Genomic DNA, 57,671 nt, shown 5'->3' with positions numbered 1-57,671 from the left:
GTTTTATTCATTGTATTGACAGCCTTAAATCTTATGTCGCCTGTTTGCATGGGCACCACGTGGGGCAGGCTCAATTTCTCATTTGTAATCAATGTGACTTTGTTAAGGAGTTGGAATGCATTATCGATTTTACCTCTGTAACAGAATCGGCTAACGCCATTCAGTTTTCAATCATCAATTGCACTGTAGAAATCAAGGGTCTTTGCGCAGAGTGTAATCTGACTAATTTAAGAAATTAGGATGTGTTAATAATTCAATTCCAACTCCTGCGATGTGTTCCCGGGACGTTGAAATCGTCAATTTATGTTTTTTACTAAAGCTACTCTCTTACGCTCAAGAGCAGAGCGCATAATTGAACTGAAACCCATTAGTATGTATAATATGGGAACATTACGTTCAATTCTAGTTGCAATGAAATCTATTTTTAACTCCTTTCCCAATCCAAGCCTGTTTTCTCTTAAACACTTTCGTATTTCATATACCTTGTTACCTCCGATTAGAAATCTCATCGCGAATTTTAATCAGGATGAATTAAATGTTGTGAGTATTGCTTGTGGCGCAGCTCTGGAGTTATCAACCCTTGAACTACTAGCTCGCTCCAGGGGAGTTAAGATTAATTATGTTGGTTGTGATATTGATCCGCGTGATTTAAAATTTAATACTCGTGTTTTACAAAAGAAAGCCCCAGCCGTAAACCAGGCTTATATTCTTTCAGATATTGCCAGCGCTCCTCCTGTATCGGTTATTTCCCAAGCTCATTGCATTATTTGGCGTCATCCAGAGTTTTTAAGTGATCATGATGAAACCCCAAAAGAGTTAATTTTAGATATGTGCCATATTTTATGGAATGTTCTGGAAAATAAGGGTGAAGAAGCTCCTATTTTAATTACCTGTTATGATCCGCATGAAATGATGGTGATATTAGAACTCATTCTGCAGTTTTGCGAAGATGATCTCAAATATAATTTGAACATTGATACGCAAGATGGACGAGCATCCTGGCAAAATCAGATGATTGATGCTGATGATCGAGATCCATTATTTAATCTAAATCATCAAGATCAATGTCAACTATTAATATCGCAATGTCACCTTAAAAAAAATAGAGCGAATCGAGAGGTATTTTTGAGCGCATTATCTAAAGCGTTTCAAAATATCCTGCCTAAAATTCAAACGAATGAGCATAACACGCCCACTGTTCTTTTGGAGCAACTGGATGAGCCCTCTCTTGATGTACTACGAGAAGCTACTTCTTATATAAATGATCAGATAAGAAAGGATGACAATCCCTTTATTAAAAGAGATCAATTGCTTACAGTGCTTAAGCAGTCTTATACGCAACCAGAAATGTGCCACCCATTAACGTATTAATCTAAAAAAAGTAATAAACTTCTAGGAAATGTCAACAGCCCCTAATTAACTTAAGCAACTACTAGGAGATCTGGTGTTTTGTTTGAGATGAGATGAAGATTTATACCGCATTTTCATGGAGTTACATTGGGATGAGGTGCCTTTATAATAAGTTCGGAATCTTAATCATCCTGAGTAGCCCAACCTCTTTAGGACAAACATCAGAAAAGACACCGCGTCATCCATGGGAACGCTGCTTCAAGCCCATCTTCCACAGTATTGATGGCTTTGTCAGACTGGATTTGTGACAAATTTTAATTATCTATGTAGTATATAATTATATTGCAGCTACTATTAGCCAAAAACATACATCTTAATTAAGGATAGCCATGAGATTTAAAGGGATAGGATTAATTATTATATTAGGAACTGCACTCTATCTATTTCTTCATAAATCTCCTGCTTATCATCGGGGTCCTGTTTTAAATTCTACAGTTATAGCTTTTGACTATGATGGTAGACATAGTGCCGTGACCCCCCAAAGCTTGATTAATGGTGACGCGCTTATTTTTTTGAAAGTAGATCCAAATGATAATGGATTAGAATTGGTGAGTTCGCTAAAACAGCTGCAAGATTATGATGGTAAAAAGAAAGGATATATTGCTTTGGATAACCCCAATTTTAAAGATTATTATTTCGGGCGTTATTTAAGGTATAGCGATCTTCTTGAATACCGTCAATTGAGTCAATTGGGAATTGCGGGTATCGCTCTTAAGTACACTGGTAATAAAGTGACCTCAGCACAAGTTATATTATTGGATAATTCTCGTCGCTATTTGATGCCGGTCAAGATCACTAGTGATGTTTTAGAACATGTCAAATTGAAGGAGTGTGATGAACAATGCGATCTTCCTCAATAGGATTATCTCTTAATTAAGAGATAATCAGGATTTATAGGAGCCTTAATTAATAAAAAAAAATAAAGTGTACTGTTGGATTTGATTCCTTTGAATTTCGTGATTTGTCTATTCTATTAGTTCCAGGTCGAATCACTTAAGCGCTCGTCCATATCTTTACCTGGAGCGCACTCTTTAGAAAAATAGCCATCACTTCGCTTTAAATAATGGTTATTATAGTACTCAAGGGCATTCTGTTTTGCGATGAGTTCAGGCACGCCTAGCAGTCTTGCTGTTCGATAATTTCTTTGTACAGCCTCACATTCTGTTTTTGCTTCATTGTATTCACCACGGGCGTGCATGCTTTCATGAGTCAGTATGTTCAGGCTGATGATTTCTTCTGGACTCGCATGATCGGGATGGGCAAGATAGTCCATCAGGATTGAACACCTGGGGTATTGAATGACTATATATCCTGTTTTCGGATCTGTATGGCCGCCAACCCTAAGCTCCTCATCAAAAAGAGTGTCAAACAGGGTATTACAATGTACCTTTGCAGGATGATTATCGGCTAATTGACTGGCTGTGGCAGATAAAAACCGTTCCATTCGCCAGTGATGAAAAGGCGGCCATGCGCTTGACAGGGCTAACAGTAATAACACCGCAATATAGGGTTTGAAAATGGGCATGTGGCCGTTGAGTTCACGGTAAATCAACCAACAGAAAAAAAGGGAAATCAGGATCCAAAGCATCATGCTGCTCTTAAGAAGTGGTCACGAGATGTATCAGTGAACTTTAATCTGACTGATACCTTATCAAGTATTAATACACTATTCTATGCAAACAGGTTTAAAAATTAATTGATCGGCATCTGAATGGGATAACGCGGAGTCTAAATGCCCCATAGCCGTCAAGCGAAGGAATTTTGAATTAAAAGTAGCCCGGATGAAGCACCGCGAAGTCCCGCGAAGCGGGCACTGATTAAAAATGTACCATGCTGCGCATATGCTTCCCGGATTTCGCTGTGCTTCATCCGGGCTACTTTTGATTTACTCCTGAGCTTGGAGTGTCTAAGCTCTATAGTGTGAAATTACGATAGAGAAGGTTTAGAGCGAGTGCCATAAAGGCCTGGAAATTTGAAATCATTGGTTTTTTCAACGATCATTGATGCGATATCATCTAATCGTTGAGCCAGGCTTTCAATTTCTGCCATTACTCGTTCATCACGTGCAAGCAGTCTATCCAATAGTTCTTTTAGACCTTGTTCGTCATCATTAAAACCGCTGTATTCTGGATTACTTATCATGAATGCATCAACTATTAGACCAGTCTTTAAATTAATGTTTAATGAAAGCACGATGTCAGTGAGCATAATGTCTTCTTTCTTAGTTTCCTCGGGCAGCTTGGTGAGATCGATTTTAACTGAGATTAAAGCGGTGAGACTGGTGTAATTGTCTTCACTATCTTTGCTCGTAGAGGTAATTACCGCTTTGATAGATGCTGCATCACCATATTCTTCTTCAGTGTATTCTTTAGCTAGCGTTTCTATCATCTGAACTGCCATGGGAATGAAATAGTTAATTTCATCCTGTGGTAGCAGTTTTGTGAAATCAACGCCAATTGAGCCTCTGATGACAGTAGTTGGAGTGGCTCCAATTCCGTAATTGTATGCAAGATTATCGAGTTTTAGTTCGAAAGTATTTTGGGAACCTGTTTTTCGATAAAATGAATTCAGGGCAACTTTGGATGCATGCTCCGGAGTGGTTTCTACCTCGTTGAACGTAAGCTGTGTAACCGTTGACTCATTTTGGAAGGGGCTAAGAATTTTTATAACTTGTGAATTGAGCTGTTCAAGTACATTGTCTGCAAACGCATTTACCGCAAGAGTGAGACCGAGTCCTAAAGAGAGAACGAGTTTTTTCATGAATACCTCCAGTAGTTTTTAGAGTTGAGTTGTGTGTAAAGTGGGCTTGGATAAAGGCCAATTGTGGAATAGTTGATTGTTTGATTAGAGAATGCTTGTGAATTTTCACATGATTGAGTACAGCAAAAGATTGAGTCCATGCTTTATTCATTTATAACATCCTGTTTCCACGATCAAGTTAAAGCTAGAGTACTATCTTCGATCATTTGTGTAATAAAATTAAACCAGACAGCCGAAAAAAATTCTTTTTTTTCAAGCATTAGTCAGTAATGCCGTATCAAAAAACGACGTGGGCATAGTGTCATTTTTGCAGCATTATGACAAGAAAAAAAATACAAAGTATTTATGTATTTTTGATTATTTATAATTTTTGCAGTGTAGTTATTTATGCTCAATAGAGAAACATCACGGAGTATTCATTGAATAACTGAGTTTATTGGGGGCTGCCATTTAGTTAAGGATTTGCTTCTGCCTGAACTGATTAAGGATGAATTGGAGTAAAAATTACACTTATAAAGGCAGTTGTATTTGGGGTTTTAGTACAAAGTAGCAATTTTTGTATTTGTTTGAGAGTATAAAACTTTACCACGTGTTCATCGTGAAACACGAGCGTGATTGTCGTTCTGTTCGTTAAAAACAGCCCGTTTAATTTGAGAGTAAGGAGTACTCGATGTTAAAAATGTTTAAATCCATGGATCCGGAATCAATTACCTATATTAAAATGTACAGCAGTTTTACTGATGAGATTACTGAGGCGGGTTTTGCCTATGTTTTAATGCCGGCTTCTCCTCAAAGAAGTTTGGTTTGTTTGCAGTCTATCCAGTTTGTGTTCAATGCATGCGGTGACGTGACCCAACTCGGCATTTTCTATAATGGTAAGGAAAGGGATATTCAAAAAAAGGTCTGCAATACAATGAGCGGACTTGTGTCACTCAAGCTGCGCCATGGAGCGGGGTGCGAACTGTGTACTTTTGATGAAAACAGGAACTTTTTTAATTTGCAGATTGATAGCAGCAATGATTCATCAGGCTTTTTGACCGATATAATCGATTTGTTAAAAGAAGAGTATTTGATGAAGCCTGATTTTGTCCTCGATTTAAAGTTACAGCTGCTCGACAAAAATTTTCTGGAGCAGGAATTCATTCGTTTGCGGGGAAAAACACCTGAGCCGCGGTCCGCTTGTATCATTTGCTAGCGGATCAAACACTGAGGAGATCTCTTTTAATTATAGTACTGCCTGAATGTGCGGATCTAAAAATATATCCAGAAAATAGCTACTAAAATCAGCGCAATTATTAAATAATGGTAGCTAAAGAACGATGGTTATAAATGAATAATGAACAAGGGATATGAACCTATTTTATGGATATAAAATTATTTATGCCAAAGAGTACACGAATCATGATAAAGAAATTATTTCTGTGTATCTTGTACAGTTTCGTCTATTCATTGACCTGTTTTGCAGCCAATAGCGATGCTGAATTAACTAAAAAAATTTCTGCTATCGAGAAAAAATCAAATTCTATAATGGGCATTACCGCTATCTATATAGAGAAAAACAAGGTAATAACCCACAATAGTACGCAGCGGTTTTTTATGGCAAGTACCATCAAATTACCAATTGCCATGGCTTTTCTGCATCGTGTTGACCAAAAAAAAGATTCCCTGAATCGAATTATTAAGCTTGGATTGAGCAATTCCGTTCCAGGTTCAGGAACATTGCATCATGCCTGTGAGAAAAAAAAGATTAGCATGTCGATGCAGCAAATACTGAAGTATATGCTCACTAATAGTGATAACAGCGCAAGCGACACCATATTGCATACTGTGAACGGACCCGAGTATGTAACGAAACGAATGTATGAACTTGGTTTTAAAAATATATTTATAAATCGTTCTATTCTCGAGATGTTTATGGATACGAATCATGTGGATCATTCATTAATGAATAAACCCCGCTCTGTCTATTCCTGGAAAAGAATATTTAACAGTATACCTCTTAAAAATAAAGTGTTGGCCTGGCAGCGATTTGAAAACGACAAACGCGATACGACAACACCTGACGAAATGGCAAAATTATTGGTGAAGCTCTATAAAAAAGAAGCTCTTTCGGAATCCAGTACGCAAGTACTCATCAATATTATGGAACAATGCAGAACAGGTCGCAGCAGGATCAGAGGGTTATTGCCCGGTAATGTCAAAGTAGCACATAAAACAGGAACATGGGCAATTGATGAACAAAATTATTTAAAGTATCCTGGTTCCAAAAAATTGTTCCGATTTGCCAGTGACGTAGGGATCATTACTTTGCCTAATAATAAAGGGCATATTGCCATTGCTGTATATGTAAAATCGCAAGCAGCCAGCGATTATTCACGGAGTCGAGCCATTGCCTTGGCCAGTCGTGCGATTTATGATCATTTCATGAAGTTGTCGCTTAAATAAGGTTGTTTCTCTCGCGAAAGCGCGGATGACGTATAAAACGGGATCATCGTTCAGTGCTTGTCCGCGCCATCCAGAAGAACTCTGGATACCGCGGACAAGCCGCGGTATGTGAGCCATTACTGATAATTAACAAAATGAATTGTCAACAAAGCCTGGAAATGCTCCTGGACATCAGTTGAGCATTTCTGGCTTAAAGAGTTTTCCATTTATGAACAGCTGTTGATTATCAATTTTAATGTCAACAATATAATAAGTCCCTTCAACCCTCAAAAGCCCTTTATTAATATAGTTCTTGATGATGGTGTCTGCTTGCGCTTCTGAATTGGCCGTATCATTTACAGGGTCTGTTGTGGTTGAGGATGCTGGCACGGGATCTCGAGCAGTTGTTGATTGTGTCTGATTATTTGTTGAATTACTTTGCAATGAGGCGGCTATGAGTGCTTTTACAGTAGCAGCAGGTGCTTTAAATTGCCCTTCTCCATGCGCTTTTTGCATTATTTGTGCCGCATCACTGATGTCGCTTTGAGGTAAAACAAGCTTCAAATTACCAGTGATTTGACCATCAGGTACCGTTAAATACATCTCAGATAATTCAAGTTCTGATCCTTTAGATAACAGTTTAGGTAAATCAGCAAGTAAAGCCAGCATGTTTAATTCTGGATGTTGATTATTTTCCAGCATGGTCCATTGCAGTTTATTAATATCAGCCATGGCAGAAGGGTCCAGATTTTTAATACTCAATTTAAAAGAGCCCGGCCCGTAGGTATTATTATTAACAAATAACTTCTTCAAGGTTATGTTGGCGTTGTAGTTCAGTAATTTATCGCTGATGTCTGAACCTAAATCTACGTCAAATGCCTCCATTTCAACTACTTTGGCATTATCCGCATTGAGAGTAAAAAAAGGAATTGATAAGTGAGTCTGACCTATCCACAAGCCTTCAGTATAGTAAAATTTAAATTTATTAAACACTTTGCCCAGTTTAAATGAGACGTTATTCGCATCGCCATTGAAACCATAAGCTGTCCAACGACCTTTGATTTTATCTATATTTGGTGAAATTTTAAGTACCGCGCTTAAACCCAGCCACTCAAATTGATAATCCTGAGGCCCGGTTTTGCCTTTTGTAATAATAGAAGGAAGCGAGTATTTGAAAATGGTATTGTTACAATAACTTATTAATGCACCGTAGTGTGTTTGTGGTTTGGTTGTCACATAGCCCAATCCAAAGCGCATCCCTGAGTCAGTAAAGATGAAAGGTCCATGATTAATCATCAAAGGGAAGTTAATATTTAAATCGACGGGAGGATTGTTTTTTGTGCTTCCATTCTCGTTTGTTACCTGTTGAGCGGGTATATGCATTTCGAAAACCAGGTTGGCACGTGATGAGAACCAGCCCCGATGGTATTTATCTAGATGAACACTGGCCATAGTCGTATTATGAAAGGCATTGATATTTTTATTGAGAGTGCGTTCTACCAAAAATCCCATAACGTAATAAGCGAGTAAAATCAGCACTAATAAGGATATAAACAACCCGGTCCATTTTTTCATCATTGCTCGAAGTGAAGGTACATGGTTATTATTTAGTCTAAAAAACTGATTTTGTAAAATTCGAGTAGAATTGTTAAATAAATAGTTAACTTATTCATAAATTTAAGGTTTATAATTATTTCATCATTATCTCTTATGATACACTCATTATAATTATGAAAATTATTCTATCGCTCTCATTTTTTATCAGCACCTTGGGGTTTGCATTCTCTTGCCATGATCCCCAGGTAATTCATCAAAAACCAATTCAATTTGGTACGGAACGTATTGCGTTAACACGTGATTATCAGTTAACTCATTATGGAATTGATTCAAAATCTATCGAAATCGAACCCAAAATGATCGTGATGCATTGGACCTGCGTTCCTTCTTTAAATGTTACCTTTCGGATATTTGATCCTTCGAAGTTACCCGCCAGTTCTCCTAGACGAAGTGAATTACCAGGGGATTTAAATGTTTCAAGTCATTTTTTAGTTGATAAAGATGGAAGTATTTATCAGCTTATGCCCGAAACCTGGATGGCCAGGCATGTTATTGGTCTTAACCATTATGCGATAGGTATAGAAAATATTGGTGGTGTAGATGGCAAAGATGATTTAACTGAAGAACAGGTTAAAGCCAATGCTTTTCTGGTATGTTATTTAAAGAAAAAATATCCGACTATTCAATACGTAATTGGTCATAATGATTATCTGAATTATAAAAATACACCTTTATGGCTTGAAAAAGATCCAACATACCAAACCGATAAAACAGATCCAGGCCCAACATTTGTTAAGAGGGTAATTCAATTAACGGGTAAATGATCGGCCCGATTTTACATGTGTTTTTTTGTGCAAGAGCAGATTTTGTGAGTACTAATCACAGGATAACGAGGAATAAAAGGGACAATAACAATGTACGCTTTTAATCGCACAGGTGTTCACTTTATACGATTTTTTAAATCCATTTTCTTCTTTTTGAGTTTTATTGGGCATTTAAGTCACAGCATTAAAAATATTATTACCCGACATTTGACCATTTCCTGGCAAAATGTGTGGAAAATCTTATATTACTCTGGCGTAACTTTGGTCACACCTTTAATCATTATTTGTGCTTTAATGACCATGTCCTTGTCCATAAACAGTTATACGATTTTAAGAAACTTTAATATACAGGATAAAGCCCTTTCGATAGCACAAACGCTCCTGATCCAGGATATTCTTCCCATCATTATTGGTTTTGTTTTATGTGTTCAGGTCTCTTTGAATATTATCAATGCCCGTATCAAAATTACCAAGTTACAGCGCTCTCCTCAGGAAGTAATTCTGGAGTACATACTGCCGATTATTATCGGAGTTAATATTACGGGATTGTTATTATATACCTACTTAATCATCATTATTTTTTTGAGCATGTACCTTACGTTCCATAATGTTTTTAATATGAGTAATTATATTTTTTTACTGGATTTGGAACGGACAACAACCCTGTTTGCCTTCACCTATTCAGTGGCTAAAACTTTGTTATATTGTTCCATTGTCAGTTTTACCGCAGGATATTACTATTATATGGTTGCCACCAGACATGTACCATTGAGAAAAGCGGTTTCGCGAATTTTAACTCGTGGGTCGTTGTGGTTAACTATAAGTAGTTTTTCAATTAAATTTTTAAATCTATAGGGAATTTGATGCGCTCCGAAAAATTTTATACCTCAATTGGTGTTTTTGTCGTTGGTGCATTGATCCTGATGATCATGGCGGTTGTATTTTTTTACGAAGAGTACGTCCATGCCCAATCCCAAATGTATGTCATGTTTTTTAAAGGGTCTTTAAAAGGCTTAAACTCAACAACTCCAGTCACATACAGAGGCGTAAAAATTGGTGAAGTAAAACTGATTGAAATTACTGAAAACAGAGCGATGAATAAGGTCAGGATACCCGTTTATGTTCAGTTTTTTGTTGAAAAAAATTTAGGCTTTACGCAAAATCCAATTCATTTGTTAATTAGTAATGGTTATGTTGCGCAAGTATCTACTCCTAATTTTATAACGGGTAATGCTGAAATTGAATTGGTGAAAATGGACTCCCATACACCATCAAAAGATATATTTTTTAATGATTACCCCGTATTCCCAACCCGGAGTCGCGTTGAAAAATCACCTACTCTTGATGACTCCATCAAAGCCGCTAAAATGTCCTTTGAAGCATTCAGGACACTGATCACTTCTGACGAAGTGAAAGATCTCATTAAGTCTATTAATAATATGAGTGACAGCATGTCAGTTTTAGCGACTAGAATGGATAGAAACCTGCCTCCGGCTATGGCTTATTTTAATATAACCATGCAAAAAATTGCTGATGCAGCATCATCAACTCAAAATTTGACGGATTATTTATCCCGAAATCCGGAATCATTGCTGCGAGGTAAACGGTGAAACAGATTCAGATAATCATCATATTGGCATTAGGATTTATACTTTGTGCTTGTGGACGAAGTAAACAGCCAGAGTATTATATGTTAAATCCAATTCCACCCAAGTCAGCTCCCGTTGATCGGCATATTTTTTTGAAGATTGGCATGGAACCCATTCACACTCCGCCATTTACTGAGAAACCGCAGTTGATGATTTATGACAGTTTAAATCGGGTCCAACTGGAAGAATTTCATCAATGGGCTGAATCATTGGATAAAAACATTAAAGGGGTCATCAAAACCAATTTAAATACGCTTATTCCTGGTATTGTTATGGAAGACGCGCCCTGGGACCTTGATTTCAAGCCAAATTATAATGTGCAAATAGATATCTCTGAGTTCAAAATTGGTCTATGCGGCAACAGCAGTTTACGTGCCAGCTATTCTATATCAAGCCAGGAGCACATCATTAAAAAATATGATCGTTATTATCATGTGAAAGTACCTGTAGTCAGTGTAGACGCATTAGTTCAGAGTATGAATTCAAATTTAAATTTGTTTACACGAGATATGGCAAAATCATTAATTGCTTTGAAATACAATAGAAATTCAAAGTGATATTAGTTACATTTTGTGTCCTGATTGCTTTTTATTTTGTTGAGACGTAATGAATTATCCCAGGGTTGGTATAGGTGTTTTGATCTTTAATAACAATAAGCTATTGTTAGGTCAGCGACTAGGTGAGCATGGCCATCTCACATGGGGACCGCCAGGTGGACACTTGGAGCTTGGTGAAACATTTGAGATGTGCGCCATTCGTGAAACACAAGAAGAAACGGGATTAATTATTTCTTCTCCTAAAGTAGTTGCGATTACAAATGATGTTTTCGACAAAGAGCGCAAGCATTATGTTTCTATTTTCTTAAAAGCCGAATATCCCAGCAATCAAGCAATTCATATTATGGAGCACGATAAAGTCATTTCCTGGCAATGGTTTTCGCTTCATTCGTTACCAGAGCCTTTATTTTTGCCATTAGAGCATCTGATTCAAGAGGGGTATTTTATGCACAACAAAGGAGTTACCCAATACTCATCATATTAATTCCCTGCACACAATATCAGGTGAGATTTTGATGAATCGATGTGACGTTTAAATAATTGAATTTAAGGTATATTGAGTGCGAACAAATCTTCTAACTATTTTTAGCGATTTTGGTGACGGTCTTCGTAATAAAATTACTGGCATTTACAGTGTATTGATCCTGTATCATGTTTTTGTATGGCTATGGGCATTTTATGCTTTGCATGATAACCCACTTCTGTTTAGTACGGCTGTGTTGGCTTATACCTTTGGTTTACGTCACGCGGTAGATGCCGATCATATTGCCGCTATAGATAACGTGACTCGTAAATTGATGCAGGAAGGCAAAAAACCTATATCAGCCGGATTATTTTTTTCTCTTGGCCATTCTACAGTAGTTGTTATAGCGACAATTTGTGTGGCCTTGACCACTGCAACACTGATGCAAAGCAATATAAATCGATGGCATGAAGTGGGTAGCTTGGTATGTATTTCTATTTCGGCATTGTTTTTGATATTAATTGCACTCATTAATCTTTTTATTTTCATTTCTATTTTTAAAGTGGTACAGCACGTCAGGAAAGGAAATCACTATCAGGAAGAAGATATTGATAATTTATTGAACAACAAGGGGTTTTTTGCCAATCGATTTCGACGTCTCTTTGGAGTGATCAGTCATAGTTGGCAAATGTATCCTTTAGGTTTCTTATTTGGACTTGGATTTGACACCGCAACTGAAATTATTTTACTTGGAATCACCGCCTCTGAAATGGTACATGGTTTATCATTCTGGTCAGTATTGATTTTTCCTGCGTTATTCACTGCAGGGATGACCCTTATAGATACTACAGATAGTATGCTCATGGTCGGTGCTTACGGTTGGGCATTTATGAAACCTATACGGAAACTTTATTATAATTTAACCATCACTTTGGTTTCCGTTCTGGTGGCTTTTTGTTTGGGAACGGTAGAGGTGCTTGGTTTAATCGCTAATAAGATCGAGGCGAATGGTTTTATTTGGAATTTAATTAAAGAGATAAACAGCCATTTTGATATTTTAGGATACGTCATCATTGGAATTTTTATGAGCAGCTGGATTATTTCAGTAATGACCTATAAATATCTGCAACTTGATAAACTGGACTTAAATGTAAAAAATGAGAGACAAGAATAACTCAATGAAAAAATCTGAAATTTTTAATGCAACATAGAGGTTATTATTTTGCGATCCCTGTGTTTTTGTTGAAAAAAGCCCTGACGTTAACTCTCTGATTTATTTCCATTCCTTGCTATTTTGAACGTCATCATTTATTGTTATTTCCAGATTTTAAAGGGATATTTGAGGTTATTGAATGAAAAAAATGGATTTAAGAGATTCACTGATGTTTGTAATCTCAATATTAGCTTTAAGTCTTACGAAACCAATAAGTGCAGAGTCCTTAAAGCCCCAGAAAATAAGTGTTAATGAATTCAATCAAAGCCAGAAAAGCCCTTCAGTATCTACGCTGAATACATCGTTTAATCATAGGGGTTCGTGGTTTGCAGGTGTGGGTATCGGGGCAATGCAACCCAGTAATCCTGCCAGTTTTTCGATAAATAACGGATCTGATTTTGATCCGCCTAACAATATGGATGCCTTCTCCACGAAATGGTCTGATTCTTATCTTGTATCAGCAACTGTTGGACGATTCTGGCAACGACCCAGTCAATTTATTCCTGGATATGCATTCGGTCTGCGTTATCAGCATTTTTTTGCCAAGGATATTACCGGTCAGGTAATGCAATACTCGTTACCTGAGTTTACGAATTATGACTATAATCTGGGTGCGAGTATCAATACTTTATCCCTCTATACCAAGTTGGAACTAATACAATTTGGTCCAGTACTACCTTATCTGACGGGAGGTCTTGGCTTATCCGTCAATCATTCAAAACTCTATGAAGAAAAGTCTCTTCCAGGCATAGTTCCAAGAGACAATCCCGCTTTTGCGGCACAGACTAAATCACAACTGACCTATGATCTGGGCTTGGGCGTTGATGTTCTGATTAATCCTCAGGTTATTCTTTCTCTTGGTTATGCATATCAATATTTTGGTAAATTAAGTACTGGATATGGCCAAAGAATAGAGTGGGCAACTCAACGATTAAATCTTGGTAATTTAAAAGCCAATACTTTTCTTATTGAGTTAACTTATCTGTTTGATAAAAAAGAAAATAAAGTATTTATAAAATAGAGCAAGTCGAATAGATCGGATCTTCTTAATAAAAATGATTTAGTCTCTGAGTGGAGTTGATATGAAACAATTAAGCATAGTATGTGCTTTATTTTTAATGATGAATCAGGTTTTTGCCGATAATCCCGTAATTTACTCTCTTGATGCTCCTTTTCCTGCTCAGGTATCTACTCTGGGTGGAGCTGTTACCGCAACCTATACGTTCACAAATAATCTCCCTTTTGCTTTTAAAAAACCCTTTCAGGTCACAGCGAAATTCTGTCCGGCTCTTAACGATGAGTGTACTGCTAACGCTAATGAATATACTATCATTGATCTATGTACGGGGAAAAAGTTACAGCCCAGGGAACGTTGTACCTATAGTGTATCTTTGACTGCTAAATCTACGGGTCAAAAGACAGTTCAGGTCAGTTATGGCGGATATGACAATAATGTGGTCACGATTAGACCTCCTTTGTCTACAACTGCAAAAGCAACGCCCGCTGGAGTTTTAGGAACCATCAGATTCCCTTTAGCAAATCCCTTGCCCAGTCGCGGATTTACTAATACTGACTATACCGTGACATTTATCTTTGCTAATTATGAAGCAACAGCGGTGAGTTTTACTCAGCGTATTTTACAGAATAATGATCCGCTTCATCCTAATTTTTTAATTACCAGTGATACCTGTTCTCCATCTGGAACAACAGGAACTTTAGCGGGTGGATCTCAATGTCGTATTACGGGTAAATTTAATTCAGCCAGCAATGGCACTTTTACCTTAACTGCAGAGTTACTCGGTCTCATCAGTTCAAACAGACTGAGCACCACGGCTATATTACAGGCACCGTCTTTTAATCAATTAATTGGTGTCGATTATAATCCCAATCACTATACCAACAGTTACCCATTTAATTTTCATGATGTTTTTTACACAGGAACACAAAATAACCCTGCTGCTACTAACGTTTATGCGGAATTACAACAACTTCAGAACGCAGGATTTACTACGGTGCGTTCCTATCAGACAGAACCTTACAGTTGGATAGATATTATTAATCAGGCCCATGCTCTGGGGATGCAGGTCATATATGAAGCGGTTATTCCGCAACAACCAAATGACTCAATCTATGCTGGGTGCCCGGTAGGTGTTGGCGTTTTGAATTATATTCCATGTGCCCAGCAGACTCTGCAAGCTGTGGTTAATGAGGTTACCCCTGCAGTATTTAATAGTACAGTGAGCCTTGTTTTTGCTGGTCATGAAAATTATTGCGAGGCGGGAAATGTTACATCTCCTTGTAATAATCCCATGGTTTCAAATGTTGCTTATTTAACTTCTGCCGTGATGGATTTGCAAACAACAATTGCAGGCTTAGGATTGACTACACCAGTAAGTTCTGCTCTGGTCAGCGGCAATTTGGTAACACCCAGTCCCGCGATTACTGCAGATATGCAAACGTTGATTAACCAATATTCTGCAAGCGCGCCTTTAGGTTTCGATCCTTATCCTTTTCAATGGGGCGTTTCTCCGGCGAATGCGGGAGTTTGGACTCCTCCGCTAAGTACTACTAACCAACCAACAAATTCATTAGCCTGGGATTACATCCAGGTTGTTGGATCAGCTAATCCACCGGCATTACCTGCTGCTGCAGGACAGTCATTTTATACTCCGGGTCGAGTACTCTTAATGGCTGAGACAGGATGGGCAACTGCGGGCACAACGAGCGGTTACGCATGTAATTCTCCGGGACCGTGTGCTCCATCAGTTGCGAATGCTACAACTTATTTCCAAACTCTTTATCAAATGAACACCAGTAATTTTGTGAGTACTTCAGGATACACTAATGGTGTGCTTGCTTTTGAGGCCTATGATGAACCGGCGAAACCTGGTCCAACAGCGGAACAGAATTATGGCTTGTTTGACACAAACTGCAATCAAAAAGCAGCGGGTATGGTCCCTAATAATGCCATGGTTTCCGCAACGGGGTGTCAAGGCTACATTAATGGCACCCTGTTAACCATAAACGGTACTATCCCTCCATCACCACAGCCGGCATTTAATGTTCAAATATCTTATGCATCAGGACAATATCCCAACATCAATGTCACAATCCCTGCAAATAATGGGACAGCTCCCAATATAAATACAGTCACTCCATGGCCTCAATTTTTAATATATCAAGGCGCGATAATTCAAGTGTCGTCAACTACAAGTGGGCAGGTTTGTACCACTACAGCGACAACAGTCACTGCCTCACCCGCTTCAATTACTTTTTCACCAGTAGTGTGCTCGAATACTACGAGTAGCATGGGGTGTTTTGGATTGGGGTGCCAGATTTCTAATCCCTATTAAGTGGATCAAGAAATAAATTGGAGTGTGCAGGCAACTGGCAAAGGATTCTGGTTCTGATTCCTTTGCCTATCAGCGGGGTATCCAGGATATATCATGAACAATTTGGATTCTATTCCTGATAATAATGTTTCAATAAAACAAATCATTTCCTGGGCATTTTATGATTTTGCCACTTCTGCCTATTTTGTGGTGATATTTACTTTTGTATTTGCTACCTATTTTACTGATTCGATTGCCTTGAATACTATTGAAGGAACCGCTCTTTGGGGATATACCATTTCCGGTTCTGCCTTATTGATTGCTATAGTCAGTCCTTTCGTTGGCGCAATAGCGGATTATGGTGGCCAGCATAAATTATGGCTGATCTTTTTTACCTTGCTGGCAGTTATTGCTATAGCTTGTTTATGGTTTGCTTATCCAGACAGCAGTTCCATCCCTCTTGTTTTAGTGTGTATTTTTGTTAGTAATTTCGCATTGGAAGTGGCCACTGTTTTTTACAATGCATTTCTACCTAAATTGTCTTCATCTCAATATATAGGCCGGATTTCAGGATGGGCCTGGGGGATGGGTTATCTGGGTGGACTAATCTGTTTGATTATTTCCTTATCTATTTTTGTTGATGGTCGTTTGGGATTTTGGTTAGGAAATACAGAATCAGCAAATATTCGTGTTGTACCTTTGTTTGTCGCTGTATGGGTTATTTTTTTTAGTTTACCCTTTTGTTTCTTTGTAAAACCAACCCATGGACGCTATTTAACACCCGGTATCGCAATAAGAACAGGGTGGAGTGAATTGCTGTGCGCATTAAGAGGTTTGAGGGGGCAAAAAGATCTTTTTTTGTTTCTTATTGCGCGCATGTTTTATATCGATGGTTTAAATACACTGCTGGCACTGGGTGGGATTTACGCTGCAGGAACCTTTGGCTTGGAAATCAATGAGATTATGATTTTTGGAATTATCATTAATATTATGGCTGGTATTGGAGCAGCCTTGTTTGCCTTATGTGATGACTGGATGGGGTCAAAAAGGACTGTACTTATTAGCCTGTTTTGTTTGGTTAGTACTTATTGTTTTTTACTAACGGTTACATCCCTAACCTTATTTTGGTTGACCGCACCTGTTATTGGTGTTTTTGTCGGGCCAATTCAAGCCTCCAGTCGTACTTTGTTAGCACGTTTGAGTAAACCTGAAGAGATAACCCGAATGTTTGGTCTTTTTGCTCTTTCTGGAAAAGCAACCAGTTTCTTAGGGCCTTTATTAGTTGGAGTGGTCACTGCGTTCACCACAAGTCAGAAGCTGGGTATGGCAATGCTACTACCTTTTTTTCTTCTTGGCGGTCTACTCATGTTCTTTGTGAAAGAGCCTGACCATCATAATACCCGCGTTAACTAATGTTCCATACTTAACTCTATCGTGCAGTCCACATCATGTTCAATTTTACGAGGTATATTAAAAATGGATATTCTGGGCAGTTTTTCACGCACCCGCGTCATGGCATGTTGTAAAGTCACCGAGTCATCAAACAAGTTTGGGTACGTACTTTTATTGGGTTTGCTGAAGTCTGGATTTGTATAGTGTTCGCCTGTAAAGGTTACATTGTTTTTATGCTGACTCCAAAACCGTAATAAGGACTGCATCCCCGTGTTCGTGATTCGTTCTGTAGGATGCTGTTGTTCCAGTACTTGAAAAATACATTTACAGCGCCACAAGGTATGATCAAGAGACGGAGCCTGAAGAAGTTGCTGCTCCAAAAGGGAGCGTAAATGATGATTATTTTTTTGTAGACCCGATAACCATGCTTCTATGGATTTGCTCTTTAACAAAGGATTTTGAGATTTCTCATGATCAAATATATCCACCTGATCCAGCCGTGAATTAACAACCGCATTGAAAGTAATGTTTAGAAAATTATTAAGCTGGGTTTTTGCTTCCGTCACATTGTTTTTATGTGCTTTAGTATTTAGGCGCAGATATTGGGATAATCTGTTTTTAATAGCACAGGCTGTTTCATAGAATAAATCCAGATCTTCATTGGTATTCAGCGATTGATAACTGATTTCTAACCTGTTTATATGGGATTTTAAATCATGAAACGGAGTCAGTTTATCCGAGAGTAGGCTGAAGATGTTCTTTACTTCACTATCGGATAAGAGTTGGTGTTTCAATTCTCTTTCTGCAAATTTTGCCCACTTATTATGAGCCTTTTCTTTTGTACTGATTTTATTTTCATTGGAAGTCTGTTCAGCCCGGCAGATATTCAATAGTTTTTCTTGTTGTTTTGGTTCTTGAATAAGGTGAAACAATGAGAGAATTTTAATTAACAGAGTTATTTGGTTTTCGTTTAATACGTAGTCTTCAAGCACATGCGTATTATTTGATGTGAGCAAATGGTGCAGCGGCCATTTTATGGTGTCAGGCAGTATTAATATTGTATCTTCCAGGTTAAGCGGAGTTAAGTCTGTAGTAAACTGTTCCACGTGATGATTGAAAAGCAGGGTCAGTATCCATTGCTCATCAAATACCTTCAGGATATAGTTTTGAACTTTCTGTATGAGCTGATCTCTTCGCTGTAAAGCCTTCTGAATGGCACCGTTAAATTGAAATAATTGGATATAATTTCGTTTGTCTTCTATAGGTATTTGCCTGTATAACTTGATTATCTGTTCCAGCACTTCTTTTTGTTTTGAGTTAAGCGAAAAAGTGGATTGTATGGTTTTGCATAGTGTTTTTGGCTGTTCTGAAAAAAGAGGGTGTGTCACACATTGGAATACCGCATGAATCAGATTGTTGTTGATAACCCCATTATATCGATGAAGAAGAGCAGACAAGATATTATTTTCTGCTGCATTTAACACAGGCGCAAATAACGAACTCCATTCCTCTTCCGTCAGGGGAAAATCGTCTAGTAATTGTTGATTACAAAGGGTTAAATCTTCTGCGCTGATGTGAGGGTATAAAACACGAATCAGCTTCGTGGTATAGGCAATTACTGAATTTTTTTTAGTATCGAGCGATTGGTGTTTTCCTAACAAGTGTAACAGATGATCACGGGATTCAGCTGACACCTCGGTTTTGGTATTCAGTTCATTGGCTGGCGCTGCTGAAAGTGCCAATGGATTTTCAATGCTTTTCATGGGTTTTCTTTTAAAACGTGTAAATTGCCAACTAAAAAAATCGCCAAGCATATGAAATGGAGTCGTAGTCGTTTGCCACAATCCAATAATGATGCCGTGCCAGAATAATCCTTCTAATGCACCTTTTAAAGCCCATAACGGTTTTAAGCGGTCATGTTGATGTGCCGCTGCAATTTGTTTGGCGCGAGTAAAGGTTTCATAAATGGGGTTGTGGATAAATGCAAACAGATGATATTTATGCATGATTTGTAGACCTGCGCCCAAATGTTTTGCACTCCAATCGATAAGACGATCATTCGTCTGTGGTTCTCCTTGTGGCGTGCCATCCGGGTCACGATAATATGAAGGAAAATTATAATCGTGCATTCGTCCGTAATCGCGGGCTACTGTTTTTGATGGTCCTTCGTGTTTAAGCGCGGCATAGAGCATTCCAGGGGTTTGTTTCCTGGATAAATTTTCCTGCTTATTCTGTTTTTGAGTATTAAAATAGGCTTTTATCGCATGAGTTTGTAATAAGGGACTCACATGCAGCTTAGCTTGTCTGGCTATTTCCTGAGCCAGTTCTTCAGAAGGTTGAGGATAGAAATATGAGTTGATATCACGTAAAAAGTTCAGTGTCTGATCATATCGAGACATGGCCTCAGGAGATACTTCAACCGGTTTGGTGACCGTAAGGTCGCGTATCAGCTTTTCACATTTGGCTCTGTTTATGGGGTAAAAAGTATCCTTGGAATTAATAAAGATCAGGAAACCCTGTTTGAATTGTTTATCGTCACGGCCTATATCGTACAGACTATAAATCAAATTTTTGAACATGCTAAAAAATATTTTTTGGCACTCTGAAAAGTTACGCCCATCATTGGCAAGGGTGCTGGTGAGCATCTTGTGTTTTTCAACAAGATAGTCACTACAAAATGGCGGCAGTGCAGGGGGTTGCTTTTGGGGATCAGGTAAAAATCGTGTCTTGATCTGATCATAAGCCGACTTGAAGGTGGGACAGTATTCCATAATGCGTGCTGATTGCAACATGCGAATGACGAATGAAGCACACAGCTCATTAGGTTGATTAAAATAGCGGTCAAAATTCTTGGGGATTACTCCTATAAAAGGCAAATAATCATCATTATCTCCGCGGATTACCTGGCCATAAAATGCATCTTCCAGAAATTGATCGGGAGCAACAGGATCATAGACAATATGTCCTCTGACGTTTCGATACATCGCTTGTGCATATTGCATTTGCAACGGGCCCAAGGGATTGCCAGCATAACAGACTTTGGATTGCTCGCTATAGGTTGTATTTTTAGGAAAAGCCTGAACATCCAGAGTACCGGCACGCCGGTACATAGGGGTTTGTTTTTCTTCCCCATCCCTTCCTTTAAAATAAGTACCCTGCTTACTCGGTATTAAAAAACTGTTAATCTCGGTTAAGCCGTTTTCGTTGTTTCTAACGACATATTGTTTTTTGTACTTTGGATAACGTTCATTCTCGAAGTAGGCAGGTTCTGGTAACAGATCAGTCACCAGATTATCGATTAGAGCATTGTAAACAACTTCCTGATATTCAGATGGTTGCAATTGGCTCATATAATTAAAATCGGTCAGGAGTGTTTGAAGTTCAAATTTTATGCCTATAGCGGCATTCATTTTTGCTTCAGAAGGACCTTGTCGATGAAGACTGATTTGTTTAAAACGTCTTCCCCAATCAGCCTTGGACTCTCTGAATTTAAATGCATAGGCCCCTGCTTCGTTGGACAGGTTTACCGTTCCATCCCAATTCGCCCCAATACCCAACGCCAGTCCAGGATTGACTTGAAATCCTTGTAATAACTCGAACAGATATTGTGACAGTATATTGATTTCAGATGAACCTGGATTGAATTCTTCATCTGTAAAATTCACTAAGGTTTTTTTAAGTACGGTATTGATTTTTTCAGGGCTTAAGAAACTGATGGGTTCTTTTAAAAAGGGATTGACCAATATATCTTTGGAGCTGTCATTCTTGTTTCTTGGGATAAATTCGACACCGAGTTGAGCTAAAGCAGTTTCCAACCATAATTGAAATAATTCAGTTGGCCACACGTCCATTCGATGAGACAGTTGACGTCGAATAATGGCATGCAATTGGTCCAGTGGAATAAAACGAGGAGGATATTTGACCTGAGCATCAAAATGACCACCAAATTTCATCCCAAAAGCATTAAGTAATAAGAACTCCGTTTCTGTATCCAGACGTCCTGCACCATTAAAATTGTAATCATAATCCGGGATAAACGGGTTTTTGATAATAGGTTTAACATCCTGCGGCAAATCCAGTACTTCAACTGGCGTTATGATGGATTCAATGGATGACGGAATAATCGGTGGAGCTGATGAAGATGCGGCTATAGGGATGTTTTCCCTGTTAAATACATCCACTGGAGATATTTTCGACCACCCAGCCATCATTCCTATTAATTGCCATAAGGATTCATTATCACAGTTTAATTGCCAAAACGAATCACTGTCTCGATAGAAGCCTTGTTCCTTAATCGCTGTGAGAATTGTTTTATAATGCTGTTCCAGATTCGTTTCCGAAAGAGCATCAATCTCACCACGATGATAAGACTCTATAATTTCATTAAACTTCTGAATGGCCTGATTAATAGCGCGGCTGTGTTTAGGGAACTCACTAAGAACGATGGGGAGCCTGTTTTTAAATAATGCATCAACATTAAAACAGCCTTCCAATTCCAGAGTCAACGATGCCAACCGTCTCGCCAAATCTTTACTGGTCGGAGGATCTGGTATAGAGAGATTTGCGTTTAATCGATTCAGCACGTCGCGATCGGGGCAGATCATATTCAGCAGCGGATAAGCTTGCGCTAAAACAGCTTCCTCATTGGTTAGCTGTATACGAAATACATGAGGAAGCGAATGTTTCAATATGTGAAAGTCAGCATCGGGTAAAAAATTTGGCATAAAACCGCCCGTATCATTTTTAATTATTAGGAGATGATATTTCTTCATAATCTGCTTTCGGATGCGTCCAATCATGAAGCAACTTTTCTTTCTTTTCCGCCAAGGTTTGTTGGGGGCGTTTATTTTCACCACGATTAAAAATGCTGTTTCTGACGTGTTCCAGTCGTAATCGATCACATACTTTATTTACAATATATTCCCAACTCTTTTGGGTTTTTCCACTTAACCTTTCATAATTGAGCATTTCACTCTTTAGTCTGTCCAGCAGGGAGTTCGGTCCATGCTCAGAATGGAAGGCTCTGTCAATAAAGGTAATTAAGACCGCGTCAGCATCATCACAACCCTGAAAGCTGTTATTTGAAATCAGACTGTTTGAGTTATGAGCTCTTTTACTCTCAACAATTCCGCCATGATCACTATGATAACTGGATAAAATAATACCGCCACGATGAAATCTTTGAATAATTTCATTAAAGGCATCATCAGTTCCAGAGCCATCAACCATAAGGCGAATTAATAATTTATAAAATCTCTTTAAATCCAGGATATTTGCCTCATTTTCATCTTCCAGAAGAGCAATCTGATCAATTCGTTGATTCACCGCTTCTTGAAATCCACGAAGGGAGTCTTCGGTAGCACCAGATTTTCCTGTTTTGCTGGCAAGTGAAATCCCCGCTGTACCTATGCTTCCTGCGACCAGAACACTTTGCGACTGCTCGTTGAAATTACGAGAGAGTCCATTCGGTTGAGACAATGCTTGTAATTCAAGAGCTAAAGCTTCGCCTGGCCGTGGGTGAATACACAGAATTTCCATAATTTTTGCTATAGCTAAGGAGGTATCCAATCCAAGAACTGAAGCCTGTAATAGTAGTTTTGTGGTAGTAGAAAGAATACTGGCAACACAATCTGTACCTATGCCGGTTAATAAACTGCTATCAGAACCGCAATCCTTTGTTGATTGTGCACTACTGTGAACAGGTTTTAATACCAGTTCTTTATCAATGCTATGTACTAACTCTCTTAGGGCATCAACACTACCTGCAGTAGTTAAAGGCGCAACGGGTAATAATGCAGTAAGGGCTAACATTGTGGCGCTGCATTGGCTAAAAATTGAGGTCAAGGTGCGGATCAGACTACGTTGTGAGGAATGTATCTCTAAGTTATCCTGTAACAGTTCAGGATTCCGCTCCATTTCGCTGGCTATATTCCCAAGCGACACACCTAAGTGGGATAGGGTTAAACGTAAGGCTGAAATAGCATGAGTAAAATGCGCTTCTTGTCCTGCCGCGCTATCTTCCGCTATTGCTTCATGTGCTAATTTTGCTTCTTCCTGAGTTAATTCTTTTGATCTTTGGCTGGATTTATCAATTTTTTCTTTATCCAGGAGCGTTAAGGAGCGGCTCAAGCAAATCTCGAATAATTCCTCACATAATAAAGACAGGGCACATGAAGCAGCTATAGTGGTTCCATTTGCTTCGGCTGACAATTGAATTGGAGAGCTGTTCTTAATCGGATCTCTCATGTGCAGCATTTCATCTTTAAAGTTGATGGTAAAGGCCTGGATGACATTTAATGATTCGCTGAGCACCTTACTGATGATGCTTTGTGCCGAAACCGCTTCATTTTTAATCTCATCGTCAATAACACTGGCTTTTTTTGCTACGACTATAGACTTTAAAATTGGTGAGATGAATGCGCTGTGTGTGCATAGTGCTGCGGCAATGCTGCTGTTAGTCATTGTAGCCAGTTGTGATGCCATCGCTCCATTTAGGCCGGGGATAGGATTATGATTTGCTTCCGCATCGTCCAGAACTTTCAGTATATTGTCATACAGTCGGGGCATTATGGCGTCAGACACTAGAGCGCTGTCTGAATACCCTGGTGCCGGGATTTGTTTGTCCTCCTTCAGTCTATCTTCTTCCAGTTTGATCACTCGACGCAGCATTTCCTTCAAGGCGCCTGAATGACACAGAGCTACAGTTAACGAACGGGAAAATGCCGTTTCTGCCAGGAAATATGTTGTTTTGGTGCTGGATTGAATCACTGAAGACGAGCCCATGGAGTGTTCTGCCAGCCTAGTGGCATTACTGGCAAAACTCAGGTTTGATTTGAAACCATTATCCAGTTGTGTTTTGTCAACACCATCACTCAGCCTTTTTAATGCAAGACTGTATCGTATGCCTCCGAGTAATGCTTCTGCACTGATACCGCTTTGTAACCCGATTAAAGCAAGTACTCCTACAGAGCCCAATAAAAAGCCGGTGCTGTTGCCTTGAGAAAAGGCTATGGTGGATTTACCAGCAGAATCCAAATCATTTCGTTCCATATCCGGCAGGATAAAATTTCGGTACGAACGATGAGTTAATACCACTTTTTCCATGACGCTTTGGAGGTGGTGATTTAGGGAAAGTTTCTCTGAAATAGGACCTGTTCCTGATAATTCAGCACTTCCTTTATTAGAGTCCAACGCGGATTGAGCGTATTCTTTAGCTTTTAATTGTTCTGCTTCATTAAGTTGCAGGGGGATGCTGGGGCTTTCAGCTAATGTGCGCAGTTCCTTCAGGGCAGAATACATGCCTGCAATCACATTCAGAGACGCGATCAATGAGCCGGATGTAACCGCTTCACTCATACCTAAGACTACAGGAGCTGATACACCTAATTGCTCGCATCGCTCAAGCCTCTCTTGCAACGCGCACACTCGAGACATGAGTTTATCCAGATCTGCTCCTGTCATTTCCTGACGAGACTGCAAGACTACTTTGCTTTCCTCATTACTTCCCTTGTCATTTTTAGTAAAGTCCACACTTCCGCTCAACTCACGTGAAATCATCCCTGTAAAGCCAGGAATAAGACTTGATGCGATGATGAGAGCAGCTTGACTTCGCACAGTACCAATGGCGCTTGAGGCAATAACTTCATGTTTCTCTATTGCTTGGAGTTCACCATCTATATGTTCTATTGCTTTATCAAATTGGTGGCAAAAATCAGTAACATTTTGCGAGTGATTTAGAGCATCTCCTCCCGAGACGTCTTTGAGCAGACTGGCTTTGGAAGCAGATTCCTGAGTATTTTGTGAAAAATTATCTTTTTCCTGGGTTAATGCATGCTCTGCTGCAGTTACAGCAAGAACAGATGAGTTCACTGCCTGCAATGTTTTGACAAATGGCATTGCAGTTAACATTCTTATAAATACGGACATACCGGGACTGGTAACGCTATGGTGTTCTTGCATTTCCGCTGCTAGTTCAAAATTTAATAGCGCTTCTTCAAGTTTGCGAAGAGCCATTAATGATTCCTGACTGTTCTTGCTTTGGGAAAAGGTTGTGCAGCATTCCTGGAATGCCTGATATACATTTTTTTCTTTTGGATTTGAGGACTCTTCTTTTGAAAAATGGGCCACAGCGCTAAGCTCACGCAGTGCGGATCCCAAAGCATCAACTACAAGAGCTAGAAGACTGGCTGTACCTAGAGAACCGGCTGTCGCGGTATTCGCACTGGTTTTTACCAGATGTCCATGTGATTTGCCGGCACTGCCATGATGTTTGAAATCACGATCAAGATTTTTTTCCAATTGATTCGAAATATTATTCAAATTCATCCATAAGGCATTTGAATTAGCCGATAATCCAATTTTTTTATCGTTCAGTTCTTGTTCTATGTCAAGAGTAGAGGCTCGTTTGGTTTGTGACAATTGTTTGTAGTTCTCAACTGAATTCAGAATGCCTTCTATGCATGCCTTGATATCGAGCGGTAGTTGAGCAATATGTGACACGGTCATCGCAGGTCCAAGTAATGCTTTCTCTACAGTTGACGCGACAGCATTGTGCGTGAAACCAAGCATTTCCTGGAGATCGTCAGGGAATAAATCCAAGCCAGCAGCTTTTTCATCACGAAATTCATCAATACCATTAAATAATAGATTTAATGCTTTTAATAATGAGTCGCGTTGTGCCACATCACTTTCTTGTAATACCTTTGTTGATACAAGTCCTGATTGTTGGCTACCAGCAACAGCGCCACTTATTGATGAGCCCACAGTTCCTGGAATAGCAGAGGTAGTCATGGAAAATGGGGCAAAAAGGTTTTCTCCTGGCATGATAATAACGTCCTGTAATTAACATTATAAGAATTAGAAAGAACTGAGGATGTCATCGAACAGAGTATCTGAACGGATACTTTATATCATTTTGTCGTTTCCAACCTTGCAGAGTCCATTCTGCTCTAATTTCGTAAGGACTGTTTAAAACAGGGATTACACACTTTACGAAAGAGCTTATTTTTACCATGTAAATTTATTTTGAACAAGGACAGATTTAATTGAGGTTTTGAATTTCAAATGCTTTACCGAGTCTTCCATGAACGAACTTGCTAGAGATTTAAACTGGTATAAATCATGTTAACAACCGCAATTTTTAGAGTAAACATTAAAATATTAATAATCATTATTAATATTTTTAATAACGCTGATACGTTGTGTTTTTCATCGATTTGCAATAACCCAATAGTAGGTATTGACCTCATGAGCATCTTATTGAAGTAATTACACAAATGACAGGTTAAAAAAGGTTTATAATTATACAGAAGAATTCATTTTAAACGGCTCTCCAGTTTTTCTGGTCTAGAACTTATCTTGGTTGTGATATGAAAAAAAACATCGATATCCTGAAAGCGATCGGACTTCTTTATGAAAAGACTGCTTTACCCGTAATTGAGTCTTCATCTGAGCCTAATGGAGGTGTTTTAAACATTGAACGGGTTTTGAATGATAATCCGGAATGTTGGGATACTGTAATTTCGGGTACCTCGCAATTAGAACAAAAGACTATTTTTATAAATTGTGATTTTAATGAAGACTTAAAAGACGATTATCTAAAAAAAAGAATTATCAGTAAATTAATTGAAGAGGGTTTTGCTCTTTATTTTCGTACATCTAAAGGATTAATGAAATTAGAGGATCCTTTACACGTTGAAATTGATTTACCCAGCATGGTTCCGATCACTCCTCAACAGCAGAGTGCAGAGATAAAAAATTTAAATTTAACAAAAGATCGTATTGAATTACTTGATAAATCCAGACTGAATGAACTATCTGAACTGATTTTAAGCGCCCCTGATTTATTTTTTCATTTTATTAACTTTAGCGAATTAAATGATTTTTCTGGATTAATTTCAGACATCAATTGCACTGAGTGTATTTATTCTAACTTAAAAGGAGGCGTGGAATGGAGTTATGATACACCTTCCCATTTTGATTCGGGTCACGATTGGTCCGATAAGCACGAGCTGTTTGAACGCAAGATTTTAAGTGAAAATAAATCAATTAACCTCTGGCCCCCATTTTTACCTTCAGCTCAAACTTCCGAGACAGATGACAGCACTAAACGTGATTTGTATTTGGATTTTTTGTTGAAGTGGCATTCTGATTTATTAAAAAAAATCCGATATGCAAGCATACCTAACACGGAATGTAATTTAATTTCCTTACTGAATCAAACAGAGTCACTGATCTCTCTTTCTATGAATCATTGTGAGTTTCGCCCCATTGGAGAAGAACAGCTTTATAACTCAACATTGCGACATTTGGAAATTAAGGATACTCCTGTCCCTGCGGATGTTTTGTCAGAAGTGCTTCTTCATGCGCCAAACCTTGCCTCACTTGCGATTAGTGGGTTTGAAATAAATGAGGATACAGAATTAAATTTTCAGCATAGAACCCTTTCAAAATTACAGAATTTAATTCTCGAAAACAAGTTGAGATTATCTGTTCAGCAATTAAATGCTCTACTCAATGCGACACCCAATTTAAATAAACTCAAGCTCGATTCCATCAATCTTAATTACGATTCATCACTGCATATTAACTCACCGCTCATTCATCTAAATGAGTTGGATATAAAATTCACCGTTGGTTTGAGTGAACTCTATTATTTTTTGAGCAATACGCCAAATTTAGAGGTGTTCACTTTATCTGGAATAAACAATGCTGATTCAGATCTCACTTTATTTCAAACAACGAATGAGTACAAAAATTTAAGAAAGTTGAATATAAGCGACTCTACTTTTAGTCCTGAGCAACTCAGCGCGCTATTAAAAATAACTCCAGGCTTATGTGAATTTGAACTAAAGAGTAGTCTTCTCTTTGATGATCAATCATTCGATCTTAAAAAAAATTCACTGTCTCAGTTGATCCATTTTAATGCTTCTGGAACATACATCACTACATCTCAATTAAAATGCATTTTTGAAGCTGCACCTAATATGCAATTTCTAGGTCTCAATCCAGTTGATGATTTTCTTGAGTTTCTTAGTAGTCTGAACGCGAACTTATTACCTTCCCTGACTACAATACAATTTGAATGGGATTGTTTAAGCGTTGCTGAGCTTGGCCAGTTAGTAAAAATTGCTCCCAATCTGAAAATGATTCGAATGATACAACCTGACAAGGATGGGGAGGCTGCGCTCAATTGGTTTATCCAAAGCTATCCTCATATTAAAATAATCTATTTGGAGCCTCCCCCTCCAACAGAAAGTTATTCTGAACACTCTCATTTCAAATCTTCTTCCAAGTCATTGAATGGCCTTATCGCCGATAAACACATCAAATCTTCTTCCAAGTCATTGGATGGCCTTATCGCCGATAAACACAGTAATCCAATTTTACCCGCCAGGAGATTATTTAAAGCTAAAGAAGAAACTCAGCCTCATTTCAGTAATTATCATCTGAATTCTTTTACCTGGGATTCCGGAACCAGAACTTTTGTGCCGGAACTACCTCTAGAAATTAATTTGGAACCAATTGATGAATCATTGCAGCTAACGAATCAACAGGTAGAGGATTTATTTAATCGTTCTGAACCGACTAGTAACTATATATATGGCCAAATCTCATTGAGCCAACCCGTACTAAACCAGTGGATACAGGTGCCTGGCTTAAGTTTGGATGATGAGTTGGTGCATTTTGCCAACAGCACTGCGGATTTTGAATTAAAAAAAGACAAATATTCAGGTTATTATTTTATCAAGTTTAATAAACCTACATTAACGTCCGTTTTTAATTACATCATCAAGTCTTCGAAACCTCTGGATGACACCCTTAATCATGAGGCTCCAGAAGAGCATTTGGATTGGTTATCAAAATGTACTTTTGATTTGAATGGAAGGTTAGCTGATTCTCCTGAATATCAGAAACTACGTGCACTTGATTACGATCAACGCGTCCAGGCTTTGGCTTCATTCTGCAGATTTCCAGAAACATCCGCAGCTCATAATATTAATGGTGATGCTATAGACGTTCTTAATGGTCTGATACACCAACGCTCGGGCGTATGTCGTCATCGTGCGCAATTGTTTGTAGCAATGGCTGAGTCACTGGGTATTTCTGCTGCATTGATTTGTAATGATGTACATGTATTCGTGAAGGTGCGTGATGGGAATCGCCGTTATAGCCTTGATTTAGGAGGAGGGGCTGCTCATTTGATCGATTTACCGATGCCTGCTCTAAGCAATTCAGCTGACAAGCAATCTCATTTAACTCAGGCTGAACAGGTTCTAAAACAAGAAAAGGCAGCTAAAAAAACGGTAAAAAAACAATTTATTCCCTTGACCGAGGATAACCGATTTCAGACCTGGAATAATGTTCCAATTGTGGCAAATGATGCAGCTGAACTGGCTGAAAAACTCATCGCAAAAGATGCCTGTGCAAGACAATGGCTGATTTTTAAGGATAAACAGGGACTTGAAATTCTTCATCAGCAGTCGACTCAATATCAAAACTGTTTTTTCTCCAGAGATCTGGATGCTTTGAAACTGGAAGCTGTTCGTATTGATAAAAGTAAGGATACGAAAGTAGACAGTCCTCTAAGTTTATTTATTAAAACAGCTGCCGATCATCCCAATGAGACTTATACCTGGTTTATAAATTGGTCTGATCCGAAAGCACGACATGTTGGATTAAACAGTGTCATTGATAATGAAGGCCGTAATTTGGATGGATTGGTTATACCGTCCAATGTTCATATTGTAGTAGGAACCGATCAGACTTCTGCATCAAAAATGGGGGATGATTTTTACTCCCGTTTCGATGCGATAAGCCAGGCTCCTGAAATTCCGGCCATGAAACTACCGGAGATAAAGGCAAATCAACCTATCAATGAGGGCGATATTTTATTTCCGTCTCCGCTGACTTGGGAAACGGTATTGCTCGGTCGTCCTTCACTGGATAATGGCATTCTGGATATGATTCCAGGCGCTCTGATGAAGGCCTCTGTAACGAAAACGGATCAGTTAACGTTACATAACGCCCCGTTTGAAGATCCAAAATTTCGTTTTTTTATCAATGAATTAATGAGAAACAAGCGGTTTTTTTTCAATGGAGAATGGCATCATTTATCAGAACATTTTCATTTGAATTTTGTCACTCCTGATTTATCTACCTATCCCATCATCATTGAGCCTGGTGAACATCTTAATTTCACTCGGGTAGTGAATCAACATACCTATCCTTTGTTGTTCAATCAATACAAAATTGGCGACGATCAGCGACTTAAATCACAAGTGGGTTTTCTCGAGTCCGACTCATCAATACAATTGATAATTACAGAACATCTGACTGAAATTCAGTGGTATACCCTCTTAAAAGAAGCCAAAGAGAACAATTGTGCTTTATCCATTCAGACGACGCCAGATGTTTTTATTCCAGCTCCATTACGTTCACTGGTCACCGTTGGTCCTTCTTTAAAGAATAATGACACTCTGTTCATCGCGACTGATTTGGATGCTGTTCAGGATGCCAAAGTAGATGAACACGCATTAATTATTAATGTAGATCTAAAAACTAATTTTAATCAGTTGTTTTATCATGTCTCATTAAACAATCGAGAATTTAATGGTCAGGAAACTGAATTGTTGAAAGCCATTAGAACGGGTAAAAAAGTCGTTTTGAAAGGACGATTTTCAGTAACCCTGGCGCAACAATTACAGACGCTTTTTATTGATCCTCCAACCATTCGGGTCAATGGAGAGTCAATTTCAGCGAGTAATCTGACCCTGATCAGTGATGATGCTACTCCCTTTAAAGCCATACATCCTAATGAATACGTATACCAACCTGAAATGGATTTTAATCGATTATCCAAGGCCTTGGATGAACAATTAAAAAAAACCTATCAAAGGCTCAGGCTTACACCTTGTCATAGTCATTTTGCTGATCTGCCCGAAGATATGGTGTTGCATGAAGCCTGGGTTGACAATTTAATCAAGAGGCTGGAATGGAGCGCCGGAGCGCTCCCTGATAGTACCGGCCCGACATCACCTGTGACCGTGATGAATTATCTGGAACACCATTCCTTTGTATTTCTCACCAGCAAAACGGGGGAAGGTAAAAGTCATTTTGTCCAAAAGACTTTAAGGGAATATTGTCGCAAGCAGAATAAGCCAATCACCCTGTATTATGAAATGACCGGGATTAAAGATTGGTTACGGCATTCAGGAGAGAGTCAGTCCGTATTATTTATTGATGAGGCTAACCTGGCCAATGAACATTATGCGGTGTTTGAAGCTTTGGCTCGCGGCGATAAAAACTTCTGGTTTGAAGGGGAATGTTATCCTCTAACAAACCATAAAGTCATTTTTGCTGGAAATCCAACTCAATATGAAGGGCGATTTGAGCCCGATTTATTCAAACATTACCCGAATTATCTGCCGTTTAAGGGGCAGTCTCTAGAAACCATTTTAACCCCTTTGCTTGAGCAGTATGCCAATGCAAACACAATGCTTGAGCTTATAGAGGCATACTATGGCAAAGCACAAGACGCGGGACTTACAATTACCCCACGCAATGCTCAGATGATGTGTTTGCGATTTTTTATCTTAAAGGAATCGCTGCAAACTCAATTATTGCCCGATGATTTTTTGTTGCGTTACGCCATCTTAAGTGAAATCAAGACATTAAGTCTGGATAAAAAGCTAAGTCGAGATATTCGAAATGATATCAAGCTGACGACATCTTGGCGCGAAGATAAAAATAAATTAAAAGATGCTGTTCAGCACGCTGTGCCGCAATCTAGTGATCAGCAATTCGTATGGACTGAATCACGCAATAAAGCAGCATATGCTATCGAAACTTTGTTACTGGTTCGTGATAAGAAAGTTAACGGTCAATTTAAACAGGAACATGGCATAAATGGGCTCATTCTGGAAGGTGAGCCTGGGATGGGTAAAAGCAAATTGGTCAGTTCTTTGCTTAAAGCCAAAGGGATAGATTTTGTAACGATCTCACCCACAACACCTGATCGTATGCAAAACAAATTATTGGAAGCTTTTCATCAAGGTCAGGTAGTCGTTATTGATGAGTTTAATACTCTTGTTAACGAGCAATTATTAAATGCGTTACTTTCTGGATACGATTTAGAGGGTAATCCTCCGCAAAATCCTGGTTTTTGTATTATTGGTACTCAGAATCCCACTACTTTTCATGGTCGGCAGATGCTGTCTAAAGCTTTGGATAATCGACTGATGCATATTGAATTACGTCATTATAAATTCAATGAAATTAATGAGATTTTGACTAAAAAATTCAATTTAACACCTGATGATGCAGTCAAATTGACAGAAGAGTATTTGTCTGCAAGGAACTTTGCCAGGGAACAAGGTTTATTTCCTCCTCCAAATCCACGAAATATCATAAATAAAGCTGAAGATATGCCCATTCAAACAGATATATCCCACTCGACTAAAGTGAAATGAACAGGACTTACGAAAAACGTCCAATCTCTTCGTTAAAAGGAATTTTTAATTCAGTCATTTAGGTTATCTAAACTCCTTCATTAAAAGTTCCTTTTGCCTCGACCTTAGGGTTTTTGTAAGTCCTGATAAATTGTCTTATTTTTCTCCGGTCACTAAATAAATAGTAAAGTTAAATTGATATTCACCGTGGTATTTACGCTGACATTCGTTATCAAAATATTGAACCATGGCTTCATTGACTACTTTAATATCAGGTTCTGCTAACTGTCCTTGATAGAAGGCAATACCATTAACGAATTTTCTGAATACATCCAATGATGGCAGGACAATCGATTGTTTGCATAATTCTACGTTGAGTTTTTTGCACGCTATATCCTTCAGTTTTTTATCCAGACTGTCCATCCTGGAGTAGTCAACCGGCGGTTTGAAATCAGACAGTACACTGAATTGGCCTGAGTCTCTAAGAGCATAATAACTCGTAATAAATGGATCATCACCCGATGGGAACAAGGTAAAAAATGTACCGCCTTGTTTTAGAGCTTTAATAATATTTACAAAAGACTCATAGATGTCAGTGGCCCACTGCAAACACCAGAATGAGACAATAGAATCAAACTGTTCGGCGTAATTCATATTGATAACATTGTCTTTTTTTATCGAAAAATTGGGGTAATCAAATGTGATTTCCTGAGCCAGTTTTAACATATTTTCTGATGCATCAATTCCCAATACAGAACCCTGTGGAACCATATCAAGTATCTTTCGAGTATAGGTGCCATTGCCACAGCCAATATCCAATACTTTGTCAGTTGGTGCAATATTGAGATCTGAAAGATAATGATCGGCTACAGATGCCTGAATATAAGAGCCAATCGCATAATCATTTGCTGGCCAATCGCGTTCTGACATAGTAACTCCATTTAATATTGAGTAGTGATTAATTTTTTAAATAATCAAAAGATGAATATAGCTCTTTAAGAAGTAAAAAGTCTATTTAAACTAAAAAATCTGGTCTGTAACCCCAGTTTTAATTTAGTATGACTGTCTGTTTCAAGTTTTGGAAGTCTTTAATTATAAAGGAGTATTTTATGTCTCAATTGCAAAACCAGAACGTTCTTTGTGTACTATATGATGATCCCGAGTCGGGCTTCCCCCCTGAATATGCTCGTGATTCCATTCCAGAGTTATCTCAATATCCAGATGGTCAAAGTATGCCATCACCATCGGGGATTGATTTTACTCCCGGGGAGTTATTAGGTTCTGTTAGTGGCGAATTGGGATTAAGACATTTTCTAGAACGCATGGGGCATCGATTTGTAGTGACCAGTGATAAAGAAGGCGCCAATTCAGTTTTTGCACGAGAATTAAATGATGCCCATATTGTCATTTCTCAACCTTTTTGGCCCGCCTATTTAACTCGGGAACGCATACAGCAGGCTCCACAACTCAAATTGGCTATTACTGCGGGTATTGGTTCTGACCATGTGGATTTACAGGCAGCCATGGAACATAACATTACTGTATGTGAAGTGACTTTTTGTAACAGTATCAGTGTTGCGGAACACGCTGTCATGATGATTCTTGCTTTAGTCCGTGATTATATTCCGCAATACAACACGGTGTTGAAAGGAGGTTGGAATATTGCCGATTGCGTAAGTCGTTCTTATGATTTGGAAGGCATGCAGGTAGGTTGTGTTGCCGCAGGACGTATCGGGCTGGCAGTTTTAAGACGATTAAAACCATTTGATGTCCGATTACATTATACGGACAGACACCGATTGTCTGCCGCTGTAGAAAAAGAATTAAATTTAACCTATCACCCTACTGTTGAGTCCATGGTAAAGGTGTGTGATGTTGTCTCTATTCATTGCCCCTTACATCCTGAAACGGAACATTTATTTAATGAACAATTAATCGCACAGATGAAACGGGGTGCTTATTTGATTAATACAGCGCGTGGTAAAATATGTGATAGAGAGGCTATAGCAGAGGCGTTAAAATCAGGTCATCTGGCAGGTTATGCTGGTGATGTATGGTTTCCCCAACCCCCATCAAGTAACCATCCATGGCGGAGCATGCCGCATCATGCCATGACTCCTCATACCTCAGGTACCACCTTATCAGCACAAGCACGATATGCAGCTGGCGTTAGAGAAATTCTTGAGTGTTGGTTAAGTAACAAACCAATTCGAGATGAATATTTGATCGTTCACAATGGCCGATTAGCCGGTGTAGGTTCGCATTCCTATAGCGAGGGAAACAGCACAGAAGGGGCGGTTTCATGTTATTGAGGTACTGGTCTTGAGTTATTTCTAATCACTCTTGGGATGAAGGCGGATAAAAATCTGCCTTCATCCGCAGATGATTAGAGAAAATAATGAGATCCGCTCGGTTGACTCGGATAATCAAGCAAAGATCCTCTGGACGAGGAGTTCTCTTTTGGAAATAACGTTCTTAATGGCTGATTTACAGGCGTTTCACTTCTCGTTTGACTTTCTTTCAAAGGACTTTCTACATCTGGATTGGTTTTCGTAAAAAACGAGTTGCTGCTCAGGTAATCCGTAGGGGATTTGTGAATTTTTTTCTGATCGCTTGTTGGTTCATCAGGAGGATACTGTATTTCTGGATCCATTCGACGTCTTTTGGGTTGATTTTCCTTGCCTGATAACGCACGTGGAGCAAAATATTTTTGATTTTGGACCAGCAAATTATAACAATTTGGCATATCAGTCATTGACTTTGTATCGAGGTTTGACAGTTTTCCTTCAATTACTTCATGAGTGACGCAATTTCCATTTGCCTGAAAAGTAAAATAATCAATTAATTGGCCAAATCCTGCGAATACATAATCAATATTTTGCTCAAGGTTTTCGGCATCAAGAGGGAACGCCAGGTTTAACCAGGGATCCATTAATATCTGTTCATTAACAATGACAATAAAATGATTTTTAAATGTTGCCAGTCTGAGTGTATGGATTAGGGAGTTCACTTTTTGAGACTCAAGTACTAAAGCAGCAAATCCAAAAAACGCTTTTTCCTGACAATTTCCAAATCCAGATTGCTTGGTCAGGATTGCTATCTCAAGAATTTTACGTAACCAGCTTATATTCTGGTTGTTCAATATATTATCTGCCGAATCTTGGGTTAGTTTGACTAAAACTGCATCTTCCTCATTGTCCGTAGGTAAATCAGAAGAACATATATCTTGAGCTAATTGATTCAATGCGACAATGATATCCCAGACTGCGATATCATTTGTACTGAAATCATATTGCTTTTTTGTGGCAAGCGCTTTTTTTCTTACTTCAGCAACATCCGAATTGGTGAGTGCTGCATATCGGTTTGCTTTTTTTGATTCGGGTTTTTTTGATTCCGGATGGGGGTTTACATTCTTTTCAGCAATTGAGGTTGAAATTATTCCTGCATTTTTAGCTTTTAATTGATGAAAGCTGGAATAAAAGTCATCAAGGAATAATTGACGTTGTTGTTCGCTAATTGGGGCGCTTTCTAAAGCACAGAATTTGGTGTCCATATATCGCTCATTTGGTAATGCTATTGGTAAATACGGGCTAATATTATAAGAATTTATTATTAAGAGAGTATTAATAAATTAAACATTGTTGAATTAATTCATGCATATTGATTATTTTATGGTACATGAGGTTTTTTTTTGTGATAAAATACGTCATTGAGTTCTAATTTTAACAATTTGGATTGCTATCATGCGGTCAAATGTACTATATAACATTGTGAAACAAGTTACATCAGAGATCCATCAGGAAATAAGTGCTTGTAACATACCTGGTGAAAAAGAAAGAAATCGATTTTTTTCTACTCTTGTTTATATGTCTCAATGTGCTTCGGACAAAATCCTTGCAAACACAAAGTTTTCCTTTTTGGAGAGAATCCTCCTTTGTGCTAAGGAAATAACACAAAGTGGAGCAGGTAATTGCCAGCTTCAGTCTTTTGTAGCTCTGGATAGATTAATAAGACAATTTGTTACTGCTTCTTTGACGACTTATGATTTATGTATTCCTATATCGATCTATACTACTGCCAATCATGCTTTTATCTTGGTGAATGGCACTCTGGTCTGCGATCCATGGAATAATTTTGTTGGCAGTATTAAGGATAGTACAATTAATTTGTCAAATAGAACGGAATATTTTGGCATAAGATCGAACTGGGATTGTTTTGACTCAGGCAAATATGATCGTTATTCGACAGAATATACCTGTGTATTAATGAAACAAATTGAAATTGACTCTGAAAAGAATTCAGAAAAAGCATGCGTTTTGAAAGATTATAGTGGAACCTGTGAAACACTTGAATATAATAATTCATGCTATCAGAAATAATTGTTCGAGACTTACGTCAGTTGTTTTATATATTTCTGTCCGATTATTAAGGGGTGTTGACCCTACCGATTTCGACCTTTCTTGACGTTAAGACTAAATGGATGAATGGTCAATATACTCTATTGTCTTAATGATATATTTTATATTGAAGATCATGGGATAGTTTATAATTATTCTCTAGTCGTTACCCTATACAACTCTTCTTGCATTACTAATGAGAGTTAAAAACATCTGAGGCAAGTAAATGAATTCATTAACTAATAAAATTGTATTAATAACCGGAGCATCCAGTGGTATAGGTGAAGCATGTGCGCGTTTGTGTGCTGCTCAGGGAGCCCTGCTTATTTTAAGTGCGCGACGAACAGAGCGCTTGGAACAATTGGCTCAAGAATTAACACAACAGTTTAAAAATAAAAATTATATTGTACCCCTTGATGTACGGGATAAAGAACAAGTGAAACTGCAGTTAAGTTCGTTACCTGAGGAGTGGAAATCAATCGATGTGCTAATTAACAATGCAGGCCTTGCTCTGGATACTCTGCCTATCTCTCAAGGTATTGAAGATCATTGGGATACCATGATTGACACTAATATCAAAGGACTTCTCTATGTCAGTCGAGAAGTCATTCCGGGGATGTTGGAGCGGGCTAGAGGGCATGTCGTCAATATAGGGTCGATCGCCGGACATGAGTGCTATCCAAATGGGAATATATACTCAGCAACAAAACATGCAGTACATGCATTATCTAAATCAATGCGATTGGATATGCTTGGGAGTGCTGTCAGAGTCACTGAAATAGCTCCAGGTGCAGTAAATACTGAATTTAGCGAAGTCCGTTGGAATGATAAAAAAAGAGCTCAGGATTTTTATAAGGAATTTCAGCCCTTATTGGCGGATGATGTTGCCGATGCGGTACTTTATTGCATCACTCGACCACAACATGTTGATATTGAACAAATGATCATCATGCCTACAGTACAAGCTTCTGCGAATCATTTACATCGCGAGGTTCGTTCACAGTAATCCTTTGTAGTAATCATCAGGAACTTGTGAGTACATAAAATTATATTTGCGTTATAATTAAACATATGTTCCTGGTGAGGTTTTATTTATGTCCGATTTTATTCCTGTGTTATCCGATCATGCTTATCAGTCAACAGAGTTTTTATCAATAAATCCAGAAGACAATAGCGTACAGATTAAATTGCATGTAGGCACCTGGAACATACAAGATAAATGTTTTTCGAAAGCGAACCATGTTACTCAAGCCTATGCGAATAATCCTTATGACGCAGATGAGACTCAGGCTAATTATGCTATGCGTAAACGTGCCCAATTCAATAAAATCGAAGCGAATATTGCAAATGGCGGCGACGATATTGTGTTTCTCCAGGAAGTTGATTTTTTGTTTGGCAAACAAAATCTTGAATTAAAAAATGAATTTCAGCAGATGTTAAAACGTCATGGTTATGAATTGGTATTTACCCAACGGCCGAGCGATCCTAATCATACTCAACAACCTATGGCTATGATTTATAATAGGAACAAACTGCAATTAGATTCCAGTAAAGGAGTATTTCCAGCTCCGCCAGACGCCCATGGGAAACAGAAATATCGTGGGTATGAAACGACATTTACTTTAAAAGATGGTTCAAATCGCAAAGTGGTCGCTACAAACCTTCATTTACTTTATGGACATGATTATAAAAATGAAATTGAAGATTATCAACGAACAATGGAACAAAAAGGTGTTCTCTCTATTATGGGGGGCGATACAAATAATGTACAAAATTCAAATTTGAATACGGCATTAGGAGACTGGTCGGTATCGACCAATATTGCGCGCGATCCCCAGACGAACCAATTAACAACGGCACATTCCGACCCAGGTAAGCCTGGCCAGAGGATACAAAAAGCCTATGATCGTTTTTTTGGTGTACCGTCCGCGGGTAATTATTTAAAAACTCAGCCAACACAACGTAGCGAGCAGGTTGTACTAAACTCATCTGGTGAGGCAGAATTTAAACCCTTCACCAAATTTCCTGTTTCATTATCTCGAGTTAATGAGCGATGGCGTCGGGGTAAGGATATCATTGCTGAATTGGAACATGTGTACAACAAAACTAGTAATGCTTCTAGACGCCAAGATTTATTATATGAAATGAGCGAAGTGATTCATTTTAAAAATTTAAAACCGGCACATTGTTTTACCAATTCTTTGATTTTAGAGGATTATAAGAGTTATGTTTTTAAACAGAAGCATGATTCATCTAAAGATAGTGGTGCGGTTCAAGGGAATTCCTTGCACCATGCACAAAATCCTCAACACATGTTTCATCATGGATTAAAACATAATCCGAAAAATGACTATGCCTACTATATTGAGAAGTCAGACAGGTCAACTAACTCAGGACGATCTCATTGGTTTAAAGTTTCAAGTGATTCAATGAGAAGTCAATTAAAAGGGGATGCATTAAAATCTGAAATATTGGATAAACTCTATAAAAAAATTGATAATTGTCAGACTATATCAGCCCTTAAGAAAGAAATTAAAGCAATTGAAAAAAGTGCTGACTATGCTATTTTGGCTACCGGTCAAGGATTAATCACCAAGTTGTCGCTAGGGCTCATTAAAACCAGTTCTGTTATTGCATTTGAAACAATATGCCGTGAAAAGATGAGTGAGTTGAAAGGCCCCAGGATTAAACCCTAAGCCTGTTGAGCATCCATTCTTGTTGTCCACGATCCAGTATTCTTTGTTCGACCTAAGTGAATGTGTATAAAAATTTGCCAATAATGCCTTTGGTGGTCTATTATTAGTACATATAGGTAATGACTGATCCCGACTGAACCAGTAAATAATTCCAGATTGGGAGGTTGTTTTGGAGAGTGGTGTGTAAGCCTACAATCGGTAGGAAACCTTAAGCTCTGCATAAATCTCCGTTTTGCATTTCAGTCGCGGCTCAGAACTCGGGTGGTCGTTGCCTGTACTATATGTTACACCGGAATCTACAGCAAGAAGCCCGTATATGCTTTAGCCTATACGGGCTTAATTTTTGTTATGGCGTGTTCGATAAAGGCGGTTCTGGCGGAGTAGGCGTACATCCTGGCGTAGTGCCAATAATAGTTCCACACATACAGTAGCCATGATCATTACCCATGGAGCAAGCTTTAAATTCACCATCCAAAATAAAACAGTAATGAACTCCCCAGCCAATGCAGTACTCATCACAGGATTGTTTTGGATAAGCATAATTTTTCGCTATGGCGTTCCCTGAACAGACGTCAGCGGGTGGTTGTGAGCAATAATATGAGTATTGATACCAACCTCCTGGTTCTTCGGAGCATCCAGATGAGCATTGAGTTACAGCTCCACCAGTGTCGCATACTCCTTTACCTTGACACATGTCATCATGATTTGACTGACAAATTCCATGAGCCATGTAACGTCGACTCTGATTCCATCCAGAATGATCATTTGACCAGACAATTTGTGTATAGCAGAGAAGGAATAATATAAAGCACGATATAAATGAGTGAAGCAGTTTACTATTTGATTTGATATATAAGTTCATAAAAATCCTTTTAAAATCATAAGATATTGCTGCAAATATCAAGCAGGCGCTAATAGTAAATAATAGGATTCTGATTATCAATGGATTTGTTTCTGGATAGATGATTCCCGGATTGATTTTTGTGAGTTATTTCATATGAAAATGATCGCTTTTATCTTTATTGAAATCAGACAGCTTTGGGTTGAATGAGTTTAGAAACTATAGAATACGCTACTTAAAGATGAATCCAATTTGAGTAATATGAGATCATGTTGTATAATTAAATGGCGAAAACCTTGCTAGGAAGCTATCATGAACAAGTTACTACTTTCTCTTGTTATAAGTGTTCCTTTATTGTTGCTGAATGGTTGCACTGTAGAAACTGTTTCTGTTGATACAGTGGCTTATGATCCAGGATACAGCAATGATTACGTGTACTCTGTTGGTTATTATAATAACAGACCGTATTGGGGAAATAATTATTATTACTCCAGCTATTGGGAAGATGATTACGGTTATTGGGGTGGTGGTTACTACAATGGATATTAGAATATCTGAACTTGATTCTGATATTGTTAATGAAATGCCATATTTAATTGGCATTTCATTAAGCTATTTAATATAAGACAATCAATAAAATTACTGATTATTCTTTTGCTCGAGAAACATACTCGCCTTTACGGGTATCCACTTTGATTAATTCCCCAGTTTGAACAAAAAGAGGTACTCGAACTACTGCTCCAGTTTCTAATTTTGCTGGTTTGCCGCCGCCGCCAGAAGTATCACCTTTTAAACCAGGATCTGTTTCAACAATTTCCAATATAACAAAGGTTGGGGGCATAACTTGTATTGGTTCATTATTCCATAAAGTGACGATACAAACGTCCTGTTCTTTTAACCACTGAGCAGAATCTGCAAGTACCGCTTCATTAAGAGCGTATTGTTCAAAATTGTCTGGAACCATAAAGTGCCATTGTTCGCCATCGTTGTAGAGATATTGCATTTCTACATCAGCAACATCAGCGGAAGGGAGAGTATCACCTGACTTGAAGGTACGCTCTACAACTCGTCCTGTTTTCAAATTGCGAATTTTAATACGAGTAAATGCTTGCCCTTTACCCGGTTTAACAAATTCACAGTCAAGAATGCTGCAAGGAGCATCATCTACCATTACTTTTAAACCATTTTTAAATTCATTAGTGCTATAGATTGCCATTAGTGCTCCATAGTTGAGATTTTGCTGTATTTTCGCTAAAGTTCGCACAGTTTATCAAGTCTGTATAATTAATGCGAGATACCTCTTTGAGTTGGCAAAAAAAATTAGCACAAGGATTCAATTCAGCAACTGATTTATTAAGTTATTTAGAATTGCCAAATAAAATGGGAAGCGCTTTAGCCGAGAAAGAATTTTCCTCCCGTATACCCTTGAGTTTCGCAAATCGAATGCAGAAGGGTAATCCGAATGATCCCTTGTTATTACAGGTATTGGCTGTAGAAGGCGAGTTGGTAAGTCATGAGGCGTACAGTTTGGATCCACTTGAGGAATTAAGCACTAACCCGTTAAAAGGCTTAATTCATAAATATTACGGACGCGTACTCTTAACTGTAACTGGAGTTTGTGCCGTTAATTGTCGTTATTGTTTTAGAAGGCATTTCCCCTATAAGGAAAATAACCCGGGACGAAATGGCTGGAAAGAGATTTGTGAATATATTGCGAATGATCCGTCAATTTCTGAGGTTATATTAAGTGGAGGAGATCCATTGCTTGCCTCTGATTTGGTATTAAAGGAATTGATCGAACAATTAGAGCAAATACAGCATGTAACAACCTTACGGGTGCACACGCGTATTCCTGTAGTATTTCCCGAACGAATAGATAGTCATTTACTTTCTATATTAGAATCAACTCGATTAAATAAAGTAATTGTTTTGCATTGTAATCATGCACAAGAGTTGGATGAGAACGTTCTTAAAGCCTGTACTGACTTAAAGAAAGCAGGTTGTCTGTTACTGAATCAGAGTGTTTTATTGACAGGAATAAATGATGATCCCCAACTTTTGGCTGCATTAAGCCATGCTTTATTTTCTTATGGAGTACTGCCTTATTATCTCCATGTTTTGGATAAGGTAAAAGGTGCTGCTCACTTTGATATGTCCATTTCAAAAGCACAAACAATCTACCAGCAATTACAAAGTCTGTTGCCTGGATATTTATTACCACGCCTTGCCAGGGAAGAGCCAGGCAAGTTGAACAAAACACTATTGATTTAACATGCTATTTCGCGACTTTGTTGAAGCAGCTCCTAGGTTGTGTTGACAATTCATCAATTTATTCCCAACGTCCCGCGACGTCGAAATCGGAATTGTCAACACACCCTAGTGTTTTAATGCTAAATTGGAATATCTTTTTCTGCATAAAGTTCAATTAATTTTTCTTGGGCGCAATTATTGCCTTGTGTTGTGGGTTTATAAGTACCATCACTTTGCATTTCCCAGGTGTTACTATTGTCTTTCAGATAGTTTTTAATAATTTCATTCTTGATTCTTTTTTTACATTCTTCCTCAAGTATTGGAAACATAATTTCAATGCGATGGTATAAATTCCTTTCCATTAAGTCTGCACTGGCGCAAAAATAATGTTCTTCTTCATTTGTTCGAAAGTAGAATATTCTATGATGTTCCAGAAAACGACCAATAAATGAAAGTACTCTGATGTTGTCAGAAACACCTGGCAATCCGGGTTTTAAGCAGCACACTCCACGAACCAGAAGATTAATTTTTACTCCTGCCTGTGATGCTTTGTATAGAGCCTGGATAATCACTTTATCAGTTAGTCCGTTTACTTTAAGCATAATTTCACTCTCGTTGCCTTCAGAGGCTGCGGCACTGCATTGTTCTATCAGTTGTAAGAGTGTTTTTTGCAGGGTAAAAGGGGAGTGACTTAGCGCCTTCAGTTTTACTACCTTTCCTAATCCTGTTAGCTGTTGAAAAATCAGCTGGGCATCAGAGGTAATCGTTGGTTCAGCGGTTAACAATCCAAGATCAGTATAGCGTTTCGCGGTTTGTTCATGGTAATTTCCAGTACTTAAATGTACATAACGTTTTAATTTGCCGTGCGTTCTTCTAACGACCAAGGTCATTTTGGCATGAGTCTTATAACCCACCACACCGTAAAGCACCAGAATACCCGCGGCATGAAGCTTATTCGCCAGTTTTAGGTTAGATTCTTCATCAAAACGGGCACGCAATTCAATAACCGCAGTTACTTCTTTTCCTGAGTGTGCTGCGTTCACCAAGGCATCAACCATCACTGATTCTGAGTGAGTTCTGTAAAGTGTCTGATTAATTGCCAATACATTGGGATCTGAGGCGGCCTGTCTTACAAAATCAATGACCAAATCAAAACTTTGATAAGGATGGTGCAATAATATGTCTTGTTCATCAAGAACGTTAAATAAATTACGCTGTGACTTAGGTAGTTTAGGGTACTGTGCGGAAAAAACAGGATAATTAAGATCCGGTCTGTCTATGCTGTTAATGGCGGTCATGTATCGTTGAAGATTAACAGGACCATCACAATAATAGGCATCTTCATGGCGTAGATGATATTTTTGTAAAAGAAAATCTACAATTTTATCTGGACATTTTTGTTCAATTTCCAATCGAACCACATGCCCATAATGGCGGGAAAATATTTCTCGCTGCACCGCTTTAGCTAAATCATCAATCTCTTCTTCTCTAAGAAACAGATCGCTATTTCGAGTCAGGCGAAAAGAATAGCATCCGCTTATTTCCATTCCTGGGAATAAGCTGTTTACATGGGTTTTTATGATGGAGGATAAATAAACAAAATAATGAGCATCACCACATAATTCTGAAGGTAAATGAATCATGCGTGGTATAGACCTTGGGGCATGTACCACCGCGTAATTAATATTTCGATCAAAGGCGTCTTTACCACTTAAAGAAATGATAAAGTTAAGGCTTTTATTAATTAATCTGGGTAAAGGATGCGCCAAATCTAATGCTATGGGGCTGATTACAGGCAATATTTCATTTTTAAAATAATGTTTTGCCCATAAGTGAATATCATCAGTCCACTGATGTGTTTCAAGGAAATGAATATTTTCTTTGCGCAACGCAGGAAGTAATTGTTTATTGAAGATGCTATAGAGCTGATCGATTAAAAGGTGTGCTCTTTGACTGATTTGGCTAAATGCTTCGTCGGCTCTTAAGCCGTCGATTGTTAATTTCCCGGAGGAAAGGGCAATTTTTTCTTTAAGTCCAGCAACACGAATTTCAAAAAATTCATCGAGGTTACTGCTGCAAATACTAAGAAATCTCATCCGTTCTAATAATGGAACACGATCATCATTAGCGAGCATGAGTACTCGCTGATTAAATGCAATAGCAGAAAACTCTCTATTAATATAATAGTCTGGGTTATCCAGAGTCGTATCCAAGGGGAACTCCATTTTCTTCTTTTTATTCAGGGTAGAGCTTAATCTGAAAAAACTCAACCCACCAGTAGGTTTTAGCCATTTTTTATTGATTCATAATGAGTATTTAGCGCACCAAAAAAAAACATAGCGCTATAAATCCAAGAAAGCCATAAAAAGGAGAAACATTCCATACGGTTAAGGCTATAAAAAACAATAGAGTAATTAATGCAATAGGGATGGAAAAATGCACGTCAATAACACCCTGAGCGACCGAAAAGGTTGCTGCAGCCAATAGGGCTAAGGCGCCATATTGTACTGAAATCATTATTTTTCGCGTAACGGGTCCGTTATGTGACGTTAACCAATGATAACCCAGTATTGCCATAACCAGGCCAGGTAGATTAAGGCATAGCACTGCAAGGATTAAGCCTAAAGCTCCTCCAGCTTTGTATCCAATAAGTGCTGACAATTTTACCGCAGTTAGACCAGGAAATAAGAAACTGGTTCCTAGCATTCCTATGAACTCTTCATTTTCTACCCAATGTCTGTAATTAACCGCTTCATATTCCAGGAGTTTCAGCATGGAATTTCCTCCACCCAGGGAGATGATGCCAATTTTTCCAAAGCTGTAGATTATACTTAAAAGGGTTTTGATCATGATTTAATGATGTTTTTCAGGAATGATACATATTCGCAGGAAACCTGCTTGCCCAGCAAGTGCTCGCTAAGTAATTCTACTAAATATAACGATTTACCCTCAATACAGGCACTAAAATAGACATGCTCTTTTACTTCCAGCCGAGCGAGCTCCAGTTTTATATGAGGAATGGTTGGAAATTTATAAATAAAAGCCTCTTTCCTGACCAATACTTCAATGCCCTTTTGTCGGGCTTCCAGGGCAATAGAACCTAAATAATCTGAGTTAACGTCTTCTGCAGTATCAGTTTGATCGTGTATCGTGTCCAGATTAATTTTGGTACCGAATCCTGTTGCCGATGGGGTGTGTTGCAGTATGGGTTTGTACAATAATTCATTACGTCGAAGTTTAATATTTAAATTAGAGTCCGGGAGTAGGTAATAGGAATCCTCTTTATGTTTTTGATGATAATTAGCCAGATCCAACAATGAATTATCAATGCAGGTTAAATGGATAATTTCATCTTCAGACCAAAAAAAACGTCGTTCCCATTTAATTTCATCTTGCTCATCAGTGATGAGATCCGTTAAGGGAATCGTCTTTGTTGTCGAAAATTCAAAATTCCATACAAGTCGAGTGGTCATATTTCAATCACCTATGCTCATAATTTTACCCTAGATTATTAAGTTAATTTATGCAAGTTTAACCTTCGATTTCATTTTCAAAAGTGAATAATATGATACTCGCAAAATGGAGTGCAAAGAGTATATACTAGCAATCTATCCTGCAATAATAAAAAAGCAAAGGAAGGTATATTTATGGCATTATTATTCTTTTTAGTTTATTTGGTATTTACTCTGGTAGTGCTATATCGAGCCATGAATCCAATGGTATGGGTGATTGGTAGCATTGTTTATCTGATTCCAGCGACTTTTGGGTTGGGTTTTCCATGGGTAATAGGAATAGTGCTATGGGCTGTTATTCTGGTTGCCATATTAATCGTTCAAGTTGAGCCTGTACGTGCTTATATTGCGGATTTTTTATATAAGACTGCTGGGAAATCAATTCCTAAACTGACCAAAACAGAAGAAGAAGCTTTAAATGCCGGAGATACCTGGCTGGAGCAGGACATTTTTACCGGAACGCCTGATTGGGACAGATTAGCCAAAGTGAGCACCGAGCTTACCGCGGAAGAACAGTCATTCGTAGATAATGAGACCCAAATTTTATGCAGCATGCTGGACGAATGGGAAATTAGTCAGGAACGTGATTTACCGGCAAAAGTATGGAATTATATTAAAGAAAAAGGGTTCCTTGGATTAGTGATACCCAAAGAATTTGGTGGTAAGGGCTTTTCAGCACGAGCACACTCGGATGTTGTATTAAAACTTGCGAGCCGATCAGGTGTGGCTGCTGTAACAGTTATGGTGCCTAACTCTTTAGGCCCAGGTGAGTTACTCAACTATTACGGCACAGAAGATCAAAAAGCGTATTATTTACCTCGTCTTGCCAAGGGAATTGATATTCCCTGTTTTGCCTTGACTGAACCTGGTGCAGGCAGTGATGCCACTTCCATTCAATCCGACGCCATCGTGGTTAAAAAGAAAGTTGAAGGTAAAACCGTATTAGGCCTTAATATTACTTTAGATAAACGTTGGATTACCCTGGCTCCAGTAGCTACGCTAATCGGTTTGGCAGTTAATTTGAAGGATCCTGATGGTTTATTACAGGGTGAGGGTGAGGAAGGTATTACTTGTTTATTGATTCCGAGGGATACTGAAAATCTTGAGATTGGTAACAGACATCTGCCTGCTGACCAACCCTTTATGAACGGGACCATCCGTGGCAAAGATATTTTTGTACCTGTTACCTCTATTATTGGCGGCCAGAAAAAAGCCGGGGCAGGTTGGCAAATGTTGGTTGAATGCTTGTCAATTGGACGTTCTATCTCATTACCAGCCTTAGGTGCAGGATCTTCTTCTGTGTCTTATTTAACATCTGGAGCTTTTGCACGAATTCGTCGTCAGTTTAATGTAGAAATTGCACAGTTTGAAGGAGTAGCAGAAAAGTTAGCCGAAATTGCTGGTTTAAATTATTTAATTAATTCAACCCGCTTATTGACGGTTGCGGCGGTGAATGAGCATAAAAAGCCCTCTGTTGCTTCTGCAATTACCAAGTATTTCAATACAGAATTAGCCCGAATCGTAGTTAATTCGGCTATGGATGTACATGCCGGACGTGCTGTCGTCGTCGGTCCTCGTAATTATTTAACCAGTTTTTATCAAGGCGTTCCTATCTCGATTACAGTGGAAGGAGCAAATGTCATGTCACGAAATCTGCTGATCTTTGGCCAGGGTTCCATGGCGTGTCATCCTTATATTCGCGATGAATTTTATGCCGTTGCAGGTGAGAATAAAGAGGCATTCGGAGAGGTAATCTGGAAACATATTCAATATTTCTTGCAAAATCTCGCTAAAACGGTATGTTCTGCATGGACCGGTGGGATCTTTATTTCGGTTCCTGATAATTCTATGAAACGGGAATATAAGCGTTTAGCCCGTTTAAGTCATGCTTACGCCTGGCTTGCTGATTTGTCTTTAATCTATCTAGGTGGTGATTTAAAGAGGAAAGAGCGTGTGTCCGCTCGTCTTGCTGATGGTATGTCTTACCTTTATATGGCTATGGCGGCTTTACGTAATGTGCAGATGAATCAAGATCATCCTGATGAACAAATCCATGCAAAATGGGCTGTCAGTTATTGTTTTTATCACGCACAAAAATCCATGATTGCTCTATGCCATAATTTTCCCTCCAGAGTGTTAGGCGTCGTTGCGCGTTTACTGGCTTTTCCTTTTGGACAAACCATGCAATACCCCAGTGACAAATTGGATCAAAAATTAGCAAAATTAATGACTGGCAATAATAATTACCGAGATCGAGTGAAAAAATACATCTTTTTAAGTGGTGATCCCAAACAACCAGTAGATCGAATGGAGCATGCTCTTCAATTGATCATTCAAACTGAAGGTCTTACTGCAAAGATAACGGATCTAAAACGATTTAAATTCGGTAAACTGAAAGCGAAATTGCAGGAAAAAGTTGAAAAAGGCGAATTAAATCAACAAGAAATGAGTGATTTACTGGCAGTTGAAGATGCTCGTTGGGATGCGATTCTGGTTGATGAGTTCACCTTTGACTCTATGAAAAAGAAAACATTTAATTCAGTTATCGATACAATTAAAACTCCTTTTATGTAAAATTTTCAATTAATTAACATTTATTAAAAGACCAGCCACCAGAACAATGGGGCTGGTTTGCTATAATAAATCTATACAATTTACCTACTTTATTTACATTTCAAGGAGTTGCGTTTCACGCCAAATAGAATGTTAATGGTTTTGCTATAATAGATCTGAAGAATTAAATTGAACTAAGAAATGTTGTGATTGTCATTTCCTTGGTGATTTTAACTGAAACAGTACTTCAACAGTTTTAGAGAGATGAATAACATGTCCAAAAAACCACTGCCCCCGAAGGAAATACTTTTACAGGGTATGAGGCTAACGGGAAATTCAATCCCCGGCGCTAGATATTTTGCTCAACAATTTAGACAGCTTCTTATCGATACAAAAATGCTGGAGGAGTGTCGGGATATTATGGAAAAAGTAGATGAATATGCTGACTTCGTTTACCATAAATTAACGCCCAGTAATAATTACTGGTTTGGCGATCAAAAATTCTTAACTGATTTCCAGAATATGCAAGAGAATCTGGCAACGGCTGCTGCTCAAAGACTGGCTGGAACAATTAACAGTTCCATTAATCTGGATATTGCTTTTGGGAATTTTGGTGAGTTATTACGGGGGTATAGTGCAGCCGATGGACGTTCCCTTTCCACTGAGCAAATTGGGGCATTGGATACTTTATTAAATGCCTGGTTTTCCAAACAAAATAACGTAAGCAAGGGAAGCAAGATATACGAGGCAGATAATAATGGTGAAGTGGTAGTCGCTGCAAATGGGAAACAGGTGAATGCCGATCCAGAAGATTTAAAAGCAATAATCACGGATCCAGAATTAGGATGTGAGTCCTTTATGGAAGAAAAAGGAATTCCAGTTACTGTGCAACTACATGAATATCCAGAAGAGCAAATCGTAGCTGAAAAAGCAACAGTTGTAGAAAAAGCTCCCGAAGTGCGCAGGGAACCTGCCGTTGGCAAAGAAGAAGGTCTTGAGATTGAGCCAACTATAGAGCCTTCAACTACTGGCATGTCCTCAGGTGGCTAGTCGTTATTAGCCGCTTTGAGTCGCTCCATCGAGCCTATATCAAACCAAGTGCCTTGATATAGGCTTCCAGATACCTTATTTTGTGTCACCAACTGTCGAATTAATGGAGTAACAGAATATCTTCCCTGCTTGCATTGATTAAATACGTATGGATGATAAACGGCTATACCTGCAAAAGTATATTCTGGATTTTCATTACGCAGTTGATTTTGATTAATTAAACTAAAATCCCCATGATGATTTAATGTTGGGTTTTTGTTAGTTAAAATCAGATGAATCGGCTGTTCTAACTCAAGATCAAGTAGCGCGAAATTGAAATCTGTATAGATATCGGCGTTGACTGTTACAAATGGTTTAGTACCCAATAGAGGTAATGCTTTTACTATTCCACCTCCGGTCTCAAGTCCACCTGGCGGCTCAGGAGAATAACAGATTGTTATACCATAGCGTTGTCCATTACCCAGAAATTGTCTGATTTGACCGCCTAGATAAGCATGGTTTACTACTAGTTTTTCAAAACCTGCTTTTGCTAGATTGAGTACATGGTGCTCTATCAGTGGTTTATTTTTAACCATGCACAGTGCTTTGGGTTGAGCATCAGTTAGCGGTTTTAAACGTTCACCTCTTCCTGCTGCCAGTATCATCGCTACTTTCATGGTAAATACACTCGTTTTTGCAGAAAATGAAAGAGGGGATGAAGTTCTTCATAGGTTTCACTGCATTCAAGAACATATTTTAAGGTAAGAGGTAAATTATTCAGATAGCCGGATTTATGATCTCGTAAATACAATCGACAAAAAATTCCTAAAACCTTTAAATGTCTTTGCAGTCCACAAAGATCAAAGGCTCGGACAAACTCAGGAACAGTATAAGTGTTTTGCGCACTAGTATTATGTTCATAAAAGTATTGAACCCATTGCAGTACCTTGTCTCTGGGCCAGGAGATGTAACAGTCTTTGAGAAGAGAGACCAAATCATAAGTTAAGGGGCCACGCATAGCATCTTGAAAGTCAATAACTCCAAAATCAACAGAGTCTGGACCATTAATTAACATCAGATTACGTGAGTGGTAATCTCTGTGAATAAAAGTTAAAGGCTGTTGAGCTACTTCAGTGGCAATCCGTTCCATCATGTGTTGCAACAGAAGTGATTCCTCTTCTTGCAAATTCAGCTTCAAGTATCCTTTAAAAAACCACTCAGGACAAAGTGCCATTTCATTCAACATGAATTGTTTATCAAAAGCAGGTAATTGGGGATCATTAATGGAACAAGTTTGAATTTTAAGCAGAGTTTTAATGGCTTCGTGATAATAGGAGTCTGCTGTATGTTCTTCTAATGTACCTAGCAGAAGTTGATCGCCGAAATCACTCAGCAACAAAAATCCCTGTTCGTTATTTATAGCAAGAATTTCGGGCGTGTTTACATTGGCACTGGCAATGGTTTTGGCAATATGAATAAATGGCTCAAGATCTTCTTTGTCTGGTGGCGCATCCATGACTATCCGGGATAAGCCATTATATTGTATACGAAAATACCTTCTAAAACTGGCGTCTCCTGCCAGCGGAGTCAGGCTATAATCTTTCTGAGGAATAACATGATCTAACCACAGTTTCAGTGCGTTTTCTCTTTCATGCATGTTATACTTCCCTACTTTATTACCGGCTATCAATTTATATACTCGTCGTAAATGAGGATAATTGTGTGCATCATAAGGCATTTTGTTTGCTGTGAACATCAGGTTTTATAAGAAGCTTCTTAATTATTTTTCACGAATCGTCTTATTGCGAGAGAGAGCCTATTGTTTTTTTAAATGTTCTTCTGAAATCGTGACCGATTTCTTTAATTCAGCCAAATGGTTTTTCATAAGTGCTGGTATGTCCGGAGGCCTGCTGATTCTGCTGATTTATCATGGGTTTGCCTATTCTGCCTCTCTTATATCTGAACCGGTACAAGCCTGTGTCATCGCTCGAGATGTTGATTTAACGGATGCGATACGGGCTAAATTTGCTGAATGTCTAGGCTGGCAGGCTGATCAAAGTTCCCCTTTATGTTTGGGTTCTTATAAGCCAACAACCGTTACGCCTTTGGCCAGCGTTGACGAAGTGCGCATTTTGGCTGACCGTGTTTCTTTTTACCGTGATAAACGCTCCACTCTTTCTGGCAATGTTGAAGTGCAACAAGATCAGCGTGTTGTTAATGCGCAAACAGCCTATGTATATAGAGACGCCAAGACCAATGAGGTCACAAAAATTGAGTTTTTGGGAGATGTTCGCTATTTGGAGCCTGATAGATTGATGATTGCACGTAAAGCTGTCATTAATCCGCAGGATAAATCAGGAATAACGGAAGATGTATTATACCGTTTTAACACGAATCGAAACAATGCTGCGCTCCCAGCATGGGGACGTGCCAGTTTAATCAGACGATTCGCGAACAAAGATTACTTCTTGCGCAAAGCAACTTATACAACCTGTGCTCCTCAGGATAAAGCGTGGGATATACAGGCTGAAACCTTAACTTTGGATGATGCAAAGGCGAAAGGCGTTGCGCGTAATGCGGTATTACGAATTCATGATTGGCCTGTATTTTATTCTCCATATCTCAGTTTTCCTACCAGCAAAGAACGCAAATCAGGTTTTTTGATGCCGCTTGCCGGATATTCCAATGTGGGTGGTTTTGATCTGGGCTTACCCTATTATTGGAATATCGCTCCAAATTATGACATGACTATCGAGCCCCATTTGTATTCTGAACGTGGTGTTATGATGGGGGGGGAATTTCGTTATTTAACAGGAATGAGCTCCGGAAAAATTCAGGGCAGTTTTCTACCCGATGATCGAGCCTTTGGTACTTTTTTGAAGAATAACGAAGTTCAATATCCCAGACTTCTTGGAAATTCAACAAATCGCTGGTCTTTTGGAGTTTTGGATAGAACCTATTTTACTCCTGATTTACAGATGAATATTAATCTGGAGCAAGTATCTGATGATTATTATTTTCAGGATTTCAGTTCTAATCTGGTGATGATTACCCAACGACAATTATTACGCCAGGCGGACTTAATTTATTCTACAGAAAATTGGACCTTCAGAGGAATGGGGCAAAGCTACCAAACATTACAACCAGTAAATGAAATACGTCTTTCCCCTGTTTATGAACGATTACCTCAGTTAATGGCAAATGGTTACTACTATGATTTACCGTTTAATGCCAATGTCAATATTCTCGGCCAATACGATCAGTTCCATTGGCCCGTTGATCGATGGGATTTGGCTCCCTTGAGAATGCCTCAAGGGCCTCGATTTCATTTTAATCCCATATTATCAGTTCCAATCATGAAGCCATGGGGGTATGTCACTCCTTCTGTTCAATTTGTGGAAAATTATTACAGTGTGCAAAACAACACAAATTGGGGTTCATATCATCAGGATTTTAATCGCACTATTCCTCGATTTAGTGTGGATGGCGGGTTATTTTTTGAACGAGATTTCTTGTTAAAGGGTGAATCATATACTCAAACGTTAGAGCCAAGACTCTATTATTTGCGTGTTCCATTTCAAAATCAGACACCGATTCCCGTTTATGATTCAGGAATTATGATATTCAATGCGGATCAATTATTCAGAACTAACCGGTTTTCAGGATTTGATCGAATTGGAGATGCAAATCAATTGGCTTATGCGCTCACTTCACGTTGGTTATCTGAAGAAACGGGTGTTGAACGAGCTAATTTTACTATAGGCCAAATCAAGTATTTTTCTGACAGGAAAGTTCAATTATGTCAAAGTCCTACGGGTTATTGTGTCGATGATCCCAATACTTTTGGTCATTTATCCTCAACATTTGGTTCATCACCCGTTGCATCAAGAGCGGTTTATCGCATAAATCCCGCTTGGGCAGTATCGGGCGATTACATTTGGGATCCTGCTACCAAGGCCACAAATAATGCCGATTTAAATTTGCATTATCAACCTATCCCCAATGCTATAATCAGCGGGGGTTACAGTTATTTGGTTAATGGAGATGTAACTGCAGTCAGGAACAATGGAACAGCAAATAACGCGCTAAATCAAGGTATTGTCGCTTTTTCCTGGCCATTAAGTGAAAAGTGGAGCAGCATTGGAGCATACAGCCAGAATATTAGCAAAAATTACAGTATGATGTCTTTGTTTGGTGTGCAATATGATAGCTGTTGTTGGGCAGTACGAGTAATGGGTGGACGGACATTTAAAAATCTAAATGATGATTTTGAACCTCAATATAATAATAATGTTTATTTGCAATTACTATTAAAAGGCTTAGGATCAGTGGCAAATAGTGATCCTTATAATATACTGAGTACCTATATTCCAGGATATAATGATCCATTCCGTCGATAATTAGAGTAGAATTTAACCAAAGTTGCTTGTATTTTGATTAAGAATAACCTAAATTGCGCGGCAAAGAGTAAATGAGGATTAAGGCATGTTAAAAAGATTGGCATTATTGTGCATTTTACTTTCAGGGTTGAATATCGCTGAAGGCAAACAGCTGTTGGATAAAGTTGTTGCAATTGTTAATAACGGAGTAATTACTTCCAGTGAGTTGGATGCACAAGTTGAATTATCCAAAAAACAGATTCTTGCTCAAAAAATGCAAATGCCTGAAGAGTCTGTTTTACGTAAACAGGTTTTGCAGCATTTAATCGATGTCGACTTGCAAATGCAATTGGCGAAGCAACATGGAATTACAGTGGACAGTACAGAGCTCAACGAAGCGATTGAGCGAGTGGCTACGATGAATAATTTAACTTTGTCTCAATTACGTGAAGAGATTACCAAACAGGGAATCACCTGGCAGGAATACAGACAAAATATTCGTAAAGAAATGTTGCTTAGTCGTTTGCAACAAAAAGCAGTAGGAAAAGAAGTTCAAGTAACCAATGAGCAGGTTGAACAGTATTTGAAAACAGCGAATACAGTTGATAATTCGGCAGTGACATTTCATTTGCAAAATATAGTGATTCCCTTAAATGAGGAGCCTACTACTGAAGAACTGAAAAGCGCCAGAGCAAATGCGGAAAAATTACTGGCGAAAATTAAAAAAGGTGAAGACTTTAGTCGATTGGCAATTGAAGAATCCAGTGGCGAACTGGCTTTGGAAGGTGGCGACTTGGGAGAACGGCATTTAGCTGAATTGCCCGAAATTTTTGCGAAAGAAGTGGTGAAAATGAATGTAGGTCAGGTAGTAGGCCCCTTGCGTACAGGAAATGGTTTTCAGTTAATTAAATTGATTGCTAAGGGTGGGGATAATCAGCATCATGTGGTGACCCAGACTCATGTTCGTCATATATTACTGAAGCCTGATGCCAGTATGTTACCTTCTGATTCATTGAAACAAGTGAAAAACATATACCAACAATTAAAATCAGGAAAAGATTTTGCTCTTATGGCTAAACAATATTCTTTGGATGCTACGAGTGCTGTGAAAGGAGGGGATTTAGGTTGGGTCAGTCCAGGGGAGTTGGTACCTGAATTTGAGAAGACTATGAATAACTTACCTTTACATAAAGTAAGTCAACCGGTGAAAACTCAATATGGTTGGCATTTGATTGAAGTCATCGCACGTAAACAAAAAGATGATTCTGAATCATTTAAACGTCAACAAGTAAGACAGTTTTTACAACAACGTAAATTTGCTGAAGCAGTCCAAAATTGGCAACAGCACTTACGAACTGAAGCATACGTAAATATTGTCGATAAGGATCTAGCATGAAGCCACTGCTTGTTAGCAGTGGTGAGCCAGCAGGAATTGGTCCAGACCTATGTTTGGCTCTTGCAGGTTATGATGTACCTTTAGTTATTCTTGGTGATTTGAATGTCCTTAAGCTAAGAGCGATTGAATTATCAAGGACAATTGATTTTTATGAATATAAATCTGACGAAACTGTAAAATCGGAACCGGGTTGTTTAACGGTTCTGTCCGTACCTTGCCCTGGATTTGTCATTCCAGGGCAGCTAAATCCTGAAAACGCAGCCTATGTTTTGGAACTGTTAACCCTTGGTGCAACTCTTTGTAGCACCGGTGAGTTTTCTGCATTAGTCACTGCACCAGTACATAAAGCCAATATTAATGCTGGAGGCATCCCTTTTTCAGGTCATACAGAATTTTTTGCGCAGTTTTTTGGCGTTGAACAAGTAGTAATGATGTTGGCTTGTCCGCTTATGAGAGTTGCGTTAGTTACGACTCATCTTCCACTTCGTCAAGTTCCTGATGCAATAAACATCTCTTTAATAATTAAGGTAATCGATACTCTTCATCACTCATTAATTCAGGATTTTCGTATTTTAAATCCAAAGATAAAAGTAGCCGGGTTAAATCCCCATGCTGGCGAATCAGGATATTTGGGTCGAGAAGAAATTGAGGTCATAAGCCCTGCATTAATAGCACTAAGAAAAGAAGGAATTGATGTTCAAGGTCCATTACCTGCAGATACCATGTTTACTGCAAACAATCAGGATAAATGTGATGCTTATGTGGCAATGTATCATGATCAAGGATTGCCTGTACTTAAATTTGCGGGCTTTAATCATTCAGTTAATGTCACACTTGGATTACCCATAATAAGAACATCTGTGGATCATGGAACAGCATTGGAATTAGCCGGAAAAAACAGCGCGGATTCTGGGAGTTTATTAGCAGCAGTTCATATGGCTGTGGAAATGGCGAGTGCAAGGAACAGTATATGAGTATTATCAGCTTAATTGCAGCAGTAGATGAGCGTGGTGGTTTGGGGTGTAACAATCAACTACTGTGTCATTTGCCGGCTGATTTACATTATTTTAAACAAACAACTATGGGTAAACCAATTATCATGGGTCGGAGAACCTTTGAATCAATTGGCAGACCATTACCAGGAAGAAAGAATATTGTATTAAGCCATTCGTCGACTGCTATAGACGGAGTCACTGTTTTAGATTCACTGGAGAAAGCAATATCCTCCACATGTGAAGAAAATGAAGTAATGATTATTGGCGGCGCTAATCTATTTTCCCAGGCCATAGATATTGCTCACAGGATATACCTCACTCGAATTCAACATGTTTTTTCTGCCGATGTGTATTTTCCAGAAATTAATAACTTAGTATGGAACTGTCGAAATGAAGAATTTCGACAGCATGATGAGAAAAATCAATACGATATGACCTTTCTTACTTATGTAAGAATATAATCAAGAGTCTATTAATAATGCGAGTGCATATTATTAGGTTGTCCTCTTGGAATTTTTGAACCAACAATGATTTCCTGTTGCCTGCTTAATACTCGAAAGTAATCTGTAATCACTTCACGTCCTGCATAGGAT

At 38.5% G+C, this 57,671-nt stretch carries 42 protein-coding genes (2 of these 42 cut by a window edge); 27 read left to right on the top strand and 15 right to left on the bottom strand.

Going from position 1 to position 57,671, the window contains the following annotated elements:
- The 3 genes from Lqua_RS03535 to Lqua_RS03525 all read left to right on the top strand — a co-directional run.
- On the top strand, positions 1-239 hold the 3' portion of the coding sequence (locus tag Lqua_RS03535) for a Fur family transcriptional regulator (RefSeq protein WP_058472895.1). Its footprint begins 208 nt before the window's first position; 239 of the gene's 447 nt are visible here — the last part of the coding sequence; its start codon lies off the left edge, out of view; its stop codon occupies positions 237-239.
- Positions 240-303: 64 nt separating this feature from the next.
- On the top strand, positions 304-1,371 hold the full coding sequence (locus tag Lqua_RS03530) for a hypothetical protein (protein ID WP_058472894.1): 1,068 nt from the start codon (positions 304-306) through the stop codon (positions 1,369-1,371).
- 368 nt (positions 1,372-1,739) lie between these two features.
- Complete coding sequence (locus Lqua_RS03525; protein ID WP_058472893.1) at positions 1,740-2,270, top strand: hypothetical protein; 531 nt, start codon at positions 1,740-1,742, stop codon at positions 2,268-2,270.
- A 113-nt stretch (positions 2,271-2,383) separates the two neighbouring features.
- Here the strand turns inward: Lqua_RS03525 and Lqua_RS03520 are convergent, their stop codons facing one another.
- Together Lqua_RS03520 and Lqua_RS03515 are read right to left on the bottom strand one after the other, a co-directional pair.
- Positions 2,384-3,001 carry a hypothetical protein gene (locus Lqua_RS03520; protein ID WP_238585521.1) on the bottom strand — a complete coding sequence of 206 codons (618 nt, stop codon included), beginning with the start codon at positions 2,999-3,001 and terminating at the stop codon, positions 2,384-2,386.
- A 335-nt stretch (positions 3,002-3,336) separates the two neighbouring features.
- Positions 3,337-4,170: a hypothetical protein gene (locus tag Lqua_RS03515; protein ID WP_065240143.1), complete on the bottom strand. Its 834-nt coding sequence runs from the start codon at positions 4,168-4,170 to the stop codon at positions 3,337-3,339.
- Between the two features lie 670 nt (positions 4,171-4,840).
- Between Lqua_RS03515 and Lqua_RS03510 the strand changes: the two genes are divergently transcribed.
- Together Lqua_RS03510 and bla are read left to right on the top strand one after the other, a co-directional pair.
- Entirely contained in the window at positions 4,841-5,365 is a 525-nt protein-coding gene (locus Lqua_RS03510) for a hypothetical protein (protein ID WP_058472891.1), read from the top strand.
- Between the two features lie 206 nt (positions 5,366-5,571).
- On the top strand, positions 5,572-6,615 hold the full coding sequence (gene bla / locus Lqua_RS03505; protein ID WP_115148803.1) for a class A beta-lactamase: 1,044 nt from the start codon (positions 5,572-5,574) through the stop codon (positions 6,613-6,615).
- A gap of 171 nt (positions 6,616-6,786) precedes the next feature.
- Here the strand turns inward: bla and Lqua_RS03500 are convergent, their stop codons facing one another.
- Positions 6,787-8,172, bottom strand: a complete 1,386-nt coding sequence (locus tag Lqua_RS03500) for a YdgA family protein (RefSeq protein ID WP_083501241.1) — start codon at positions 8,170-8,172, stop codon at positions 6,787-6,789.
- A 152-nt stretch (positions 8,173-8,324) separates the two neighbouring features.
- Here Lqua_RS03500 and Lqua_RS03495 point away from each other — a divergent pair, with 152 nt between their 5' ends.
- The 9 genes from Lqua_RS03495 to Lqua_RS03455 all read left to right on the top strand — a co-directional run bounded on the left by Lqua_RS03495 (position 8,325) and on the right by Lqua_RS03455 (position 17,602).
- Positions 8,325-8,975 carry an N-acetylmuramoyl-L-alanine amidase gene (locus Lqua_RS03495; protein ID WP_058472889.1) on the top strand — a complete coding sequence of 217 codons (651 nt, stop codon included), beginning with the start codon at positions 8,325-8,327 and terminating at the stop codon, positions 8,973-8,975.
- Between the two features lie 90 nt (positions 8,976-9,065).
- Entirely contained in the window at positions 9,066-9,830 is a 765-nt protein-coding gene (locus tag Lqua_RS03490) for an ABC transporter permease (RefSeq protein ID WP_065240142.1), read from the top strand.
- 8 nt (positions 9,831-9,838) lie between these two features.
- The gene (locus Lqua_RS03485; protein WP_115148650.1) at positions 9,839-10,585 is read left to right on the top strand and encodes an MlaD family protein; all 747 of its coding nucleotides are present in this window, start codon (positions 9,839-9,841) and stop codon (positions 10,583-10,585) included.
- A complete protein-coding gene (locus tag Lqua_RS03480) occupies positions 10,582-11,181 on the top strand; it encodes a PqiC family protein (protein ID WP_115148651.1) in 600 nt (199 codons plus the stop codon). Before Lqua_RS03485 ends, Lqua_RS03480 begins: the two co-directional genes overlap by 4 nt.
- 49 nt (positions 11,182-11,230) lie before the next feature.
- On the top strand, positions 11,231-11,665 hold the full coding sequence (locus Lqua_RS03475) for a nucleotide triphosphate diphosphatase NUDT15 (RefSeq protein WP_058472888.1): 435 nt from the start codon (positions 11,231-11,233) through the stop codon (positions 11,663-11,665).
- A gap of 76 nt (positions 11,666-11,741) precedes the next feature.
- Positions 11,742-12,818, top strand: a complete 1,077-nt coding sequence (locus tag Lqua_RS03470; protein ID WP_058472887.1) for a HoxN/HupN/NixA family nickel/cobalt transporter — start codon at positions 11,742-11,744, stop codon at positions 12,816-12,818.
- Between the two features lie 178 nt (positions 12,819-12,996).
- Complete coding sequence (locus tag Lqua_RS03465; protein WP_058472886.1) at positions 12,997-13,878, top strand: outer membrane protein; 882 nt, start codon at positions 12,997-12,999, stop codon at positions 13,876-13,878.
- 61 nt (positions 13,879-13,939) lie between these two features.
- A complete protein-coding gene (locus Lqua_RS03460; protein WP_058472885.1) occupies positions 13,940-16,210 on the top strand; it encodes a glycosyl hydrolase family 17 protein in 2,271 nt (756 codons plus the stop codon).
- 93 nt (positions 16,211-16,303) lie between these two features.
- Complete coding sequence (locus tag Lqua_RS03455) at positions 16,304-17,602, top strand: MFS transporter (RefSeq protein WP_058472884.1); 1,299 nt, start codon at positions 16,304-16,306, stop codon at positions 17,600-17,602.
- Here Lqua_RS03455 and Lqua_RS03450 read toward each other — a convergent pair.
- Together Lqua_RS03450 and Lqua_RS03445 are read right to left on the bottom strand one after the other, a co-directional pair.
- Positions 17,599-22,305, bottom strand: coding sequence for a hypothetical protein (locus Lqua_RS03450; RefSeq protein ID WP_133141063.1), 4,707 nt, complete (start codon positions 22,303-22,305; stop codon positions 17,599-17,601). The genes Lqua_RS03455 and Lqua_RS03450 overlap by 4 nt on opposite strands.
- Before the next feature lie 19 nt (positions 22,306-22,324).
- On the bottom strand, positions 22,325-26,404 hold the full coding sequence (locus tag Lqua_RS03445; protein WP_058472882.1) for a hypothetical protein: 4,080 nt from the start codon (positions 26,402-26,404) through the stop codon (positions 22,325-22,327).
- A gap of 545 nt (positions 26,405-26,949) precedes the next feature.
- On the opposite strand from Lqua_RS03445, the gene Lqua_RS03440 reads away from it, so the two are divergent.
- Complete coding sequence (locus tag Lqua_RS03440; RefSeq protein ID WP_058472881.1) at positions 26,950-33,051, top strand: AAA family ATPase; 6,102 nt, start codon at positions 26,950-26,952, stop codon at positions 33,049-33,051.
- A 135-nt stretch (positions 33,052-33,186) separates the two neighbouring features.
- Here the strand turns inward: Lqua_RS03440 and Lqua_RS03435 are convergent, their stop codons facing one another.
- The gene (locus Lqua_RS03435; RefSeq protein WP_058472880.1) at positions 33,187-33,960 is read right to left on the bottom strand and encodes a class I SAM-dependent methyltransferase; all 774 of its coding nucleotides are present in this window, start codon (positions 33,958-33,960) and stop codon (positions 33,187-33,189) included.
- A gap of 179 nt (positions 33,961-34,139) precedes the next feature.
- Between Lqua_RS03435 and Lqua_RS03430 the strand changes: the two genes are divergently transcribed.
- The gene (locus Lqua_RS03430) at positions 34,140-35,342 is read left to right on the top strand and encodes an NAD-dependent formate dehydrogenase (RefSeq protein ID WP_058472879.1); all 1,203 of its coding nucleotides are present in this window, start codon (positions 34,140-34,142) and stop codon (positions 35,340-35,342) included.
- A gap of 74 nt (positions 35,343-35,416) precedes the next feature.
- Here Lqua_RS03430 and ceg10 read toward each other — a convergent pair whose 3' ends face one another.
- On the bottom strand, positions 35,417-36,583 hold the full coding sequence (ceg10, locus tag Lqua_RS03425) for a Ceg14 family Dot/Icm T4SS effector (protein WP_058472878.1): 1,167 nt from the start codon (positions 36,581-36,583) through the stop codon (positions 35,417-35,419).
- 190 nt (positions 36,584-36,773) lie between these two features.
- Between ceg10 and Lqua_RS03420 the strand changes: the two genes are divergently transcribed.
- The 3 genes from Lqua_RS03420 (at position 36,774) to Lqua_RS03410 (ending at position 40,123) form a co-directional block, all read left to right on the top strand.
- Positions 36,774-37,409, top strand: coding sequence for a hypothetical protein (locus Lqua_RS03420; protein WP_058472877.1), 636 nt, complete (start codon positions 36,774-36,776; stop codon positions 37,407-37,409).
- A 244-nt stretch (positions 37,410-37,653) separates the two neighbouring features.
- Positions 37,654-38,433 (top strand): SDR family NAD(P)-dependent oxidoreductase, encoded by a 780-nt coding sequence (locus tag Lqua_RS03415; RefSeq protein WP_058472876.1) that lies wholly within the window; start codon positions 37,654-37,656, stop codon positions 38,431-38,433.
- 88 nt (positions 38,434-38,521) lie between these two features.
- Complete coding sequence (locus tag Lqua_RS03410) at positions 38,522-40,123, top strand: hypothetical protein (RefSeq protein WP_058472875.1); 1,602 nt, start codon at positions 38,522-38,524, stop codon at positions 40,121-40,123.
- Between the two features lie 346 nt (positions 40,124-40,469).
- On the opposite strand, the gene Lqua_RS03400 is transcribed toward Lqua_RS03410, so the two are convergent.
- Positions 40,470-40,985, bottom strand: a complete 516-nt coding sequence (locus tag Lqua_RS03400; protein ID WP_058472873.1) for a hypothetical protein — start codon at positions 40,983-40,985, stop codon at positions 40,470-40,472.
- A gap of 291 nt (positions 40,986-41,276) precedes the next feature.
- On the opposite strand from Lqua_RS03400, the gene Lqua_RS17815 reads away from it, so the two are divergent.
- Positions 41,277-41,513 carry a hypothetical protein gene (locus tag Lqua_RS17815; protein WP_083501240.1) on the top strand — a complete coding sequence of 79 codons (237 nt, stop codon included), beginning with the start codon at positions 41,277-41,279 and terminating at the stop codon, positions 41,511-41,513.
- Between the two features lie 97 nt (positions 41,514-41,610).
- Here the strand turns inward: Lqua_RS17815 and efp are convergent, their stop codons facing one another.
- Positions 41,611-42,180: an elongation factor P gene (gene efp / locus Lqua_RS03390; protein ID WP_058472871.1), complete on the bottom strand. Its 570-nt coding sequence runs from the start codon at positions 42,178-42,180 to the stop codon at positions 41,611-41,613.
- Between the two features lie 71 nt (positions 42,181-42,251).
- Between efp and epmB the strand changes: the two genes are divergently transcribed.
- The gene (gene epmB / locus Lqua_RS03385; RefSeq protein ID WP_058472870.1) at positions 42,252-43,235 is read left to right on the top strand and encodes an EF-P beta-lysylation protein EpmB; all 984 of its coding nucleotides are present in this window, start codon (positions 42,252-42,254) and stop codon (positions 43,233-43,235) included.
- A gap of 119 nt (positions 43,236-43,354) precedes the next feature.
- Here epmB and ppk1 read toward each other — a convergent pair whose 3' ends face one another.
- From ppk1 to Lqua_RS03370, 3 genes are all read right to left on the bottom strand, one after another.
- A complete protein-coding gene (gene ppk1, locus Lqua_RS03380) occupies positions 43,355-45,439 on the bottom strand; it encodes a polyphosphate kinase 1 (protein WP_058472869.1) in 2,085 nt (694 codons plus the stop codon).
- A 91-nt stretch (positions 45,440-45,530) separates the two neighbouring features.
- On the bottom strand, positions 45,531-46,064 hold the full coding sequence (locus Lqua_RS03375; protein WP_058472868.1) for a chromate transporter: 534 nt from the start codon (positions 46,062-46,064) through the stop codon (positions 45,531-45,533).
- On the bottom strand, positions 46,061-46,687 hold the full coding sequence (locus tag Lqua_RS03370; RefSeq protein WP_058472867.1) for a hypothetical protein: 627 nt from the start codon (positions 46,685-46,687) through the stop codon (positions 46,061-46,063). Before Lqua_RS03370 ends, Lqua_RS03375 begins: the two co-directional genes overlap by 4 nt.
- 174 nt (positions 46,688-46,861) lie before the next feature.
- Here Lqua_RS03370 and Lqua_RS03365 point away from each other — a divergent pair, with 174 nt between their 5' ends.
- Entirely contained in the window at positions 46,862-49,300 is a 2,439-nt protein-coding gene (locus tag Lqua_RS03365; RefSeq protein ID WP_058472866.1) for an acyl-CoA dehydrogenase, read from the top strand.
- 252 nt (positions 49,301-49,552) lie between these two features.
- Positions 49,553-50,329: a hypothetical protein gene (locus tag Lqua_RS03360; protein ID WP_058472865.1), complete on the top strand. Its 777-nt coding sequence runs from the start codon at positions 49,553-49,555 to the stop codon at positions 50,327-50,329.
- Here the strand turns inward: Lqua_RS03360 and murU are convergent.
- Complete coding sequence (gene murU, locus Lqua_RS03355; protein ID WP_058472864.1) at positions 50,326-50,985, bottom strand: N-acetylmuramate alpha-1-phosphate uridylyltransferase MurU; 660 nt, start codon at positions 50,983-50,985, stop codon at positions 50,326-50,328. The genes Lqua_RS03360 and murU overlap by 4 nt on opposite strands.
- Positions 50,982-51,965, bottom strand: a complete 984-nt coding sequence (locus Lqua_RS03350) for an aminoglycoside phosphotransferase family protein (RefSeq protein WP_058473075.1) — start codon at positions 51,963-51,965, stop codon at positions 50,982-50,984. Before Lqua_RS03350 ends, murU begins: the two co-directional genes overlap by 4 nt.
- Positions 51,966-52,203: 238 nt before the next feature.
- On the opposite strand from Lqua_RS03350, the gene Lqua_RS03345 reads away from it, so the two are divergent.
- From Lqua_RS03345 to Lqua_RS03330, 4 genes are all read left to right on the top strand, one after another.
- Positions 52,204-54,708: an LPS-assembly protein LptD gene (locus Lqua_RS03345; protein ID WP_420798051.1), complete on the top strand. Its 2,505-nt coding sequence runs from the start codon at positions 52,204-52,206 to the stop codon at positions 54,706-54,708.
- Between the two features lie 85 nt (positions 54,709-54,793).
- Positions 54,794-56,083, top strand: coding sequence for a peptidylprolyl isomerase (locus Lqua_RS03340; protein WP_058472863.1), 1,290 nt, complete (start codon positions 54,794-54,796; stop codon positions 56,081-56,083).
- Entirely contained in the window at positions 56,080-57,057 is a 978-nt protein-coding gene (gene pdxA / locus Lqua_RS03335) for a 4-hydroxythreonine-4-phosphate dehydrogenase PdxA (RefSeq protein WP_058472862.1), read from the top strand. The genes Lqua_RS03340 and pdxA overlap by 4 nt, the downstream gene beginning before the upstream one ends.
- Positions 57,054-57,539: a dihydrofolate reductase gene (locus Lqua_RS03330; protein WP_058472861.1), complete on the top strand. Its 486-nt coding sequence runs from the start codon at positions 57,054-57,056 to the stop codon at positions 57,537-57,539. The genes pdxA and Lqua_RS03330 overlap by 4 nt, the downstream gene beginning before the upstream one ends.
- Positions 57,540-57,550: 11 nt before the next feature.
- Here the strand turns inward: Lqua_RS03330 and Lqua_RS03325 are convergent, their stop codons facing one another.
- On the bottom strand, positions 57,551-57,671 hold the 3' portion of the coding sequence (locus Lqua_RS03325; RefSeq protein ID WP_058472860.1) for a DUF3421 domain-containing protein. It continues 419 nt past the right edge of the window; only the last 121 of its 540 coding nucleotides appear in the window; the start codon falls outside the window, past its right edge; it ends in the stop codon at positions 57,551-57,553.

It is taken from the genome of Legionella quateirensis (genome assembly GCF_001467955.1).
Lineage (GTDB): Bacteria > Pseudomonadota > Gammaproteobacteria > Legionellales > Legionellaceae > Legionella > Legionella quateirensis.
This window is presented reverse-complemented; position numbering and strand designations above follow the sequence as displayed.

Bases quoted from the DNA above. Each gene is read 5' to 3' on its own strand.
- Lqua_RS03495 (WP_058472889.1), top strand. From the start codon at position 8,325: ATGAAAATTATTCTATCGCTCTCATTTTTTATCAGCACCTTGGGGTTT.
- Lqua_RS03460 (WP_058472885.1), top strand. From the start codon at position 13,940: ATGAAACAATTAAGCATAGTATGTGCTTTATTTTTAATGATGAATCAG.
- Lqua_RS03365 (WP_058472866.1), top strand. From the start codon at position 46,862: ATGGCATTATTATTCTTTTTAGTTTATTTGGTATTTACTCTGGTAGTG.
- ppk1 (WP_058472869.1), bottom strand. From the start codon at position 45,439: ATGGAGTTCCCCTTGGATACGACTCTGGATAACCCAGACTATTATATT.
- Lqua_RS03440 (WP_058472881.1), top strand. From the start codon at position 26,950: ATGAAAAAAAACATCGATATCCTGAAAGCGATCGGACTTCTTTATGAA.
- Lqua_RS03475 (WP_058472888.1), top strand. From the start codon at position 11,231: ATGAATTATCCCAGGGTTGGTATAGGTGTTTTGATCTTTAATAACAAT.
- Lqua_RS03330 (WP_058472861.1), top strand. From the start codon at position 57,054: ATGAGTATTATCAGCTTAATTGCAGCAGTAGATGAGCGTGGTGGTTTG.
- Lqua_RS03360 (WP_058472865.1), top strand. From the start codon at position 49,553: ATGTCCAAAAAACCACTGCCCCCGAAGGAAATACTTTTACAGGGTATG.
- murU (WP_058472864.1), bottom strand. From the start codon at position 50,985: ATGAAAGTAGCGATGATACTGGCAGCAGGAAGAGGTGAACGTTTAAAA.
- Lqua_RS03455 (WP_058472884.1), top strand. From the start codon at position 16,304: ATGAACAATTTGGATTCTATTCCTGATAATAATGTTTCAATAAAACAA.
- Lqua_RS03375 (WP_058472868.1), bottom strand. From the start codon at position 46,064: ATGATCAAAACCCTTTTAAGTATAATCTACAGCTTTGGAAAAATTGGC.
- Lqua_RS03420 (WP_058472877.1), top strand. From the start codon at position 36,774: ATGCGGTCAAATGTACTATATAACATTGTGAAACAAGTTACATCAGAG.
- Lqua_RS03410 (WP_058472875.1), top strand. From the start codon at position 38,522: ATGTCCGATTTTATTCCTGTGTTATCCGATCATGCTTATCAGTCAACA.
- efp (WP_058472871.1), bottom strand. From the start codon at position 42,180: ATGGCAATCTATAGCACTAATGAATTTAAAAATGGTTTAAAAGTAATG.
- Lqua_RS03350 (WP_058473075.1), bottom strand. From the start codon at position 51,965: ATGCATGAAAGAGAAAACGCACTGAAACTGTGGTTAGATCATGTTATT.
- pdxA (WP_058472862.1), top strand. From the start codon at position 56,080: ATGAAGCCACTGCTTGTTAGCAGTGGTGAGCCAGCAGGAATTGGTCCA.
- Lqua_RS03520 (WP_238585521.1), bottom strand. From the start codon at position 3,001: ATGATGCTTTGGATCCTGATTTCCCTTTTTTTCTGTTGGTTGATTTAC.
- Lqua_RS03400 (WP_058472873.1), bottom strand. From the start codon at position 40,985: ATGAACTTATATATCAAATCAAATAGTAAACTGCTTCACTCATTTATA.
- Lqua_RS03465 (WP_058472886.1), top strand. From the start codon at position 12,997: ATGAAAAAAATGGATTTAAGAGATTCACTGATGTTTGTAATCTCAATA.
- bla (WP_115148803.1), top strand. From the start codon at position 5,572: ATGATAAAGAAATTATTTCTGTGTATCTTGTACAGTTTCGTCTATTCA.
- Lqua_RS03450 (WP_133141063.1), bottom strand. From the start codon at position 22,305: ATGCCAAATTTTTTACCCGATGCTGACTTTCACATATTGAAACATTCG.
- Lqua_RS03510 (WP_058472891.1), top strand. From the start codon at position 4,841: ATGTTAAAAATGTTTAAATCCATGGATCCGGAATCAATTACCTATATT.
- Lqua_RS03515 (WP_065240143.1), bottom strand. From the start codon at position 4,170: ATGAAAAAACTCGTTCTCTCTTTAGGACTCGGTCTCACTCTTGCGGTA.
- Lqua_RS17815 (WP_083501240.1), top strand. From the start codon at position 41,277: ATGAACAAGTTACTACTTTCTCTTGTTATAAGTGTTCCTTTATTGTTG.
- Lqua_RS03500 (WP_083501241.1), bottom strand. From the start codon at position 8,172: ATGATGAAAAAATGGACCGGGTTGTTTATATCCTTATTAGTGCTGATT.
- Lqua_RS03445 (WP_058472882.1), bottom strand. From the start codon at position 26,404: ATGCCAGGAGAAAACCTTTTTGCCCCATTTTCCATGACTACCTCTGCT.
- Lqua_RS03435 (WP_058472880.1), bottom strand. From the start codon at position 33,960: ATGTCAGAACGCGATTGGCCAGCAAATGATTATGCGATTGGCTCTTAT.
- Lqua_RS03530 (WP_058472894.1), top strand. From the start codon at position 304: ATGTTTTTTACTAAAGCTACTCTCTTACGCTCAAGAGCAGAGCGCATA.
- ceg10 (WP_058472878.1), bottom strand. From the start codon at position 36,583: ATGGACACCAAATTCTGTGCTTTAGAAAGCGCCCCAATTAGCGAACAA.
- Lqua_RS03340 (WP_058472863.1), top strand. From the start codon at position 54,794: ATGTTAAAAAGATTGGCATTATTGTGCATTTTACTTTCAGGGTTGAAT.
- Lqua_RS03490 (WP_065240142.1), top strand. From the start codon at position 9,066: ATGTACGCTTTTAATCGCACAGGTGTTCACTTTATACGATTTTTTAAA.
- Lqua_RS03370 (WP_058472867.1), bottom strand. From the start codon at position 46,687: ATGACCACTCGACTTGTATGGAATTTTGAATTTTCGACAACAAAGACG.
- epmB (WP_058472870.1), top strand. From the start codon at position 42,252: ATGCGAGATACCTCTTTGAGTTGGCAAAAAAAATTAGCACAAGGATTC.
- Lqua_RS03430 (WP_058472879.1), top strand. From the start codon at position 34,140: ATGTCTCAATTGCAAAACCAGAACGTTCTTTGTGTACTATATGATGAT.
- Lqua_RS03345 (WP_420798051.1), top strand. From the start codon at position 52,204: ATGTCCGGAGGCCTGCTGATTCTGCTGATTTATCATGGGTTTGCCTAT.
- Lqua_RS03525 (WP_058472893.1), top strand. From the start codon at position 1,740: ATGAGATTTAAAGGGATAGGATTAATTATTATATTAGGAACTGCACTC.
- Lqua_RS03485 (WP_115148650.1), top strand. From the start codon at position 9,839: ATGCGCTCCGAAAAATTTTATACCTCAATTGGTGTTTTTGTCGTTGGT.
- Lqua_RS03415 (WP_058472876.1), top strand. From the start codon at position 37,654: ATGAATTCATTAACTAATAAAATTGTATTAATAACCGGAGCATCCAGT.